The sequence below is a fragment of the Bradyrhizobium sp. SZCCHNS2022 genome (genome assembly GCF_032377575.1).
Classification (GTDB): Bacteria; Pseudomonadota; Alphaproteobacteria; order Rhizobiales; family Xanthobacteraceae; genus Bradyrhizobium; species Bradyrhizobium aeschynomenes.
Window position 1 is genome coordinate 57,672 of sequence record NZ_JAUHHZ010000001.1, and the last position, 55,536, is coordinate 113,207.

General features: G+C 66.3%; 54 protein-coding genes (2 of these 54 running past the window's edge). 37 read left to right on the plus strand and 17 right to left on the minus strand.

The annotated features are described in order from the left end of the window. The 3 genes in view from QXZ94_RS00255 to QXZ94_RS00265 are tightly spaced (at most 47 nt apart) and all read left to right on the plus strand, a layout consistent with a single transcriptional unit that may run on beyond the window. Positions 1-371: the 3' end of a PilN domain-containing protein gene (locus tag QXZ94_RS00255; protein WP_315718719.1), read on the plus strand. The gene continues 733 nt to the left of window position 1, outside the view; 371 of the gene's 1,104 nt are visible here — the last part of the coding sequence; its start codon lies beyond the left edge, outside the window; its stop codon occupies positions 369-371. Continuing rightward, positions 368-925, plus strand: a complete 558-nt coding sequence (gspM, locus tag QXZ94_RS00260) for a type II secretion system protein GspM (RefSeq protein WP_315718720.1) — start codon at positions 368-370, stop codon at positions 923-925. The genes QXZ94_RS00255 and gspM overlap by 4 nt, the downstream gene beginning before the upstream one ends. 47 nt (positions 926-972) lie before the next feature. After that, on the plus strand, positions 973-1,608 hold the full coding sequence (locus QXZ94_RS00265) for a hypothetical protein (RefSeq protein ID WP_315718721.1): 636 nt from the start codon (positions 973-975) through the stop codon (positions 1,606-1,608). Between the two features lie 98 nt (positions 1,609-1,706). Here the strand turns inward: QXZ94_RS00265 and QXZ94_RS00270 are convergent, their stop codons facing one another. Next, positions 1,707-2,009, minus strand: a complete 303-nt coding sequence (locus QXZ94_RS00270; RefSeq protein WP_315718722.1) for a hypothetical protein — start codon at positions 2,007-2,009, stop codon at positions 1,707-1,709. Positions 2,010-2,583: 574 nt separating this feature from the next. Here QXZ94_RS00270 and QXZ94_RS00275 point away from each other — a divergent pair. The 4 genes from QXZ94_RS00275 (at position 2,584) to QXZ94_RS00290 (ending at position 7,061) form a co-directional block, all read left to right on the plus strand. Continuing rightward, on the plus strand, positions 2,584-4,578 hold the full coding sequence (locus tag QXZ94_RS00275) for a multicopper oxidase domain-containing protein (RefSeq protein WP_315725997.1): 1,995 nt from the start codon (positions 2,584-2,586) through the stop codon (positions 4,576-4,578). Between the two features lie 633 nt (positions 4,579-5,211). After that, the gene (locus QXZ94_RS00280; RefSeq protein WP_315718723.1) at positions 5,212-5,670 is read left to right on the plus strand and encodes an FMN-binding protein; all 459 of its coding nucleotides are present in this window, start codon (positions 5,212-5,214) and stop codon (positions 5,668-5,670) included. Beyond that, positions 5,651-6,541 carry an FAD:protein FMN transferase gene (locus QXZ94_RS00285; protein WP_315718724.1) on the plus strand — a complete coding sequence of 297 codons (891 nt, stop codon included), beginning with the start codon at positions 5,651-5,653 and terminating at the stop codon, positions 6,539-6,541. Before QXZ94_RS00280 ends, QXZ94_RS00285 begins: the two co-directional genes overlap by 20 nt. Then, entirely contained in the window at positions 6,531-7,061 is a 531-nt protein-coding gene (locus tag QXZ94_RS00290) for a hypothetical protein (RefSeq protein ID WP_315718725.1), read from the plus strand. Before QXZ94_RS00285 ends, QXZ94_RS00290 begins: the two co-directional genes overlap by 11 nt. Positions 7,062-7,366: 305 nt before the next feature. Here the strand turns inward: QXZ94_RS00290 and QXZ94_RS00295 are convergent, their stop codons facing one another. Further along, entirely contained in the window at positions 7,367-8,269 is a 903-nt protein-coding gene (locus tag QXZ94_RS00295; RefSeq protein ID WP_315718726.1) for a LysR substrate-binding domain-containing protein, read from the minus strand. Positions 8,270-8,485: 216 nt separating this feature from the next. Here QXZ94_RS00295 and QXZ94_RS00300 point away from each other — a divergent pair, with 216 nt between their 5' ends. The 11 genes from QXZ94_RS00300 to QXZ94_RS00350 all read left to right on the plus strand — a co-directional run bounded on the left by QXZ94_RS00300 (position 8,486) and on the right by QXZ94_RS00350 (position 18,830). Then, positions 8,486-9,517, plus strand: coding sequence for an ABC transporter substrate-binding protein (locus tag QXZ94_RS00300; protein ID WP_315718727.1), 1,032 nt, complete (start codon positions 8,486-8,488; stop codon positions 9,515-9,517). Positions 9,518-9,790: 273 nt separating this feature from the next. Then, positions 9,791-10,834 (plus strand): ABC transporter ATP-binding protein, encoded by a 1,044-nt coding sequence (locus tag QXZ94_RS00305; RefSeq protein WP_315718728.1) that lies wholly within the window; start codon positions 9,791-9,793, stop codon positions 10,832-10,834. Next, the gene (locus tag QXZ94_RS00310) at positions 10,831-11,712 is read left to right on the plus strand and encodes an ABC transporter permease (protein WP_315718729.1); all 882 of its coding nucleotides are present in this window, start codon (positions 10,831-10,833) and stop codon (positions 11,710-11,712) included. The genes QXZ94_RS00305 and QXZ94_RS00310 overlap by 4 nt, the downstream gene beginning before the upstream one ends. Further along, positions 11,709-12,518: an ABC transporter permease gene (locus QXZ94_RS00315; RefSeq protein ID WP_172131781.1), complete on the plus strand. Its 810-nt coding sequence runs from the start codon at positions 11,709-11,711 to the stop codon at positions 12,516-12,518. The genes QXZ94_RS00310 and QXZ94_RS00315 overlap by 4 nt, the downstream gene beginning before the upstream one ends. A gap of 8 nt (positions 12,519-12,526) precedes the next feature. Further along, positions 12,527-13,666, plus strand: a complete 1,140-nt coding sequence (locus tag QXZ94_RS00320; protein ID WP_315718730.1) for an FAD-dependent oxidoreductase — start codon at positions 12,527-12,529, stop codon at positions 13,664-13,666. Between the two features lie 31 nt (positions 13,667-13,697). Then, entirely contained in the window at positions 13,698-13,994 is a 297-nt protein-coding gene (locus tag QXZ94_RS00325) for a (2Fe-2S)-binding protein (RefSeq protein WP_315718731.1), read from the plus strand. Beyond that, positions 13,991-15,394, plus strand: coding sequence for an NAD(P)/FAD-dependent oxidoreductase (locus QXZ94_RS00330; protein ID WP_315718732.1), 1,404 nt, complete (start codon positions 13,991-13,993; stop codon positions 15,392-15,394). Before QXZ94_RS00325 ends, QXZ94_RS00330 begins: the two co-directional genes overlap by 4 nt. Beyond that, entirely contained in the window at positions 15,391-16,524 is a 1,134-nt protein-coding gene (locus QXZ94_RS00335) for an FAD-dependent oxidoreductase (protein WP_315718733.1), read from the plus strand. Before QXZ94_RS00330 ends, QXZ94_RS00335 begins: the two co-directional genes overlap by 4 nt. A gap of 7 nt (positions 16,525-16,531) precedes the next feature. Next, complete coding sequence (locus QXZ94_RS00340) at positions 16,532-16,879, plus strand: RidA family protein (RefSeq protein WP_315725999.1); 348 nt, start codon at positions 16,532-16,534, stop codon at positions 16,877-16,879. 128 nt (positions 16,880-17,007) lie between these two features. Beyond that, a complete protein-coding gene (locus QXZ94_RS00345) occupies positions 17,008-18,399 on the plus strand; it encodes a M20/M25/M40 family metallo-hydrolase (protein ID WP_315718734.1) in 1,392 nt (463 codons plus the stop codon). Positions 18,400-18,695: 296 nt separating this feature from the next. After that, positions 18,696-18,830, plus strand: a complete 135-nt coding sequence (locus tag QXZ94_RS00350; protein ID WP_315718735.1) for a hypothetical protein — start codon at positions 18,696-18,698, stop codon at positions 18,828-18,830. A 415-nt stretch (positions 18,831-19,245) separates the two neighbouring features. Here the strand turns inward: QXZ94_RS00350 and leuD are convergent, their stop codons facing one another. From leuD to QXZ94_RS00365, 3 genes are read right to left on the minus strand one after another with little or no spacing between them, the layout of a single operon-like run. Continuing rightward, positions 19,246-19,866, minus strand: a complete 621-nt coding sequence (leuD, locus tag QXZ94_RS00355) for a 3-isopropylmalate dehydratase small subunit (protein WP_315718736.1) — start codon at positions 19,864-19,866, stop codon at positions 19,246-19,248. Beyond that, positions 19,863-21,284, minus strand: a complete 1,422-nt coding sequence (leuC, locus tag QXZ94_RS00360) for a 3-isopropylmalate dehydratase large subunit (protein ID WP_315718737.1) — start codon at positions 21,282-21,284, stop codon at positions 19,863-19,865. Before leuC ends, leuD begins: the two co-directional genes overlap by 4 nt. 36 nt (positions 21,285-21,320) lie before the next feature. Further along, positions 21,321-23,453, minus strand: a complete 2,133-nt coding sequence (locus QXZ94_RS00365; RefSeq protein WP_315718738.1) for an FAD-dependent oxidoreductase — start codon at positions 23,451-23,453, stop codon at positions 21,321-21,323. A gap of 16 nt (positions 23,454-23,469) precedes the next feature. Between QXZ94_RS00365 and QXZ94_RS00370 the strand changes: the two genes are divergently transcribed. The 11 genes from QXZ94_RS00370 to QXZ94_RS00420 all read left to right on the plus strand — a co-directional run bounded on the left by QXZ94_RS00370 (position 23,470) and on the right by QXZ94_RS00420 (position 35,778). Next, entirely contained in the window at positions 23,470-24,294 is an 825-nt protein-coding gene (locus QXZ94_RS00370; protein WP_315718739.1) for a GntR family transcriptional regulator, read from the plus strand. Continuing rightward, positions 24,291-25,514, plus strand: a complete 1,224-nt coding sequence (locus tag QXZ94_RS00375) for an ABC transporter substrate-binding protein (RefSeq protein ID WP_315718740.1) — start codon at positions 24,291-24,293, stop codon at positions 25,512-25,514. Before QXZ94_RS00370 ends, QXZ94_RS00375 begins: the two co-directional genes overlap by 4 nt. Positions 25,515-25,810: 296 nt before the next feature. Then, the gene (locus tag QXZ94_RS00380; RefSeq protein ID WP_315718741.1) at positions 25,811-26,683 is read left to right on the plus strand and encodes a branched-chain amino acid ABC transporter permease; all 873 of its coding nucleotides are present in this window, start codon (positions 25,811-25,813) and stop codon (positions 26,681-26,683) included. Continuing rightward, positions 26,680-27,648 (plus strand): branched-chain amino acid ABC transporter permease, encoded by a 969-nt coding sequence (locus QXZ94_RS00385; RefSeq protein WP_315718742.1) that lies wholly within the window; start codon positions 26,680-26,682, stop codon positions 27,646-27,648. Before QXZ94_RS00380 ends, QXZ94_RS00385 begins: the two co-directional genes overlap by 4 nt. Then, on the plus strand, positions 27,648-28,391 hold the full coding sequence (locus QXZ94_RS00390; RefSeq protein WP_315718743.1) for an ABC transporter ATP-binding protein: 744 nt from the start codon (positions 27,648-27,650) through the stop codon (positions 28,389-28,391). Before QXZ94_RS00385 ends, QXZ94_RS00390 begins: the two co-directional genes overlap by 1 nt. Continuing rightward, on the plus strand, positions 28,384-29,085 hold the full coding sequence (locus QXZ94_RS00395) for an ABC transporter ATP-binding protein (protein ID WP_315718744.1): 702 nt from the start codon (positions 28,384-28,386) through the stop codon (positions 29,083-29,085). The genes QXZ94_RS00390 and QXZ94_RS00395 overlap by 8 nt, the downstream gene beginning before the upstream one ends. Before the next feature lie 43 nt (positions 29,086-29,128). Further along, complete coding sequence (locus QXZ94_RS00400; protein ID WP_315718745.1) at positions 29,129-30,007, plus strand: isocitrate lyase/PEP mutase family protein; 879 nt, start codon at positions 29,129-29,131, stop codon at positions 30,005-30,007. Next, positions 30,004-31,737: a hydantoinase B/oxoprolinase family protein gene (locus tag QXZ94_RS00405; RefSeq protein ID WP_315718746.1), complete on the plus strand. Its 1,734-nt coding sequence runs from the start codon at positions 30,004-30,006 to the stop codon at positions 31,735-31,737. Before QXZ94_RS00400 ends, QXZ94_RS00405 begins: the two co-directional genes overlap by 4 nt. Then, positions 31,734-33,791: a hydantoinase/oxoprolinase family protein gene (locus tag QXZ94_RS00410; protein ID WP_315718747.1), complete on the plus strand. Its 2,058-nt coding sequence runs from the start codon at positions 31,734-31,736 to the stop codon at positions 33,789-33,791. Before QXZ94_RS00405 ends, QXZ94_RS00410 begins: the two co-directional genes overlap by 4 nt. Then, positions 33,788-34,402, plus strand: a complete 615-nt coding sequence (locus tag QXZ94_RS00415; RefSeq protein WP_315718748.1) for a cysteine hydrolase — start codon at positions 33,788-33,790, stop codon at positions 34,400-34,402. Before QXZ94_RS00410 ends, QXZ94_RS00415 begins: the two co-directional genes overlap by 4 nt. Beyond that, positions 34,399-35,778, plus strand: coding sequence for an FAD-dependent oxidoreductase (locus QXZ94_RS00420; RefSeq protein WP_315718749.1), 1,380 nt, complete (start codon positions 34,399-34,401; stop codon positions 35,776-35,778). Before QXZ94_RS00415 ends, QXZ94_RS00420 begins: the two co-directional genes overlap by 4 nt. A gap of 1 nt (position 35,779) precedes the next feature. Here the strand turns inward: QXZ94_RS00420 and QXZ94_RS00425 are convergent, their stop codons facing one another. From QXZ94_RS00425 to QXZ94_RS00445, 5 genes are read right to left on the minus strand one after another with little or no spacing between them, the layout of a single operon-like run. Next, positions 35,780-36,547 (minus strand): ABC transporter permease, encoded by a 768-nt coding sequence (locus QXZ94_RS00425; protein ID WP_315718750.1) that lies wholly within the window; start codon positions 36,545-36,547, stop codon positions 35,780-35,782. Then, entirely contained in the window at positions 36,544-37,311 is a 768-nt protein-coding gene (locus QXZ94_RS00430; RefSeq protein ID WP_315718751.1) for an ABC transporter permease, read from the minus strand. Before QXZ94_RS00430 ends, QXZ94_RS00425 begins: the two co-directional genes overlap by 4 nt. Next, positions 37,308-38,111 carry an ABC transporter ATP-binding protein gene (locus tag QXZ94_RS00435; protein WP_315718752.1) on the minus strand — a complete coding sequence of 268 codons (804 nt, stop codon included), beginning with the start codon at positions 38,109-38,111 and terminating at the stop codon, positions 37,308-37,310. The genes QXZ94_RS00430 and QXZ94_RS00435 overlap by 4 nt, the downstream gene beginning before the upstream one ends. Position 38,112: 1 nt before the next feature. After that, positions 38,113-38,811 carry a GntR family transcriptional regulator gene (locus tag QXZ94_RS00440; RefSeq protein ID WP_315718753.1) on the minus strand — a complete coding sequence of 233 codons (699 nt, stop codon included), beginning with the start codon at positions 38,809-38,811 and terminating at the stop codon, positions 38,113-38,115. Next, complete coding sequence (locus tag QXZ94_RS00445; protein WP_315718754.1) at positions 38,811-39,746, minus strand: ABC transporter substrate-binding protein; 936 nt, start codon at positions 39,744-39,746, stop codon at positions 38,811-38,813. The genes QXZ94_RS00440 and QXZ94_RS00445 overlap by 1 nt, the downstream gene beginning before the upstream one ends. A gap of 98 nt (positions 39,747-39,844) precedes the next feature. Between QXZ94_RS00445 and QXZ94_RS00450 the strand changes: the two genes are divergently transcribed. Both QXZ94_RS00450 and QXZ94_RS00455 read left to right on the plus strand, forming a co-directional pair. Beyond that, positions 39,845-40,834 carry a fumarylacetoacetate hydrolase family protein gene (locus QXZ94_RS00450; RefSeq protein WP_315718755.1) on the plus strand — a complete coding sequence of 330 codons (990 nt, stop codon included), beginning with the start codon at positions 39,845-39,847 and terminating at the stop codon, positions 40,832-40,834. A 50-nt stretch (positions 40,835-40,884) separates the two neighbouring features. Further along, a complete protein-coding gene (locus QXZ94_RS00455) occupies positions 40,885-41,661 on the plus strand; it encodes a cyclase family protein (RefSeq protein WP_315718756.1) in 777 nt (258 codons plus the stop codon). A 262-nt stretch (positions 41,662-41,923) separates the two neighbouring features. Here QXZ94_RS00455 and QXZ94_RS00460 read toward each other — a convergent pair whose 3' ends face one another. Together QXZ94_RS00460 and QXZ94_RS00465 are read right to left on the minus strand one after the other, a co-directional pair. Then, positions 41,924-42,532: a heme-binding protein gene (locus tag QXZ94_RS00460; protein WP_315718757.1), complete on the minus strand. Its 609-nt coding sequence runs from the start codon at positions 42,530-42,532 to the stop codon at positions 41,924-41,926. Between the two features lie 994 nt (positions 42,533-43,526). After that, a complete protein-coding gene (locus QXZ94_RS00465) occupies positions 43,527-44,972 on the minus strand; it encodes a short-chain fatty acyl-CoA regulator family protein (RefSeq protein ID WP_315718758.1) in 1,446 nt (481 codons plus the stop codon). Positions 44,973-45,166: 194 nt separating this feature from the next. Here QXZ94_RS00465 and QXZ94_RS00470 point away from each other — a divergent pair, with 194 nt between their 5' ends. Continuing rightward, positions 45,167-45,373 carry a hypothetical protein gene (locus tag QXZ94_RS00470; RefSeq protein WP_006612464.1) on the plus strand — a complete coding sequence of 69 codons (207 nt, stop codon included), beginning with the start codon at positions 45,167-45,169 and terminating at the stop codon, positions 45,371-45,373. 254 nt (positions 45,374-45,627) lie between these two features. Continuing rightward, the gene (locus QXZ94_RS00475) at positions 45,628-46,179 is read left to right on the plus strand and encodes a hypothetical protein (RefSeq protein WP_315718759.1); all 552 of its coding nucleotides are present in this window, start codon (positions 45,628-45,630) and stop codon (positions 46,177-46,179) included. A gap of 59 nt (positions 46,180-46,238) precedes the next feature. On the opposite strand, the gene QXZ94_RS00480 is transcribed toward QXZ94_RS00475, so the two are convergent. Further along, positions 46,239-47,123: a metallophosphoesterase family protein gene (locus QXZ94_RS00480; protein ID WP_172131805.1), complete on the minus strand. Its 885-nt coding sequence runs from the start codon at positions 47,121-47,123 to the stop codon at positions 46,239-46,241. 124 nt (positions 47,124-47,247) lie between these two features. On the opposite strand from QXZ94_RS00480, the gene QXZ94_RS00485 reads away from it, so the two are divergent. The 3 genes from QXZ94_RS00485 (at position 47,248) to QXZ94_RS00495 (ending at position 50,029) form a co-directional block, all read left to right on the plus strand. After that, on the plus strand, positions 47,248-47,772 hold the full coding sequence (locus tag QXZ94_RS00485) for an NUDIX domain-containing protein (RefSeq protein WP_315718760.1): 525 nt from the start codon (positions 47,248-47,250) through the stop codon (positions 47,770-47,772). Positions 47,773-47,820: 48 nt separating this feature from the next. Then, positions 47,821-48,753 carry a glycosyltransferase family 2 protein gene (locus QXZ94_RS00490; RefSeq protein WP_172110869.1) on the plus strand — a complete coding sequence of 311 codons (933 nt, stop codon included), beginning with the start codon at positions 47,821-47,823 and terminating at the stop codon, positions 48,751-48,753. Positions 48,754-48,856: 103 nt separating this feature from the next. Then, entirely contained in the window at positions 48,857-50,029 is a 1,173-nt protein-coding gene (locus QXZ94_RS00495) for a M20 aminoacylase family protein (RefSeq protein ID WP_315718761.1), read from the plus strand. A gap of 9 nt (positions 50,030-50,038) precedes the next feature. On the opposite strand, the gene QXZ94_RS00500 is transcribed toward QXZ94_RS00495, so the two are convergent. From QXZ94_RS00500 to QXZ94_RS00515, 4 genes are all read right to left on the minus strand, one after another. Then, the gene (locus QXZ94_RS00500) at positions 50,039-51,097 is read right to left on the minus strand and encodes an AraC family transcriptional regulator (protein ID WP_315718762.1); all 1,059 of its coding nucleotides are present in this window, start codon (positions 51,095-51,097) and stop codon (positions 50,039-50,041) included. A 145-nt stretch (positions 51,098-51,242) separates the two neighbouring features. Continuing rightward, positions 51,243-52,649 (minus strand): ethanolamine permease, encoded by a 1,407-nt coding sequence (gene eat / locus QXZ94_RS00505; protein WP_315718763.1) that lies wholly within the window; start codon positions 52,647-52,649, stop codon positions 51,243-51,245. After that, positions 52,642-53,424, minus strand: coding sequence for an ethanolamine ammonia-lyase subunit EutC (gene eutC / locus QXZ94_RS00510; RefSeq protein ID WP_315718764.1), 783 nt, complete (start codon positions 53,422-53,424; stop codon positions 52,642-52,644). The genes eat and eutC overlap by 8 nt, the downstream gene beginning before the upstream one ends. After that, on the minus strand, positions 53,421-54,821 hold the full coding sequence (locus tag QXZ94_RS00515; protein ID WP_315718765.1) for an ethanolamine ammonia-lyase subunit EutB: 1,401 nt from the start codon (positions 54,819-54,821) through the stop codon (positions 53,421-53,423). The genes eutC and QXZ94_RS00515 overlap by 4 nt, the downstream gene beginning before the upstream one ends. A 234-nt stretch (positions 54,822-55,055) precedes the next feature. Between QXZ94_RS00515 and QXZ94_RS00520 the strand changes: the two genes are divergently transcribed. Continuing rightward, positions 55,056-55,536 carry the 5' portion of a GNAT family N-acetyltransferase gene (locus QXZ94_RS00520; RefSeq protein ID WP_172179836.1) on the plus strand. 32 nt of this gene lie beyond the right edge of the window, so 481 of the gene's 513 nt are visible here — the first part of the coding sequence; it begins with the start codon at positions 55,056-55,058; the stop codon falls past the right edge of the window.

Consider the following 55,536-nt stretch of genomic DNA (forward strand, 5'->3'; position numbering starts at 1 on the left):
AGCGTCAGCTCACCCAGAGGATCTCGGAGCGGCGAGCGGCGCTGCGCCTCGATCTGCAAGGTGCCGACAATGCCGCGCTGCGCGGCCTGATGCGACGCAAGCAGGAGAGCCCCGCGGCGGTCTTGCTGATGGAGGCGCTGTCCCGGATCCTGCCCGACAACACCTATGTGACCGAGCTGCGGATCGAGAAGGACAGAATGCAGATCGTCGGAATGACCCAGGATGCGCCGGCGCTCGTCAAGTTGATCGAGCAGTCGGCGCATTTCACGCGCGCGACCTTCTTCGCGCCGACCACGCGTTCGGCTGACGATCCCGGCGAACGATTCCATATCGAAGCGGGCATCAAGCCGCATTTCGGACCTGGCACATGAGCGTCGCAAAACTCGTCACGGGCAATCCCGCATCGCCCTCGGTCGCCGCGGCCGCCTATGCGGGACTGCTGATCGTGCTGATCTCAGTCACGGCGCTGTCGATCAAGGGCATGATCGATCAGCGCAGCGAGGTGACCTCGCTCGCCGATACACTTCATTTACTGAACGCCCACAGCATGGCGGCCGCGCGTCAGGAGGGCAACGGCGATGCCGGCATGACGGGATCGGCCTTTCTCGAAGGACCGACGGTGACGGTGGCAGGAGCAGCGCTGCTGCAGCGCCTTGGCGACGTGGTGACGCGTCATGGCGGCAGCGTGTCGTCGTCGCAACTCGATGTACAGGGCCCCCGCGCCAAAGACGGTCATATCAGCGGGAGCGCGAGCTTCGAGGCCGGTCAGTCCGACCTTCAGCCGATCCTCTACGATCTGGAGGCCGGCATGCCCTGTCTGTTCGTCGACGAGCTGGTCGTCGAGGGGAATGCCCCCACAGCGGCGTCCGGCGGAAAGCTACGCGTGCTGATGACGGTCTCCGGACAGTGGCAGGGCCCGCAATGAGTAGTCTCGCCAGGCTTTGCATGATCGGCTGCTGCCGCGTTGTGACGGTGGCGTCGGCGTTCGGCATCGCGCATTCGGCCGGTCTCGATATCTCGGTAGCGGTCTCCGCCGAACCGCCGAGTGGACTGGCGCAGAGCTCATCCATCGCACCGCGACCGCCATCGCGCACCGGCAACCCATTGTGGGGCATTCCGCTCGAGCAGCTGTCGGCGACGCGCGAGCGCCCGCTGTTCTCGCCGTCGCGCCGCCCTCCGCCGACGGAGCCCCCGCCGCCAGCCGCCGTGGCTGCTCCGGTGGTGCAGGAGCCGCCCGCACCGGAACGGCCGCAGCTTGCACTTGTGGGCACCGTCGTGAACGGGGATCGCGGCCTCGCGGTGTTGGTCGATCTGAGCAGCAAGACGCCGCTGCGCATCAGAACCGGCGCGGACTATCAGGGCTGGACGCTGCGTCATGTCGAGGCGAGATCGGTCACATTGCAGCGGGGCGAGGACGTCACCGTTCTCACGCTGCTGCCGGTGCCCGCGCAGGCCCAGCCGGCGAATACGGCCAACGACAGCTTTGCACAGATGCCATCGACCCCCACCGCGCCTCCGCTGGCTCAAGCTGGGCCGCCTTTTCTGTCGCCCGAGTCGAGGCTGCTCCGGATGCATCAACGCCAGCGTTCGGGGCGCCGTCAATTTTAAGGACGGCTCCGAGCCGGAGCACGAGCGCGCCAATGGGCGCCAGGAGATCGCACCGACAGGCTCCGATCGAAGCCGATGCGGCTGTCAGTCGGTGGCACTCAGCGCTTGCACAAGCCGCTCGTCAGCACCCACCCCTTGTCGGTCAGAGCCGCGGAGACGATGTCGAAATACAGGCGCTTGTCCGGATCGTCCTCCGACACGAACGAGACCTGGCACAGGAAACGGCCGCCCTCGTTCCCCTTGTCGCAGGTCGCCTCGACGATCTTGAGGCCCTTGTCGTGGCGGACGCCGGATGACGGCGCCTCCTGCTCATAGGCCTTCTGGATGATCTCGGTGGTCGGTGCTCCACAGGCCATGCCGGTCACGTTGCAGGCCCATGCGAGAACAACAGCAAGCAGCATCGTTCAGTCTCCTCGGAGCGGGTCACTCACAAACATGTCCGACCTTGTTCGCGTCCGACACGATCTCATGAGCTTCATGGCGAGCTACGAGAGCTGGTTGTCGTTTTTGTGTCGCTGCTGTCCGCCACGCGCACAACGCAGGCGGCTGGACGTGTAGTTAGATCGATTCTTAAACGCGGGTCGGCAATTCTCACAAAGCGAAAGAAAACGTCACAAAGGAGCCACCCGACATAGCGACGAAGGCCGAGGGGACGATGCGGCAGATCGGCCGATGAGTTCGGACTGCTCATGCGATGTCCGCGTCCTGGGGACGGCGATCGTTCCTACCGGTGTATCTTGAGCCAGATGGGGATCAGGCATGTTAGTCGGGCGTGTGCGCAAGCCAACTTTGCGATTACTGACATCGGCGGCCGCGATGTTGGCCGGTTTGACCGTTGCGGGTCCTGCGGCGCAGGCCCATGATCTGGCCGAGCCGACGGTGTTCAGGAGCTGGCACGGCGTGCTCGACCTGCTGATGATCGCACGCGCCAAGCCGATCTCGACGATCACCTATGAGCCCCCTGGGGGCTCGCCGATGAACCCGACCGGCTGGGTCTACGAGATCTGTCGGCGGCCCGCCTCCGGCGACAAATGCCCGGCCGGCGCCGCGGTAGCGGACTACGGCGGCGTGCGACTGGCCGTGCAGAAGGGCGATACGCTGAAGATCAGGCTGGTGAACCAGCTGCCGCAGCTCGACCCGGCCAAGGTGAATCACAACACCGATCCCGGCCAGGCCAATCTGTTTCGCAACCCGACCAACCTGCATACCCATGGGCTGATCGTCGAGCCGCGCGCGCCGACGCTGACCGACCAGACCTTCGGGGACTACGTCTTCGTCCAGATTTTCAACTCGGCCAACGGCATGCCGGTGCCGCAGACCACCCACCAGCACGGCTCCAACAAGATGGACTCCGCGGATTTCCGCATCGAGATTCCGCGCAACCACCCGTCGGGCCAGTTCTGGTTTCACCCGCACATCCATGGCATCTCGCTCAATCAGGTCTCGCAGGGGCTGGCGGGCATCATCTCGGTCGGCGAGGTCTCGGACTACGCGCATGGCGATGCCAGGCATTCGCCGTTTCCGGACGCGAGCGTGCGCCATCTGATTCTGAAGGACCTTCAGGTCGCACCCGGCGGCCCGGTGCAGTTCGACAGCGGTCCGGTCGATGTCCAGCCGGGCGAGGTTATCAACCAGCAGGATCCGGGCTTCTGCGCGCAGTTTCCGGCAGACAGCTCCGAAGTACGTGAGGGGTCGTGCCCGGGCGTCGATCTGTCGGCCGACGGCGGCTCGAATTTCTCCGGCGGCAAATGGTTCTTCACGGTCAACGGCCGGACGTTTCCGAAGATCAAGGTCACCGACCCCGATGGCGAGGTCTGGCGGCTCACCAATGCGTCCGGCAGCCTGTCCTACAATCTTCAGCTGACCGACGACGAGACGCAGAAGCCGATGGTCATGCAGCTGATCTCGGTCGACGGCGTGAGCGTGAACCTGCCGCAGGATACGACGATGGACACCATGGTTCGTCTCGGCGGCGCCCGTTTCAGGGTCGTCCCCTGTCCGCCCTCGCCGACGTCGGGCTTCCATTCGAAACCGGTCTGCGTCACCCAGATGGTCATGATGCCGAGCTCGCGGACCGAGGTGTTCGTCACCTATCGCGATCCCGCGACGGGGGCGATCGCCAGCCTCGGGCGGTCCGCCTCCGCGACCTTCAAGATGGCCGGACTGACGATGGGCAGCGGCGATGAATGGCCGGCGGTCGATCTCGCCAAGGTGCACTTCCACCAGCGCGGATGGCGCAACCACATCGCCTACGCCATGGACATCAGGGGAGACGCCCTGGCGACCATGCAGCCCTCGGGCATCCTCGATGGCAAGGTGCCTTACGCGAACGCCGCGCCGCTGCGTGCCGGCTGCCGTCCGCTACCGGCGGGACATCGCCGCCGGATCTTCTTCGGCATCGCCGACCTGACCGACGACGGCACCTTCGGTCTCGGCTATGAGGAGGTCGATCAGAACGGCAACCCGGTGCCGGGCACCCAGCTCCCGGTGAGCCAGTTCGATCCGTCGCAGAACATCGTCTGCCTGCCGCTCGCGCCGGGACAGCGCCCCGTCCACGAGACCTGGGAGCTGGTGCAGCTCTCGACGGAAAATCACAATTTCCACATCCACCAGACGCGCTTCCGGACCGTCAACAGCAAGGCCGGGGAGAACACGCCGCTGGCGATGTCGCTGAACAAGAGCATCGGTGGCGGCATGCTGCAGGACAACGTCCCGCTCGGCGTCGCGACCCCGAACGTCCCGGAGGTGATGGACGCCCAGAGCGGGGTTTGCAGCATCGAGCAGTGGCGAAACGGGCAGTGCACGTCGACGCCCGTCGTGGTCGATATCCCGTTCTCGCAGGTCGGGGAGTTCGTCTATCACTGCCATATTCTCGAACATGAGGACGGGGGCATGATGGCGAAGATCAAGGTGGTGCCCTCGCCCTATGGCGGCAATCCGTCGGAGGCCATGAACCAGATGCCCTGGTAGTCGCGGCGGCGGTCTTCTCCCATGTCGTTCGCGAGGTCGGCGCCGCATCTGCGGCGCCGACCTTCGTTTGTGCGCAGCGCTGCTGTGGCGCAGCCGCCTTGCCGCCGCGAAGCACGATCGCCTGCCCACCGTGGCGCGCCTTCGGCGTGTCGTTCGAAGGACGGACCGCGCTTCTTGGATCGATCTAAACTGCGGTAGGCATCTCTGCATACCGTTGAAATGACGAGCTTGCTTGCCGCAGGCCGCAACAGCGGGGGCGTTCGATGACGCAGTCTGCGGCAACATTGTTATTCCCCAGCCGCTCCGGCAAATCGCCAACATCGACGCGGCAATCCGCCGCAATCGAAACACTACTATCTCGCCTGTGACATTCGGAGCCATTTGCAGAACGCTTGGTTGCGAACGTCGGAAGGACGGCAGCGGATCCTGGTCGCTCGCACCGGGCGACCGACGAGAATGTCATCGATTGCTCGGGCTCATCATCGAGCTGGAGTGAATGGTCTGGAGTACGGCTGCCGCCGATTTGATGGCTTCGCAGGGAGGCGCTGACGGCGCGCGGTATCCTGAGTAGCCAGACAACATGATCGGCAAGGGAGGACGTGACATGGCAACAGGCTCGAGGTGGACGACGAGATGAGCGATTGGTTGAAATGGACGGCGCCCGCTGCGGCCATCATGTCGATCGCCGCACCGGCTCACGCCATCCAGTACATGAGCGTCGAAGAAGCGCAGAAGGCCGCCTTTCCGGGCGCGAGCTTCGCCGAGGTGCAGGCGGGACGGGTCTGGAAGGCGAGCAATGGCGGATACTTCTATTACGACCACGTCGTCGGCAAGCACCTGCTGATCGACTACACCGTCGCCGTCGGCCCCGACGGGCGGGTGCGCCGCGTCGACATTCTGAACTATCGTGAATCCTATGGCGGCGAGGTCCATGATCCGAACTGGCTCGGTCAGTTCGTCGGCAAGAGCAGTAAGAACGAGCTTCGCATCAACTCCGATATCCGCAACATCTCGGGCGCCACCCTGTCTTCGACCCATTTGACCGAAGGCGTGAAGAAGGTGCTGTCGTATCATGCCAGCCACTTCCGCTAGCCTTCGACGAGCACGGGCCCTGCTCGGGACATTCGTCGAGATCGACGTCACGGATGCACACCGCTGCGATGCGGAGAATGCCGTTGAAGCTGCGTTTTCAGCGGTGACCGACGTGCATCGGCTGATGAGTTTCCACGATCCCGGCAGCGACGTGTCGCGGCTGAACCGCGCGGCATCGAGCGGCGTCGTGAAGGTGCATTCCTGGACCTACGCTGTGCTGAAGATGGCACTCGATGTGACCCATCACTCCGACGGCGCATTCGACGTCGCCGTCGCCGGCGTGGGACGGCCGTCTGTGGGCTCGACGGCGCAAGCGGACGTCCCGCAGTCGACTGCGATCGAGTTGCTCGCCGGCGACCGCGTCCGTTTCCGCGATTCCGCCGTCAAGATCGATCTCGGCGGCATCGCCAAGGGGTTCGCCGTGGACCGCGCGATCGCGGCGTTGCAGAGGCGCGGCGTGCGCTCCGCAATGGTCAATGCAGGTGGGGACCTTGCCGCCTTCGGGCCGGATGCCCGCATCGTCCACATTCGGGACCCGCGTTTCCCGGACAGGCTTTTGTGCCAGGTCGAAGTAAGCAATGGGGCGCTCGCGTCGTCGGCGCGCCGCTTCGACCCGTTTCGATCGACGGAAACAATGGATACAGCGGTCGTCACACCTTCGACCCGGCTGCCCACAGGGGCGGCCCACGGCGCCACCGTGAGCGCGCCGACCTGCATGATTGCCGACGCCCTCACCAAGGTCGTGATGGTGGCTGGCCAGCAGGCTGCGGCGCCATTGGCGCGCTTCCAGGCGAGCGCGATGTTGATTGCGGCGAACGGCGACATTCATACGACACCGGACTGGCAAGGAGTTCACCAGCATGCGGCTTAAAGGCTTGTTTCGGTTCGCCCTCTACGGAATTTTCGGACTCTTGTTCGCCAGCGGGGCGCTGTGGATCTATGCCGATCAGATGAAGACCCGCACGGAGCTGGACAGCGAGATGTGGCAGCAGGCCGCCGCATACCTGCTGAGCATGCATGGCGGAACTGCAATGGTGACGCTGATGCTGCTTGGGGCGCTCGGTCCCCTGCACGTCCAGCGCGCGTGGCGTGCCGGGAAGAATCGAGCAACCGGTATCGTCAGCCTCGCGATGTATGGTCTGCTCATCGCGACGGCGTTCGGGCTCTACTACGTCGGATCCGAAGCGCTTAGGCCCTGGATCAGCACGGTCCACATTGCGTTCGGGCTCGGCGTTCCGGCTGTCATCACCGCCCACATCATCGTCGGCCGCTCGAGCGTTGTCGCCACGGCTCAGTCCGTGCGGCCACAACGTGCGGCCTCTCCGACCCTGGTTCCTGCCGACGCGCCTGCCAATGCCGATCTGGTCAACGTCATGAGCAAGGTAGGTTGACCGCATCCGGCGTTGGGCTAGTCAAAGACAGGCAGGGGCTTTGACATCCGCCTAGACTCGACTGCAAAAATGTCCTCCATCGGCTCGCAGGCGTTGCGCGGTCGGCTTCAATCGGAAGTGGCTGACGACCCGTCGGCTTGGCTCGTGACCGAGCCAATCTGCCAAAGGCCCTCCTTCTGCAAGCGACCTACCGATAGCGGAAAAGACCACCGTGCTAGTTGCCTGCTGCTGGCTTCGCAGATGACCTTCAAGTGACTTATGTCTAGTGACGTAGCCCGCGTTCACTCCTGGGATTGAATGATTCATCAGGATTTGTTGAGCTCGTCGAGCGCGCGGCGCACGGTTTCGACCAGATCGAGCGCCACCGGCGAGGGGCTGCGCTGCGGCGGGAACACCGCGGCGAATTCGAAATCGATGCGCGGCGTGAACGGCCGCATCACCACGCCGCGGCCGTCGAACTCGCGCGCCGTGAACGGATCGCAGATCGAGACGCCCAGTCCCGACGACACCATCCCGCACATGATCTCCGACAGCGTCGTCTCGACCCGCAGCACGCGCCTGACGTCCTCGCGATGAAAGATCTGGTCGATCAGGTGCCGGCTGGTGGAGCCGGCCGAGAGCGAGATGAAGGTCTCGTCGGCGAAGTCGCGCGGCGTCAGACAGGCCTTGTCTGCGAGCCGGTGGCCTGCCGGGAGCACGGCGACGCGCGGCAACGCCGGCAGCTTGATGCTCGGCAGCCCGGCATGGGCGATCGGCACCTCGGCAAAGCCGACGTCGCATTGCGCGTTCAACACCCAGTCGATCACGATCGGCGAGATCACGCCGAAGAACGCCAGATTGAGGTTCGGCCGCTCCTGCAGGAAGCGGCCGGCCAGCCGCGGCAGATAGCCGTTCGATAGCGCGGGCAGGGCGGCGATGCGCAGCGTGCCGGTGCGCCGGCCGCGAATTTCTTCGGCGGCCGCGGTGATGCGATCGAGCCCGACGAAGGAGCGCTCGACCTCCATGTAGAGCGCGGTCGCCGCCGCCGTCGGCACCAAGCCGGTGCCGCGGCGCTCGAACAGCTCCATCTTCAGCAGCGCCTGGAAGTCGCGCAGCAGCCGGCTGACGGCCGGCTGCGTCACCGCCATCAGCTTCGCCGCCTCGGTGACGCTGCCGGTCAGCATGATCGCCCGGAAGGCTTCGACCTGCCGCGAGTTGATCCGCGCCATCACGTCGTCCCATAACATTTCAGCATGAAGATGGTGCCATTATTCATTGGACGATCAAAGCCCTGACTGCGATCTTTTTTGGCAGGGTGAGGGACGGCTCGTTTTTTAGGCTGTTTGGGCGTCCGCTTTTCGGACAGCCCAATGGCTCGACCGGTCGATCTCCCTGACGGTTTCAAAATACCGTCTCGCATCCAGGCAAACGGGAGATCGGGTCCAATGAAGCATCTTCACTTTGTGACGGCGGTCAGCATAGCCGTGCTGGTCACCACCGCGCATGTCCAGGCTCAGCAGAAGACGCTCTACGTCGCCGGCTACGGTGGCTCGTTCGAGAAAACCGTCCGCGAGGAGGTGATCCCGCAATTCGAGCAGGCCAACGGGGTCAAGGTCGAATACGTCGCCGGCAACTCCACCGACACGCTCGCCAAGCTGCAGGCGCAGAAGGGCAACCAGCAGATCGACGTCGCCATCGTCGACGACGGCCCGATGTATCAGGCCATCCAACTCGGCTTCTGCGACAAGGTGAGCGGCCTGCCCGGCGATCTGCTCGATGTCGCGCGCTTCAAGGACGACAAGGCGGTTGCCATCGGCCTCGTCGCGACGGGCCTGATGTACAACAAGAAGGTGTTCGCCGAGAAGGGGTGGGCGGCGCCGACATCGTGGAACGATCTCAAGGATCCGAAATACAAGCAGTTGCTCGTCATCCCGCCGATCAATAACACCTACGGCCTCAACGTGCTCCTGATGATGGCGAAGATGAACGGCGGCAGCGAGAGCAATGTCGATGCCGGTTTCAAGATATTCAAGTCCGACATCAATCCGAACGTGCTCGCCTATGAGCCGTCGCCGGGCAAGATGACCGAGCTGTTTCAATCGGGCCAAGCCGTCATCGCGGTCTGGGGCAGTGGCCGCGTGCAGAGCTTCGCCAACACCGGCTTCCCGGTCGATTTCGTCTACCCGAAGGAAGGCGCCGTCAGCCTTTTGACGACGGCATGCCCGATCGCCAAGGCCTCGGTCTCGCCGCTGGCCTCGAGCTTCATCAAGCTGCTGCTCGACCCGAAGATTCAGCTGACGATGCTGAAGGAATATGGCTATGGGCCGGTGGTCAAATCCGTCGTCGTCCCCGAGGGCGTCGGCGCCATGGCTCCCATCGGCGAGCGGGCCGCCAAGGTCTACGCGCCGGATTGGACCGTGGTGAACGAGAAGCGCGAGGAATGGACCAAGCGCTGGAATCGCGAGGTCGAGCGCTGATGAGTCGCCACGCTTATTGATTCAGACGGCAGTGAGCTTCCTCTCCCCGTTCTTCACGGGGAGAGGGCAGGGGTGAGGGGCAGCCGCACGGGTGGTGCAAGTCGTTAGACCTGTAGCTCTTCACCCGGATTGCAGCTGTCGATGCAATCCGACCTCTCCCCGCAAGCGGGGCGAGGTGCACCTAGCGCGTTGGTAGACCGAGATGATGTCTACCGGTGCTAACCATCGTCTTGTCCAGCTCATCCAAGTCCTGAGTTAGTTCGGAACCTCTTCATGTCCTTCCTCGAGCTCGATCGCGTCGGAAAGTCCTTCGGCCCCAATACGGCCGTCGAGGAGTTCAGTCTCGCCGTCAGCAAGGGCGAGTTCGTCTCGTTCCTCGGCCCGTCCGGCTGCGGCAAGACCACGACCTTGCAGATGATCGCTGGCTTCCTCGATCCCTCGCACGGCGCGATCCGGCTGGAAGGCAAGGATCTCGTCGCGGTGCCGCCGGCCAGGCGCGGGCTCGGCATCGTCTTCCAGAGCTACGCGCTGTTTCCGCACATGACGGCGGCCGAGAACGTCGCCTTTGGTCTCGAAATGCGCAAAGTCTCACGTCGCGAGCGCGAGGAGCGGGTGCGTTCGGCCCTCGCGCTCGTCGGTCTCGCCGGCTATGAGGACCGCCATCCTCGCCGCATGTCCGGCGGCCAGCAGCAGCGCGTGGCGCTGGCGCGCGCGCTTGTGATCCGTCCCAGCGTGCTGCTGCTCGACGAGCCGCTGTCGAATCTCGACGCGCGGCTGCGCGAGGACATGCAGATCGAGCTGCGCCAGATCCAGCGCAATCTCGGCACCACCACCATCCTCGTCACCCACGACCAGATCGAGGCGATGTCGCTGTCCGACCGCATCGTCGTGATGAGCAAGGGCAGGATCGAGCAGATCGGCACGCCGCAGCAGGTCTATGAGCAGCCGGCGTCGGCTTTCGTCGCACAGTTTCTCGGCAAGACGAACGAGTTTTCCGCGACGGTGGATCGCGTCTCGGGGCAGCCCAGGCTGGTCGCGGGCACGTGGAGCGCGCCGGCGCCGGCCGGCGTGGCCGGTCCCGTCACGGTCAGCGTGCGGCCCGAGCGCATCAGCTTCGGCAATGCAGGCCTCGCCGGCCGCATCACCAGCCGCATCTTCCAGGGCAATCACTGGCTGTTCCAATGCGACACCGAATGCGGGTCCGCGATCGTGATCCGGCAGAATGACGGTCAGAGCCAGCCGGAGCAGGGCGCCGCCGTTCATCTGGTCTGGCAGGCCTCCGACATGAGCCTGCGGGCCGCGCGGGCCGCAGCATGAGCGTCACCGCTGCCACCGACTCGTCCGACGCCCGCGCCGGCCTGTCGCTCGCGCTACCAGCCTTGATGCTGTTCATCGGCGTCGTCGTCATTCCCCTTGTCATGACGGTGATGCTGTCGTTCCACGATTGGGGCCAGTACAAGGGAATCGAGCCGGTCTTCATCCTGAAGAACTGGATCGAGATCTTCGACGACCCTTACTACGCCGAGATGTTCTGGCGCACCTTCCGGGTCGCAGTGCTGGCGACCTTGATCACGGCGGTGTTCGGCGTGCCCGAGGCCTATATCCTCAATCGCATGCAGGGGCCGTGGAAGGGTCTCTTCCTGCTCGTGATCATCGGCCCGCTGCTGATCTCGGTGGTGGCGCGCACGCTCGGCTGGGCGCTGCTGTTCGGCGGCAACAACGGTCTTGCCAACAAGCTGCTGATGACGCTCGGCCTGATCGAGTCGCCGGTCCGTTTCATGTTCACCGAGACCGGCATGATCATCGCGCTGGCGCATGCGATGATGCCGTTCATGGTTCTCGCAGTGTGGACCGCGCTGCAGCGGCTCGATCCGCAGGTCGAGAACGCGGCGCTGTCGCTCGGCGCCGGCTCGCTCACGGTCGTCCGTCGCATCGTGCTGCCGCAGATCATGCCGGGCGTGCTGTCGGGCGCGATCATCGTGTTCTCGCTGTCGGCCAGCGCGTTCGCGACACCCGCGATCATCGGCGGCCGCCGGCTGAAGGTCGCCGCGACGCTCGCCTATGACGAGTTCCTCAACACGTTGAACTGGCCGCTCGGCGCGGCCGTGGCCGTGCTGCTGCTGATCGCGCTGGTGCTGATCGTCGTCGGCTCCAACGCGCTGATCGAGCGCCGCTACCAGGAGATGTTCCGATGAGCCGGAATGGCCCTGTCGCATTGATCTTCCACACCCTGTTCGTCGTGTTCATGGTGGCGCCGATCCTGGTCGTGTGCTGGGTCGCGTTCACGCCGGAAGGCTTTCTATCGATCCCGCTGACGCATTTTTCGCTGCGCTGGTTCAGGGCGCTCGCCAACTATCCTGAATTCGTCCATGCCTTCGGCGTCAGCCTGTGGCTCGGCGCGCTGTCGTCATGCATCGCGCTCTTGTTCGCCGTGCCGGCGGCTCTGGCGCTCAGCCGCACGCGTTTTCGCGGCCGCGACGCGCTGTCGGCGCTGTTCCTGTCGCCGCTGATGATCCCGCACGTCGTGCTCGGCATCGCCTTCCTGCGCTTCTTCACCTCCGTCGGCATCGGCGGCACCTTCGTCGCGCTGGTGATCGCCCATGTCGTCGTCGTGTTTCCGTTCGCGCTGCGCCTCACGCTGGCTTCCGCCACCGGCATGGACCGCTCGGTCGAGATGGCCGCGATCTCGCTCGGCGCCGACGGCTGGACCATGTTCCGCCGCGTCACGCTGCCCGCAATTCTGCCCGGCATCGTCAGTGGCTGGATGCTCGCCTTCATCCAGTCGTTCGATGATCTGACCATGACCGTATTCCTGGCGACGCCGGGCACCGAGACCCTGCCGGTCCGCATGTTCCTCTACATCCAGGACAACATCGATCCGCTGGTGACATCGGTGTCCGCCAGCGTCATCGCCATCACCATGGCCGTGCTGATCCTGCTCGATCGCGTCTATGGACTCGACCGGGTGCTGACCGCCAAGGGCGGCGACGCAGGGCGATAGGAGACATCATGATGAGAGACTACGACGTCGCCGTCGTCGGCGGCGGGCTGCTTGGCTCCGCGATTGCCTGGGGCCTCGGCCGGCTCGGCCAGCGTGTCGCGGTGCTCGACGAAGGCGACATCGCCAAGCGCGCCTCGCGTGCGAACTTCGCGCTGGTCTGGGTGCAGAGCAAGGGTCTGGGCATGCCGGCCTATACCGGCTGGACGGTGCGTGGCGCCAAGGCATGGCCGAAGCTCGCCGAGGAGCTGAAGGCCCAAACGGGTCTCGACGTCGTCCTGCAGCAGAATGGCGGCTTCCATCTCACTTTGGGCGAGCGCGAATACGAGCAGCGGACGCAGCTCGTTGCGCGCATGCACAACCAGGTCGGCGCCGCCGACTATCAGATGGAGATGCTGCCGGCAGCTGAGGTCAGGAAGATGCTGCCGCTGATCGGACCGGAGGTCTCCGGCGGCAGCTTCTGTCCCTATGACGGTCACGTGAATTCGCTGCGCACCTTCCGAGCGCTGCATGTCGGAATGAAGCAGTTCGGCGTCGACTATCTGCCGGAGCGCGCGGTCGGCGCGATCATGCGTGATGGCCATGAGTTCAAGTTGACGACGGCGCAAGGCGAGATCCGTGCGGCGAAGGTCGTGCTCGCCGCGGGCAATGCCAACCAGACGCTGGCGCCGATGGTCGGCCTGTCGGCGCCGATGGGCCCGACGCGCGGTCAGATCGTCGTGACCGAGCGCACCATGCCGTTCCTGCCGCATCCGCTGACCACGATCCGCCAGACCGACGAGGGCACGGTGATGATCGGCGACAGCAAGGAGGATGAGCTCGACGATCGCGTGCAGAACCACCCGATCAACGCGGTCATGGCCGATCGTGCCCAGCGCACCTTCCCGCATCTGGCGCGGCTCAACGTGGTCAGGAGCTGGACCGGCATTCGCGTGATGCCGAGGGATGGTTTTCCGATCTATGAGCAGTCGGAGACGCATCCGGGCGCCTTCGTCGCCTGCTGCCATTCCGGCGTGACCTTGGCCGCCAACCACGCCTTCGAGATCGCGCGCATGATCCAGCAGGGCGCGCTGGAGCCGGAGCTGGTCGGGGCCTTCACGGCCAGGCGCTTCGACAGCGAGGCCGGAGCCGGCGGAAGTGGCTACTACTGAGATTGCGGCGAAGGCCGCCACGGAGACGATGATGTTCAAACGTGTAGACGGTGATGGCAGGGGATCGGTGACGATCCATGTCGAGGGCCAAGCGATCGCTGCGCGCGAAGGCGACACGGTATCGGCGGCGCTGCTCGCCTCCGGCCTCGATGTCAGGCGCGCGACCGCGGTCAGCGGCGCCAGGCGGCTGCCTTACTGCATGATGGGCGTGTGCTTCGATTGCCTCGTCACCGTCGACGGCGTGGGCAACCGCCAGGGCTGTCTCGTGCCCGTTGCCGAGGGCATGCAGATCGAAATCCAGAAGGGCAAGCGGGAGATCGGCAAATGAGCGCCGCGCCGAAGCAGGATCAATATGATGTGGTGGTGGTTGGCGCCGGCCCCGCAGGCCTCGCTGCGACGGCGCTGACGGCCGAGGCCGGCCTGTCCACGCTGCTGCTGGACGAGAATGCCGGCCCGGGCGGCCAGGTCTGGCGTGCGATCAATTCCACGCCGGTGAAGACCGAAGCGCTGCTTGGCGTGGACTATTGGTCGGGCGCGGAGATCGCGAGGGCCGCGCGCGACAGTGGCGCCGAGATCATCCATCGTGCCACCGTGTGGAGCCTCGATCGCAATCTGGAGATCGGCGTGTCCGTCGGCGGCGGATCCGCCTTTGTCAAAGCGAAGCGCGTCATCATCGCGACCGGCGCGCAGGAGCGTCCGTTTCCGGTTCCCGGCTGGACCTTGCCCGGCGTGATGACGGCGGGCGCGGCGCAGACGATGCTGAAATCCTCCGGCCTGGTGCCTGACTGCCCGACGGTGCTTGCGGGGCAGGGACCGCTGCTGTGGTTGCTCGCGGCGCAGATCCTGCGCCTCGGCGGCCGCATCGATCGCGTGCTCGACACCACACCGCGCGCCAACTACATCGCCGCGCTGCCTCACGCTTTCGCGTTCCTGACCTCGCCCTATTTCGGCAAGGGGCTGGCGATGATGCGCGAGGTGCGTGCGAAGGTGCGCGTCACGAGCGGCGTGACTGAGTTGTCTGCGGCGGGCGATGGCAAGGTCGAAAGTGTGACCTATGTTGCCGGCGGCAAGCGTGAGACGCTGCCGGCCGAGCTGCTGCTGCTGCATCAGGGCGTCGTGCCCAATGTCAATCTCGCGATGGCCGCCGGCGTCGAGCATCGCTGGAACGAGCTGCAGCTGTGCTGGACGCCGGTGCTGGATGCGTTCGGCAATGGTTCTGTTGCCGGCATCGCGATGGCCGGCGACGGCGCCGGCATCGGCGGGGCACAGGCAGCCGTGGTGCGCGGCCGACGGGCGGCGGGCGATGCGATCAAGGCGCTGCGGCCGCAGGCGAAGATCGTCGATCTTTCCGCTGAGTTGGCGCGCGCCGAGCGCGGCCGCGCCTTTCTCGATGTTCTGTTCCAGCCGGCAAGACAGTTCCGCATCCCGCAAGGCGACACCATCGTGTGCCGTTGCGAGGAGATCACCGCCAAGGACGTGCTCGACTCCGTGGCGATCGGCGCCACCGGCCCCAATCAGCTCAAGGCCTATCGCCGCACCGGCATGGGTCCGTGCCAGGGGAGGCTGTGTGGCCTCACCGTCACCGAGCTGATGGCGGAGGCCCGAGGCAAGAGTCCGCAGGAGATCGGCTATTATCGTCTGCGCGCGCCGGTGAAGCCGATCATGCTGTCGGAGCTTGCGAGCCTGCCGAAGAGCGAGGAGTCGATCAAGGCCGTGGTGCGCGGATGATCAAGCAAGCGGATGCCATCATTGTCGGTGGCGGCATCCATGGCTGCTCCACCGCGCTGCACCTCTGTCTCGCCGGCTTGAAGCCGGTGCTGATCGAGAAGGACTATGCCGGCCGTCATGCCTCAGGCGTCAATGCCGGGGGCGTGCGCCAGCTCATGCGCGATGTCGCCGAGATCCCGCTCTCGATCCGCTCGATGGCAATCTGGGAGACCATCGTCGATCTCGTCGACGATGATTGCGGCTTCGAGAGCCATGGTCAGGTGTTGGTCGCCGAGAACGACGCGGAGCTCGACGCCTGCCGTGCCCGCGTCGCGGACCTCAACGCGCGCGGCTTCAGCCATGAAGAACTGATCGACGGTGCGGAGCTGCGCCGGCTGGTTCCCGCGGTGGCGGAGAGCTGTCCGGGCGGCGTGGTGTCACGCCGCGACGGCGCCGCGCAACCCGCGCGCACCACCACGGCATTCCGGCGCAAGGCCGAGCAGCTCGGTGCGATCATCCGCGAAGGCATCGCCGCGACCAACATCCGCAGGGCGCACGGCCTGTGGCATGTCGACGTCGGCTCCGAGACGTTTGCTGCCCCGGTGCTGGTCAATGCCGCCGGCGCCTGGGCGGGCAGGATCGCAGCCCAGCTGGGTGAGCCGGTGCCGGTCGAGACCATCGCGCCGATGCTGATGATCACCTCGCCGGTCGCGCATTTCATCGATCCCGTCGTGATCCTGCGTGGCCGCAAGCTGTCGTTCAAGCAGTTTCCGAATGGTACGGTGCTGATCGGCGGCGGGCATCTTGCCGCGCCTGACCAGGACCGCAACGAGACGGTGCTCGACTGGCGCAAGCTCGCCGAGAGCGCGCGCACGGTCTCCGAGCTGTTCGAGGTGATGCGCAGCGCGACCATCACGCGCGCCTGGGCCGGCATCGAGGCCCGCATGCGCGACGACATTCCGGTGTTTGGCCCGAGCGCGCTGCATGAGGGACTGTTTCACCAGTTCGGCTTCTCGGCGCACGGCTTCCAGCTCGGGCCTGGCGCCGGCGCCGTGATGGCCGAGCTGATCGTCCATGGCGGCACCCAGACGCGCATCGGCGGGCTCAGCATCGAGCGCTTCCGCAAACCCACCCCGTCAGCAACAGCATGAGGACATGATGACCATCACCCGCAAGATCCGCTCCGCCATTCACCACCGCATCGTCGAGGCCAACGGCTTCGTGTTCATCGGCGGCACCATCGCCGACGATACCTCGGTATCGATGGGCGAGCAGACCCGGAACATTCTCGGCAAGATTGACGGCTTCCTCAAGGAGGCCGGCACCGATCGATCGCGCGTCGTGTCAGGCCAGATCTTCGTCACGGACCTGTCCAAGAAGAAGGAGATGGATGCGGCCTGGACCGAGTTCTTCGGCGACGACCTGCCGGTGCGTGCCACCGTCGGCATCTCCGATCTCGGCGGTGGCGCGTTGATCGAGATCGTGATCACCGCTGTCAAAGGCTGAGCAGCGCATCAGACCAACGGCCTGTCGATGACGCGCGAGGCTTTGCTCCGCGCGTCATTTGCTTTCTGGATCATTTCGATCGAACATGGTCCGCTTCTTCACCGCACTCGCCAGGGAAAGCCGACCTCATGAACGACGCGCGCAGCCTGCCATCTCCGTCTGCCGGCCTGGATGCGGTGCTCGCCCATATCGACGCTCACAAGCAGGATTTCCTTGCCCGCGTCATGGACTATGTTCGCCATCCCTCGATCAGCGCCCATAATATCGGTATCGCAGAAGTCGCAGCACTGCTGGTGAAAATGCTGCGTGAGATCGGGCTGGAGGCCGAGACGGTGCCGACGGCAGGCCATCCGATGGTGCTCGGACGATGGCAGAAGAAGCCGGGCGCGCCCACCGTGCTGCTCTACGGCCACTACGACGTGCAGCCGCCCGATCCGCTCGATCTTTGGCTGAGCCCTCCATTCGAGCCGACCATCCGTGACGGCCGCATCTACGCGCGCGGTATCGGCGACAACAAGGGGCAGCATTTCGCGCAGCTGATGGCGATCGAGTCCCATCTCGAGGTCCATGGCGAGCTACCCTGCAACGTCATCGTCCTGCTCGAGGGCGAGGAGGAGATCGGCAGCCCGCGGATTGCCGATTTCGTCGCCGCGCATCGCGAGCGGTTGAAAGCGGATTTCGTCGTCACCGCCGATGGTCCGATGCATCCCTCCGGCCGCCCGACCATGACTTACGGCGTGCGCGGCATGTGCTCCTTCGAGCTGCGCGCCCGGCATGCGAATCGTGACGTGCATTCCGGCAACCTCGGCGGCGTCGTGCCGAACCCGATCTGGACCCTGGTGCATCTGCTCGGCACCATGAAGAATGCCGCGGGCGAGATCACCATCGACGGCCTGCACGATGCGATCGTGCCGCCGAGCGCGCTGGATGTTGCGGCAGTGAAGCGCCTGCCGCTCGATCTCGATGCCGCCAAGGCGAGCCTGGGTCTCAGCCGCCTCGATGCGCCGGCCGAGCGCGGCTACTACGAAAGGCTGATGTTCCATCCGACGCTCACCATCAACGGCTTTCATGGCGGCTATGGCGGACCTGGCAGCAAGACTGTCCTTCCCTGCGAGGCGTTCGTGAAGTGTGACATCCGCCTGGTCGAGGCGATGACGCCGGACGACGTGCTGGCCAAGGTCGAGGCGCATGTGAAGAGGCATGCGCCGGAGGTCGAGTTCATCCCGCGCGGGGGCATGCTGCCGTCGCGCGTGCCGCTGGATTCGCCGTTCGCCGCGATCATCCGTGACGCGGTTACGTTGGCGCAGGGTGTCACCCCGCTCGAATTCCCCTGCACCGGCGGCAGCCTGCCGGACTATGTCTTCACCAAAATCCTGGGCGTGCCCGCCTTCGTCGTTCCCTATGCCAATGCCGACGAGGCCAATCATGCACCGAATGAGAACATGACGATCGACTGCTTCTATAGAGGCATCCGCACGGGGGCGGCGCTGCTCGATCGTGTCGGCGCAAGTCGCAATTAGTGGCGGAACCAGCTCATCACGATTTTTTGCGTCACTGCGGCGGTCATCGCGCGGCCACGAAACGATGGCATTGAGACCGCGCTCGCTCGCCGTGCGGCACGAATCGACCGCACGCGGCGAGATCGCGCATGGATTAACGCAGTTGATATCGCCTATTGTCGATGAGGATTAGTAACCGTCGCATCAGGGCTCGGAGCTGCCACATGCACGACCCCGTTGACCGTCCGAGTGATCAGACGAGTTCCCTTGGAGTCCGCGCGCCGGGCGAGTTCGCAGATGGCGAGTCTCGAGCCGCCATGGGCACGACGACGACGCCCCTGATCCAGCTCGAGCCGGAACCGACCGCCAGCGTCGCCCCCGATGGTTCTGACCATGACCTGCGGGATGATCGTGAAAAGGCCCAGCTCGTCACCCCGACGATGTGGCGGTGATCAGCCGACATTTCCGCGGAGTTCAGCTGCAGTCAGGACTTGCGCGTCGGAGCCGTGACCGGACCGGCCGTGCCGTGTGGCCTCTTCTGCTCCTGTTGCTCCAACTGCTTGTCGATCGTCTCGCGTCCGCTGGCTCCTTGTCGATTCCAATGTCGAGAAGGTCACGCTGCAGTTCGTTCAGCACGAGGAGCGCCAGGCGGCAGCCTGAGCGCGGAGTGGTATCTCGGGCGGGGCAACGACCCCGTCAACCGGACGGCAACCTCCGGTATCATCCGGATACCCACGACTCACCTGATCTAGTAAATCAATTGCAGCCCTTCTTGGGGCGTTTCCTCCCTGGACTTGGGCCGCCTGCACCGATCGTGTAGGCGGCTTCTTTCTTTTGGGAGCCTCATCGTCTGCCTGGAACCTCACATCACGCGGGCCGGTCCGCCAGTCGAACCCATGGGCGGGCGCCTCCGTCGCGCTCCTCGAAGCCGACGATGTCGTCCTTGAGCGACAGCGTGAGGTCGAGGTCGTCCCAGCCATTGAGCAGCTTGAGCTGCCAGATGGGATCTATGGTGAATGAATAGTTGCGGTTGCCGAGCCTGATCAGGCAGTCGTTGAGATCGACGGTGATTGCTGTGCTCACCGTTTGGAGCTGGGCGAGAATCTCCTCCGCGTCGGCCTCGCTCACCTTGGCCGGCAGCAATCCGTTGTTGACGGCATTGGAGGCGAAGATGTCGCCGAAGCTCGGCGCGATCACGCAGCGGAAGCCGAAATCGACCAGCGCGTAGACCGCAGCCTCGCGCGAGGAGCCGGCGCCGAAATTGCGCCGGGTCACCAGCACCTCGGCGCCCTGCGATGCCACGGCATGGAGCGGGAAGTCGGGGCGCGGCTTGCCGGACTCGTCGTAGCGCATGTCGTAGAGCAGAAATTGTCCATAGCCGTCGGCACGTGAGCGCTTCATGAAGCGCGCCGGAATCAGCTGATCGGTGTCGATGCTGGCGAGCGGCAGCGCGCAGGCTGATGTCGTGAGGATATCGAACGGCTTCATGCGTTGCTCCTCATCAAGACTCGGACGTCGGTCAGATGACCCGTCACCGCGGCCGCCGCGACCATCGCCGGCGACATCAGATGGGTGCGCGCACCGGGACCTTGGCGACCCTTGAAATTGCGATTGGTGGTCGAGGCGCAGCGCTCGCCCGGCGGCACGAGGTCGCCGTTCATGCCGACGCACATCGAGCAGCCCGAACCGACCCAGTCGAGGCCGGCGGCGATGAAGATGCGGTCGAGACCTTCCTGCTCGGCCTGCTGCTTGACGAGGTGCGAGCCGGGCGACACCAGCCCGGGCACGCGCGCCGTGCGGCCGGAGAGAATGCCGGCGGCGGCGCGCAGATCCTCGATGCGGCTGTTGGTGCATGAGCCGATGAAGACGCGGTCGATCGGGATCGTGTCGAGCGCCTGGCCCGGCGTGAGCCTCATGTAGTCGAGCGCCTCCCGGACGTGGCTCGCGCGCGAGGGGTCGTCGAGATTTGCAGGGTCGGGCACGCATGCGCCGATCGGCAGCGCATCCTCGGGACTGATGCCCCACGTCACCGTCGGTGCGATATCCATTCCACGCAGCATGATCTCGCGATCAAACGTCGCGTTGGCATCCGTCGGGAGGTCGCGCCACGCGGCGATGGCTCGATCGAGCATGTCGGCCTCAGGGGCGAACGGCCGTCCCCTGACATAGGCGAACGTCGTCTCGTCCGGGGCAATCATGCCGCAGCGGGCGCCGCTCTCGATCGAGAGGTTGCACAGCGTCAGCCGTCCTTCCATCGACAGCGCGCGGATTGCGCTGCCCGCATATTCGATCGCGTGCCCCTGCGCGCCGTCGGCGCCGATCGTGGCGATGATCGACAGTGCAATGTCCTTGGCGGTGATGCCGGGCGCCGTGACGCCGTCGACCGTGATGCGCATCCGCTTCGGCCGCTTCTGCCACAGGCACTGGGTCAGCAGCACATGCGCGACCTCGGACGCGCCGATGCCGAAAGCGAGCGCGCCGAACGCGCCATGCGTCGACGTGTGGCTGTCGCCGCAGACCATGGTGAGGCCGGGGAGGGTGAGGCCCTGCTCGGGCCCGACGACATGCACGATGCCCTGGCGCGGATCATCGAAGCCGAACAGACGGATGTCGTTGGCGCGGCAATTGTCCTCCAACTGCTTGATCATCCCGGCAATATCAGGCGCAATCTCGCCCCATGCGCGCGTCCGCGTCGGCACATAGTGATCGGCCACACCGATCGTGAGGTCGGGGCGGCCTACCCGTGCTCCCTTGTCCTTCAGCTTGTTGAAGGCGTGGAACGAGCCTTCGTGCACGAGGTGGCGGTCGATATACAGCAGAACGGCGCCATCCTCGCGTTCGGTGACGACGTGAAGATCCCAGACCTTGTCGAACAGCGTCCGCGGCTGCCGCGCTGCCTTCGTCATGCCCGAACGTCCTCAGTTGATCTCACCACGCGATCCTCATGTCGTGATTCCCGGCGCCGGGGGGAAGGGGGCGCGTGCCGCCATGTGGCCCTGATAGACGGCCTCCAGCGCCGTGCGCGGCGCGTTGTTGTCGCCGACCTGCATCACGGGCGTGCCGGCGCGCCGCAAGGCGAGATAGAGCGACTGATCCGCGCGGTTGTGATCGACGGCAACCAGCGCCGAAAAGCCGGTGAGGCGCTCGATGTGTCCGGTCGAGAGATCTTCGATCTCCAGCGTCGCGCCGTCATACGAGCGCACGGCGCGCAAGGTGGCAATCCTCACCTTGCGCTCGCGCAGACGGCGGCTGTTGGCGAGCGTCGAGTAGACCGTCGTGCGCCACGCGTAGCTCGCCGCTGGCACGAACAGGGTCACGGCCTTGCCGAGGTCGGCGAAATGCTCAAGCGCCGACAACGTGCCCCACTCGCCGGTGCGGTCGAACACCGCGACCGACGCGCCGAGCTGGTCCGGCGAGCGCAACGCGTCGGGCAGGGTGAACACTGGGCCATTCCCCGCCACGGGCAAGGCGCTGGTCGTCGAGCCCGTCGCCAGCACGATCCGGTCGGCGCCGAAGGCCTCGATCGCGTCGGCGTCCGCATCCCTGTTGAAAACGATGGTGGCGCCAAGGCGCATCAAGGCCGCGATCTGGTGCTCCACGAACGTCTTGAAGTTCGCGCGCTTCGGCATCAGCCACGCCGTGCGCAGCTGACCACCGAGCTGATCGCTGCGCTCCCACAGCGTCACCTCGTGGCCAAGCGCCGCTGCCACGCGCGCCGCCTCCAGCCCCGCCGGACCGCCGCCGACCACGAGGATGCGACGGGCCGCCTCCCGCGGCAGTGCCTCCGGTTCCTCGAACTGTCCTTCCAGTCCGGCGATGGGATTGATCAGGCAGCGGATCGGCAGGTTCCGCTCGAGCATGCCGGCGCAACCCTGGTTGCAGCCGATGCAGCGGCGGATTTCATTGAGGCGGCCTTCGACCGACTTGCGCACGATCGCAGGCTCGGCGAGATGAGCGCGGGCCATGCCCACAGCGTCCGCATCGCCTCCGGCGATCATCGCGTCGGCTTCGTCCAGTCCGGTAAAACGGCACACCGCGAACACGGGCGTTTCGAAGCCATCCGCGCGCAGCGAATGGCGAATGCGTGCGGGCAGGGTGCGGAATGGAGCCGGATCGAACGCCATGTCGGCCATCTGCGTCGCCAGCGAGTAGCTCGCGACATAGGCCGAATGCGAGACGTTGACGAAATCGACCCGCACCTGCCTGGCGAGCATCGGCACGATGCGTTCGGCCTCCTCGATGCCGAGCCCGCCGTCGGCATATTCCTCACCGCTGAAGCGGATGCCCAGGCAGAAACCGTCGCCAAGCTCCGCCCGCAATGCCGCGAGCACGCGCGCCGGAAAGCGCAGCCGGTTCTCCAGCGAACCTCCGTAATCATCGTCGCGCTTGTTCGACAGCGGCGACATGAACTGCTGCAGCAGGTGACCATGCGCCATCTGCAGCTCGATGCCGTCGAAGCCGGCCGCCACCAGATTACGCGCGGTGACGAGATGGCCCTCGATCACCTGCTCCATGTCGAACTCGTCCATCGGCCGCGGCGGCAGGGCTGAGATCGACCACGGGATGGGCGAGGCGCCCCACGAGACCGTGCGCTCGAAATCGCCCTCGACCTGGCGTCCGAGATGGATGATCTGGCCGAGCATCACGGCGCCTTCCGCCTTCACCGCATCGGTGATGCGGCGGAACGGATCGATGCAGGCGGGATCGAAGCCGCACACGGCCTGCGGCCGGCCCAGCGAATTGGCGTGCACACGGATGGATTCAAAGATGATGGCGCCGACCCCGCCGCGCGCACGGGCGCGATGATAGGCGAGGTGCTGCGCGCTCGGCAGATGGTGCTCGCCGAAATTGGTGGTGTGCGCGGGGACGAAGATGCGGTTCCGGAAGCGCAGATGGCCGACGTCGAGCGGGCTCAAGGCCTGTGCATATGGCTGATGCTGCGACAAATCGCGTGATCCTCCGAAGAAGCCGCCCATGGCTTGATCCTCGCTCCGATGACGGTCGTGGAGCCGGTTGACCGAAGCTGTCATATTTTCTATACACCTACTGTATTGGAAGCAAGATAGCTCTGTCACCACGGGACTTCCCGCCTTGCGCACCGCGTCCGAGCCACTGAAGGCACGACGGATTTACCTGCTGCTGAAGGACAAGATCGCATCCGGCGAGCTTGCGGATGGCGAGCGGCTGCCCGGCGAATTCGCGCTGGCCGAAGAGCATAACGTCTCCCGTGTGACCATCCGTCAGGCGCTCGATCTGCTCGCTGGCGAGAACCTCATCCAGAAGAAGAGCGGACTCGGCACCTTCGTGCATCGCCCGGCGTCCAAGGTTCGCACGGTTCTTGCCGACGTCTCCAACGTGTTCGCGCATCTGATCGAGATGGGGCGCACGACCGACGTGCGCTTGCTCTCGTTCGATTATGTCGCGCCGCCGGATCAGATTCGCGAGGCCCTGCGGCTCGCGCCCGATGAGCGCTCGCAGCGCTCGGTGCGTGTCCGCCTGGTCGACGGCGTGCCGTTCTCCTATCTCATCGCCAACGTGCCTGAGCGCATCGGCCGCAACTATTCGCGCGAGGATCTCGCGCGCATGCCGCTGCTGGAGCTGATCGAGCGCTCAGGCCTGACCAGCGCCTCGGCGCGGCAGGAGATCAGCGCCGTGCTGTCGAGTCCCGATGTGGCCGAGGCGCTCGATATCGATGTCGGCATGCCGCTCGTGGCCCTGCGCCGCACGGTCTACGGCAAGGACGGTCAGCCGATGGAGCACCTGCAGGCGCTCTATCGTCCCGACCGCTACACATTGCAGATGAACCTCGAACGGACGGGCGACGAAGGGCACCGGCACTGGAGCCCGACCGCCGAGGTGTACCGCAGGGAGCGCCCGCGCCGGCGGCCGCCAGTCAGGAAAGTGGGGAAGTCATGACGTTGAGCTCGAAGTCGCTGTCACGCCGCACCGTGCTCAAGAGCGGTGTCGCGCTCACCTCGATGCTGGCCGCGCCCGGTCTGCTGCGCGCTGAGCCGGCGCCGGTCAAGGTCGGTCTGCTGCAGCCGATCTCCGGCGCGTTCGCGCTCGACGGCGATCTCGCCAAGATCGGCGCCGAGTTCGCGGTCAAGGAGATCAACGACGCCGGCGGCATCAAGGCGCTCGGCGGCGCCAAGCTCGAGCTTGTGGTCGGAGACAGCCGCTCGAATGCCGAGGCCGGCGCGCAGGCGACCGAGGAGCTGCAATCAGCCGGCGTCGCTGCCGTGCTCGGCGGTTTTGCCTCCGGCATCGCGCTGACGGCGACGCAGACTGCGTCGCGCTATGACCTGCCGTTCGTCGTCGACTGCGCCGTGGCCGATACCATCACCGAGCGTGGCCTGAAGAACACCTTCCGTTTCAATCCCAACTTCAGCATGGCAACTTCGGTGGCGCTGAAGAACCTGGTCAAGCTCAACGACGACGCCGGCAAGCCGATCAAGACGGTGGCGATCGTGCACGAGGACGGCCTGTTCGGCTCGGGCCTCGCCAAGATCATGCAGGAGAAGCTGCCGCCGCTCGGCTTCCAGATCGTCGAGACCATCGCGCATCCGACCCCGGCGCGCGACATGACCAACGTCGTGCTGCGGCTGCGCGCGCTCAATCCCGACCTGATCGTGCCCTCGCACTACTTCAACGAGTTCGTGCTGATGGCCCGCACCCTGCAGCAGCAGCGCGTGCGCCCGAAGGGCATCTACGCCGTGTTCGGCGGCGCGGCCTCCAGCTATCGCTTCGTCAACGAATTCCCCGAGGCCGCGCAGGGCGTGATGGACTGCAACCATTGGGGCGATCCGAAGAGCCCGATCACCGCCAAGCTGCGCGAGACCGTGACCGCCGCCGGCAAGTTCTACGCCTACAACACGCCGATCAACTACTCGCTGGTGAAGGTGTTCGCCCAGGCCGTCGAGAAGGCCCGCAGCGCCGATCGCGCCAAGATCATCGAGGCCCTGGCAGCGAACGAGTTCGACAGCGGCATCATGCCCTACGGCAAGACCAAGTTCGACGCCAAGGGCCAGAACACCAGCGCGCTGCCGCTGAACACCCAGGTCCAGGGCAAGGACATCAAGGTGATCTACCCGGCCGAGTACGCCGACGCCAAGCCGGTGTTCCCGATCAACGGGTGATCGGGCAGGACAGGCGAGGGCGGTCTGCACTTGCGCGATTGCAGTCGTCCTTCGCCGCTGAGGCCAAGCTTTCTCACCACGAGCGGTGCGCCCCCTCTCCCCGTTCTTACGGGGAGAGGGTCGGGGTGAGGGGCAGCCCCACCCACCGACGGTGCGGAGAGCCCCCTCACCCGGATTGCATCTCCGATGCAATCCGGCCTCTCCCCGCAGGCGGGGAGAGGCGAGCAGCGAGCAAGCGGCGAATGGGTCGCGTACCAAGCAGATCGCTCTTGGCGTCTGCTGAGATAGAGGATGTGATGTACTCGCCCCAGATCGTCGTGGAGGCGCTGTTGAACGGACTGATGCTGGGCGCGATCTATGCCTTGATCGCACTCGGTCTCACGCTGATCTATGGCGTGCTGCACATCGTGAATTTCGCCCACGGCGCGCTGCTGACGGTGGCGATGTTCATGGTGTGGCTCGCCTGCGCCCGCTACGGGATGGATCCCTATCTCGCGATCTTGTTCGTTGCGCCTTTCATGTTCGCGCTCGGCTACGCCCTGCAGCGCTTCATCATCGGCCCGGCGAGCCACGGCAAGGACAACGGCATCCTCCTGGTCACGCTGGGCCTGTCCATCATCATCGAGAACGCGCTGCTCGCCGCGTTCCAGTCCGACACCCGCACGATCACCACGGACTATTCGTTCCGCGTGGTCGAGCTCGGCCCGCTCTTGCTGTCGTTCCCCCGTGTCATCGGCTTCGGCGTCACCATCGCCACCACGTTGCTGCTCTGGCTGGTGCTGCACCAGACCGACATCGGCAAGGCCATCCGCGCGGTGGCGAAGGAGAAGCTCGGCGCCGCTCTGGTCGGCATCAGCGTGCCGCATGTCTACGCCATGACCTTTGCGATCGGCTGCGCCTGTCTCGCCGTCGCCGCGGGCCTGCTGATGCCGTCGTTCTATGTCAGCCCGAAGACCGGCGCGGCCTTCGTGCTGGTCGCCTTCACGATCGTCGTGCTCGGCGGCATGGGCTCGATCCCCGGCGCGCTGATCGGAGGTCTCCTGATCGGCGTCGTCGAAGCCGCGTCCAGTCTCTTTCTCGGCGACAGCCTCGGCCAGATCGGCATCTTCCTGATCTTCATCGTCACGCTGCTGGTGCGTCCGACCGGCCTGTTCGGAGCGCGCGCATGACCAGGCCGCGTCTCACCACTCTCGCCGTGATCGTCGTGGCGCTCGCCGTGGTCCCGTTCCTTGGCCTGTCCGGTGCGCTCTTGAACCTGATGATCTTCATGATGATCATTGCGCTGGCGGCGCAGGGCTGGAACATCCTCGGCGGCTATGCCGGCCTGTCGTCGTTCGGTCACGCCGCCTTCTTCGGTGCCGGCGCCTATGCGATGGCCGTGCTGCAGACCCGCTTCGGTGTGAACGCCTGGATCGCGCTCGTCATCGGCATCGCGCTCGGCGCGCTGGTCGGCGCCGCCATCGGCTTCCTCAGCTTCCGCTCCGGCCTGAAGGGCTCGTATTTCGCGCTGATCACCTTGGCCTTCGCCGAGGTCGCCCGCATCCTCGCCAACAGCACCAATTTCACCGGCGGCGCCGCCGGCATCCTGCTGAAGCTGCAGACGGGCCTGCCGTATCTGCAATTCGCCGACCGCCGCTATTTCCTGCTGATCGCGCTCGGCTTCGTCGCGATCGGGCTGCTCGTCAGCTGGTGGCTGGAGCATTCCCGCTTCGGCGCCTATCTCGTGGCGCTGCGCGAGAACGAGCAGGCGGCGCAGGCGCTCGGCGTCGACGTGTTCGCGGTCAAGATGAAGGCGATCGCGATCTCCGGCGCGCTCACGGCCGCCGCGGGCTGCCTCTATGCGCAAAACTACCTGTTCATCGACGCCAATGTCGCGTTCGGCTCGTGGATCTCGATCGAGGCGCTGTTCGCCGCCATCGTCGGCGGCTCCGGCACCGTGCTCGGGCCGCTGGTCGGCGCCATCGTGCTGCTGGGATTGGGCGAACTCACCAAGAGCGTATCCGGCGGCATTCCCGGCATGGATCTCCTGGTGTTCGGTGTCATTCTGGTGCTGTCGGTGGCGTTCTCGCCGAACGGCCTGGTCATGCTGATGAAGAGCCTCGGCCTGCGCGCGACGAAGGCGAAGGAGGCGTGATGCTTGAGGTCAACTCCCTCACCAAGCGCTTCTCCGGCCTCGTCGCGGTCGACCAGGCCTCGCTGTCGGTTGCCAAGGGCTCGATCACTGGCCTGATCGGCCCGAACGGCGCCGGCAAGACGACGCTGTTCGCGATGGTCGCCGGCTTCCTGCAGCCGGATGGCGGCTCAGTCAGTTATGACGGCCGCGCCATCACGGCGCTTGCCCCGCATGTCCGGGCGCGCGCGGGCATCGCGCGGACCTTCCAGATCGTGCAGCCGTTCGAAGGCCTGAACGTGCAGGAGAACATCGCCGTCGGCGCCTATCTGCACACGCCGGACGCCAAGGAGGCGATGGCGCAGGCGGCCGATGTTGCCAGGCGCGTCGGCCTCGGCGCCGATCTCGCCAAGGCGTCCTCCGATCTCACCGTCGCCGGCCGCAAGCGACTCGAAGTGGCGCGCGCGCTCGCGACCAGGCCGAAGCTGCTGCTGCTCGACGAGGTGCTGGCCGGACTCAACCCCTCGGAAATCCGCGACGTGCTGCCGCTGGTGCGCGACATCCGCGACCAGGGCGTCACCATCCTGATGATCGAGCACATCATGCAGGCCGTGATGAATCTCTGCGACAAGGTCTATGTGCTGTCGCAGGGTCGCATGATCGCCGAGGGCGAGCCGAGGGCCGTCTGCGAGGACCCGCAGGTGATCGAAGCCTATCTCGGCCATGGTGCGGCCGAACGTCTGCGCGCGGAGCAGGCCCATGCTTGAGGTCCGCGATCTCCGCGCCGGCTACGGCGGAACCGAAGTGCTGCGCGGCGTCAGCTTTGACGTCAACGCCGGCGAAGTCGTCGCCGTGCTCGGCTCCAACGGCGTCGGCAAGACGACCTTGAACAAGGTGCTCTCCGGCGTCGTAACTGCCACTGCCGGCACCATCCGCTTCAACGGCGCGGCGCTGGAGCACGCATCCGCGCCCGACATCGTCACCGCGGGCCTGATCCACGTGCCCGAGGGCCGCAAGATCTTCCCGAACCTGTCGGTGCGCGAGAACCTCGAGCTCGGCGCCTATTGCCGGCCGCGCCGCGGGCGCGCCGAGCGCATCGAGCAGATCTACGCGACCTTCCCGAAGCTGAAGCAGCGCGCGCGGCAATATGCCGGCACGCTGTCCGGCGGCGAGCAGCAGATGCTGGCGATCGGCCGCGGCCTGATGGGCGAGCCGAAGCTCTTGATCCTCGACGAGCCGTCGCTCGGCCTGTCGCCGCTGATGGTCGAGGAGATGTTCGCGCTGATCGCGCGGCTTGCGGCCTCCGGCCTCGCCATCATGCTGGTCGAGCAGAATGTCGTGCAGTCGCTCGAGCTCGCGGGCCGCGCCTACATCATGGAGAACGGCATCATCACGCTCTCCGGCCAGGCGTCCGAGCTGAAATCCAATGCCGAGCTGAAGCGCGCCTATCTCGGTCTGTGACCACGGCTTCAGCGAATAGTCTGAGACAAACAAGGAAACGACAATGAGCCTGAGATCCACTCTGGCATCAGCCGAGCCGACGATCGCGCCCGGCGTGTACGACGCGCTGACCGCGAGCATCGCCGCCGAGGCCGGTTTCAAGGCGCTGTATCTGACCGGTGCCGGCATCGCCTATACCAAGCTCGGCCGTCCCGACATCGGCCTGGTGTCGATGATGGAGGTCGCCGACACCATCGCCATGATCCGCGACCGCGTCGAGATCCCTCTCGTCGTCGATGGCGACACCGGCTTCGGCAATGCGCTCAACGTGCAGCGGACGATCCGGCTGTTCGAACGCATGGGCGCCTCCGCGATCCAGCTCGAAGACCAGACCACGCCGAAGCGCTGCGGCCACCTGACCGACAAGACCGTGATCAGCGCCAGCGAGATGGTCGGCAAGATCAAGGCCGCGCTCGATGCGCGCCAGTCATCCGAGACCTTGATCGTCGCGCGCACCGACGCGCTGGCGATCGAGGGCATGGAGGCCGCGATCGAACGCGCCGAGCGTTACGCCGAGGCCGGCGCCGACGTGCTGTTCGTCGAGGCGCCGAAGAGCAGCGAACAACTGTCGGCCATCGCCGGCCGGCTGGCGTCGAAGCGGCCGCTGCTCGCCAATATGGTCGAGGGCGGCTCGACGCCGATCCATGCGGCGTCAGAGCTCGGCGCGCTCGGCTTCAAGCTCGTGATCTTCCCCGGCGGCATCGTCCGCGCGCTCGCCTTCTCGGCGCGCGCCTACTATCAGTCGCTGGCGCAGGCCGGCTCGACCAAGCCGTTCGCCGACCGCATGCTCGATTTCGCCGGCCTCAACGCGATGCTCGGCACCGCCGATATCCTGGCCAATGGCGCCCGCTACGCGGCTGATGACGAGGGGACGCGGGCATGACCACCTTGGATCCGATCACACTTGCGGTGCTGAAGGGGCGGCTGGAGCAGATCGCCGACGAGATGGACGCGACGCTCTATCGCTCCGCGTTCAATCCGACCATCGCCGAGGCGCGCGACGCCTGCCACGGCATCTATCACGCCACGACCGGCGACACGCTGGTGCAGGGGCAGGGCGGTCTGCCGATCTTCGTCGGCGCGATGGCCTTCGCCGTGCGCGCCGTCATCGCCAAGGTCGAGAAGGAGGGCGGGCTCGAGGAGGGCGACACCTTCATCTTCAACGACCCCTATGACGGCGGCACCCATCTCAACGACTTCCGCCTGGTGCGTCCGGTGTTCCGCGACAACAGTGTGTTCTGCTGGATCGCGTCGGTCGGCCACTGGCTCGACATCGGCGGCAACGTCGCCGGCGGCTACAATCCGAAGGCGGTCGAAAGCTTCCAGGAAGGCATGCGCATTCCCCCCGTGAAGCTGATCGCCGCGGGACGCATGAACCACGACATCCTCGGCATCATCGAAGCGAATTCGCGCGTGCCGATGTCGAACTGGGGCGATCTCAACGGTCAGCTCAACGCGCTCGATCTCGGCGAACGCCGCCTGCGCACGCTGCTCGACGATTATGGCGACAAGACCGTCTCCGATGCGTTCGAGGCGTTCTCCGACCGTGCCGAAACCTTGATGCGCGCCGCGATCGCCTCGCTGCCCGACGGCACCTATTCGTTCGAGGACGTGCTCGACAATGACGGCATCGTCGATGTGCCGCTGACGGTCGCGCTGGACGTCACCATTGCCGGCGACACGATGACGCTCGACTTCACGCGCTCCTCGGCGGCCTGCAAGGGCCCGATCAACATCTCGCGCTCGACCACGATCGCGGCCTGCTACGTCGCGCTGAAGCATGTGTTCACCGAGGTGCCGGCCAATGCCGGCTGCCTGCGGCCGATCTCCTTCGCAATCACTGACGGCTCGCTGCTCGCAGCCGGGCCGCCCAAGCCGGTCGCGGGCTATACCGAGACCATCCTGCGCCTGATTGGCGTCGTGCTCGGCGCGCTCGCCAAGGCCGATCCGTCGCGCGCGACCGCCGCGCCATTCGGCACCATCAACGCGCTGTCGATCGCGGGCCATCGCAAGGACAACAGCCGTTTCGTCATGTTCTCGTTCTTCGGCGGCGGCCTCGGCGGCAATCCCGCCACCGACGGCCTCAACCACGCCAACAACCCGATCTCGACCGCGACCATTCCGCCCGTGGAGATCTTAGAGGCAGCCTATCCCGTCATGTTCACGCAATGGGCGTTGCGCCCGGATTCCGCCGGCGCCGGCACGCATCGCGGCGGCGTCGGTGCCGTCTATGAGGTTGAGCTGCTGGCCGATGCCGACGTGGCGCTGCTCGGCGAGCGCGGCAAGGCGGCGCCGTTCGGCGTCGCCGGCGGCGGCAGTGCTGCGCTCAATCATTTCGCCTGGCAGACGGAGCAGGGCGAGGCCAGCCCGCCGATGGTCTCGAAGATCACCGATCTGCATCTGAAGGCGGGCAAGCGCGTGCGCCTGGAGACACCAGGTGGCGGCGGCTGGGGACCGCCGGAGGCGCGGCCCGTCACCGACGTCGCGCACGACGTCGCGCTTGGCTTCGTCTCACGAGCGCAGGCGCGCGAGGTCTACAAGGTCGCGATGACGGCTGACGGTGCGGTCGACGAAGCCGCGACGCGCACGCTCCGCGCAGGAGGTGCGGCATGAGCAAGCTCGGCACCATCGTCGGCGTCGACGTCGGCGGCACCTTCACCGATCTGTTCTACTTCGATGAGGCGAAGCGCAGCTTCCGCACCAACAAGGTGCCGTCGAACCGCGGTGACGAAGCGGTCGGCTTCCTCGAAGGCCTTCAGGGCTTCGGCGCTGTCTCGCATCTCACCTCGATCGTGCATGGCACGACCGTCGGCACCAATGCGCTCTTGGAGCGCAAGGGCGCGCGCATCGGCCTGATCACGACGCGGGGCTTCCGCGATGTGCTCGAGATGCGCCGCCGCGACCGCCGCAACACCTGGGGCCTGTGGGGCGACTTCGTTCCCGTCGTCGAGCGCGACATGCGCGCCGAGGTCGACGAGCGCGTGCTGTCGGACGGCACCATCCGGACCGCCGTGGACGTCGCGCAGGTCGAGGCCACCGCGCGCGAGCTCTTGGCCAAGGGCGCGCAGGCGCTGGCGATCGTGTTCGTCAACGCCTTCGCCAATCCCGACAATGAGCGCCGCGCGCTCGAAGCCGTGCAGGCGATCTGGCCGAACGACAATGTCGCGTGCTCCAGCCAGATCCTGCCGGAGATCCGCGAGTTCGAGCGGACCTCGACGACGGCGCTGAATGCCTATCTGCAGCCGGTGGTCGGCTCCTATTTGCAGAAGCTGCAGAATGCGCTCGCCGGCGAGGCGTTTGACGGCCGCTTCCACATCGTGCAGTCCAATGGCGGCGTGATGTCCACCGACGCGGCGCGGCGCTTCCCGATCCGCACCGCGTTGTCCGGTCCTGCGGCCGGCGTGATCGCTGCGGCGGAGATCGCCAAGGCGGCGGGCTTCCCCAATGTCATCACCGGCGATCTCGGCGGCACCTCGTTCGACGTCTCGCTTGTGGTCGACGGCGCGACGTCGCTGGCGGCGCAGACCACGATCGATTTCGGCCTCGTCGTGCGCACGCCGATGATCGAGATCACCACGATCGGCGCCGGCGGCGGCTCGATCGCCCATGTCGATGCCGGCGGCCTGCTGCAGGTCGGCCCGGAGAGCGCGGGCTCGCGGCCTGGTCCCGTCTGCTACGGCGGAGGCAACGACCGCCCGACGCTCACCGATGCCAATGTCGTGCTCGGCCGCATCAATGCGGACCGGCCGATCGGCGGCAAGCTGAAGGCGCTCGACGTCGAGGCGGCCAAGCGCGCCATTGCCAAGCATGTCGGCGAGCCGCTGGGCCTCGGCGTGATGGAGGCGGCGGAAGCCATCGTGCGCATCGCCGACAGCAAGATGGCCGGGGCCATCAGGCTGATGTCGATCGAGCGCGGCCATGATCCGGCGCGCTTCGCGGCGGTGCCGTTCGGCGGCGGCGGCGCGCTGCACGTCTCGGCGCTGATCAAGGATGTCGGGCTCAAGGCGGCGCTGGTGCCGCGCTATCCCGGCGTCACCTCGGCGCTCGGCTGCGTCATCGCCGACATCCGCCACGACCAGGTGCAGACGCTCAACATGTTCCTCGACGGTCTCGACATCGCGGCGCTGACGCGCTGGATGCAGTCCGAGGCCGAGCACGCGCAGGGCGTCGTCAAGGACGCGCGGCTCGCGGTCGAGCGCATCGACACGCTGTTCGAACTCGACATGCACTATGTCGGCCAGACCCACACCATCCGCGCGACCTTGCCGGCGGAGATCCGCGACGGCGTCATCGCGTTGACGGTCGAGGACGTCCGCAAGGCGTTCGAGACCGCCTATCAGAAGAGCTTCAGCCGCCTGTTGCCGGGCGTGCCGATCAAGATCGTCAACCTGCGCACGGCGGCGATCGGCGTGCGCCCGCGCTTCGACCTCGCAACGCTCGCGCCTGACAGCAGCGCCGATCTCGGCAAGGCGAAGCTCGGCAGCCGCAACGCCTGGTTCGACGGCCAATGGTGGGACACGGCGATCTACGCCCGCCTCGATCTGCCCGTCGGCACCGAGGTCGCGGGCCCCGCGATCCTCGAGCAGCCGGATGCGACGACGGTGATCGCGCCCGGCTTCAAGGCGCGGGTGGACCAGTTCGGCAACGTCATCGTGGAGCGGACATGAACGATCACACCATTCCCGCCGCGCAGAGCGCGCTGCTGATCGTCGACCTGCAGAACGACTTCCTCGATCCCAAGGGCGCGTATGGCCGCGCCGGGCAGACGGCGGCGGACATCGCCGCGCTGCCGCCACGGCTGAAGCCGTTCGCGGGTCTGATGCGGTCGAAGGGCGGCTTCGTGATCTCGACGCAGTTCACCTTGGTGCCGGGCAAGGGCGGCGAGCCGATGATTTCGCCGCACCTGAAGCAGTTGCGGCCGTTCCTGGCCAAGGGCGATTTCCTGCCGGGCGCCTGGGGCCATCAGCTCGTCGACACCTTGCAGCCCGCCGACGTCATGATCGAGAAGATCGCGTATTCCGCGTTCTACATGACCCGGCTCGAATGGGTGCTGCGCAAATGCGGCATCGAAAAACTCTATGTCGCCGGCATCGTCACCAATGGCGGCGTAGCCTCGACGGTGCGCGATGCGCATATCCGCGACTTCGAGACGGTGGTTCTGGAAGACGGCTGCGCGGCGTTCACCGCGGAGACGCATGCGACCGCAATCGCGGCGCTGAAGCCGGTCTGCCGTGTTGCCTCGATCGCGAAGGCGATGACGGAACTGGCGGCGTCATGAGCTCGGTCGAGACGATCGACCGCACGCTCGAGTTCTCGGTCGATTGCCTGATCATCGGCGCCGGCGCGGCGGGACTCGTCGCGGCGCTGTCGGCGATCGAGAACGGCGAGAGCGTGCTGGTGCTGGAGCGCGATGCCGTGCCGCAGGGCTCGACGGCGCTGTCGGCCGGACTCATTCCAGCCGCTGGCACGCGCTGGCAGGCAGCGCTCGGTATCGACGACAGCCCCGCGCGCTTCGCCGCGGACATCATGCACAAGGCGCATGATGAACCGGATGCTGTGCTGGTGAAGCTGGTCACGACGACGATCGGTCCGACGCTCGAATGGCTTGCCGACCGGCATCAACTGCCGTTCTCGCTGGTCGATAACTTCACCTATCCCGGCCATTCGCGCTATCGCATGCACGGTCTGCCGAGCCGCGCCGGACGCGAACTGATCGACCGGCTGCGCACAGCCGCAGAGGCGGCGAGCATCGATATCCTCTGCGATGCGCATGCGACGACCTTGCTGGTCGATCGCGCGCAGCGCATCGTCGGGATGCGCTTCACGCGGCCCGATGGCAGCAGCGACGAGATCGGCTGCCGCCGCCTGATCCTCGCTTGCAGCGGCTATGGCGGCAATCCGGTGCTGGTCGCCCGGCACATCCCCGACCTGGCGAGCGCCACCTATTTCGGCCACGTCGGCAACCAGGGCGATGCGCTTGTTTGGGGCGAGCAGCTCGGCGCGGCGACGCGCCATCTCGGTGGTCATCAGGGCCACGGGTCTGTCGCGCATCCCGCCGGCATTCTCATCAGTTGGGCCACCATTACAGAGGGCGGCTTTCAGGTGAACGCCAACGGCGAGCGTTTCTCCAACGAGGCCTCGGGCTATTCCGAACAGGCGGCCAACGTGCTCGCGCAGCCGAACGGAATCGCCTGGACCATTTTCGACGTGCGCATCGCCGGCATCGCCGCGCAGTTCGAGGATTTTCGCAACGCCGTCGCGCATGGCGCGGTGCTCGAAGCGGACGACATCGCGAGCCTCGCCGCAGCGATGCGCGTTCCGGCCGAGGTTCTTGCGGCGACATGCGAAGAGGTGAACGAGGCCAAGGCGCAGCAGCGCACCGACCGCTTCGGCCGCAGGTTCGCCGGCGTGCCGCAACTCGCGTCGCCCTATCGCGCCGTGAAGGTCACCGGCGCGCTGTTCCACACCCAAGGCGGCCTCGTCATCGACGACCACGCGGGCGTGCTGCGCGAGGACGGCACCGCGATCGACAATCTGTTCGCGGCCGGCGGCGCCGCCTGCGGCGTGTCCGGCGCCGATGCCTCCGGCTATCTCTCGGGCAACGGCCTGCTCACGGCCGTCGCGCTCGGCCGCGTGGCAGGGCTGGCGCGCTGAGCTAGCGCCGCGCGGCCTGCCAGCGCAGCAGCCGGCTTTCGGCGGCGCCCATCGCGAGCGCGGTGACGTAGCCGATCACGCCGAGCAGCATGACGCCGGCGAACAGGTCGGCGGAGCGGAACGCGCGGGCCGAGAGCAGCACCCATTGGCCGAGGCCGTCGAGGCCGGCCAGCATCTCGCAGACGACGGCAAGGATCAGCGCCACCGTGAGGCTCAGCCGCATGCCGGCGAGGATGTCGGGCGCCGCCGACGGCAGCGCGATCTTGAAGACGACCGCGAGCCGCGACATGTGCAGCACCCGCGCCACCTCGTAGAGCCGCGGCTCGACCGCGCCGAATCCGTGGATGGTGCCGAGCAGCAGCGGCCACAGCGATCCGAACGCGATGACGAAAAGCGCCATGCCCTGCGACAGGCCGAGCGCCGCGATCGCGACCGGGATGATCGCCGACACCGGCAGCGGCCGCAGCAGCTCCAGCGTTGGCGCAACGTAGAGGCGGATCGCCTTGGACGAGCCGATCATCGCGCCGAGCGCGATGCCGGCGATCGAGGCGAGCAGCCAGCCATAGGCCATGTGCGCCAGTGTGCCCACGAGCTTGGCCAGCAGATCTCCGCTCGTGAAGCCGCGCATCAGCGAGGCCCAGGCGCGATCCGGGCCGGGCAGGAACACGGGCGACACCCAACGCTGGTCGGCCGCGAATTGCCAAAGCGCGATGACACAAGCCGCGACGCCGAAGCTGGCGAGGCGCCAGCCGAGGACCGACCATCTCATCCGCCGTCTCCGATCAGTGCCGCGCGGCCGAACAGCGTCCTTTGCGCCGTCATCAGCGCGGTGTTGAGCACGAAGCCGGTGACGCCGATCCACACCAGATAGGCCAGCATCAGGTCCGGCCGCAGCGCCTGCTGGGCGGTCATGATGCCGGCGCCGAGGCCGAGCGGATTGATCGCGATCTCCACCGTGACGGCAACGATCAGCGCGATGCCGGCGGCGAGCCGGAAGGCGAGGAAGATGCGGGGCAGGGCGGCGGGAATGACGATCTTCCTGATGCGGTCGAGCTGCGTCAGCCGCAGCACGCGGGCCACCTCGATCAGCCGCGGCTCGATGCCGCCGACCGCGGCGCGGGTCATGATCAGCACCGGCCAGACGCAGGCGAAGGCGACGATCGCGATCTCCATGCGATAGCCGAAGCCGAGCGCGATCAGCGCGATCGGCAGCAGCGCGACCGATGGGATCGGCCTGACCGCCTCGATCGTGACCTCCATCAGCCGGTTGAAGATCTGGGAGAGGCCGAGCGCGATGCCGAGCACCAGCCCGATGGCGCCGCCGATGATGAGGCCGGCGAACGCCGACGCGAGCGTGTCACGTGTCGCGATCAGCAGCGAGCCGTCGGTCAGCGCGCCCGCAAGCGCGAGCGCGATCGCACTCGGCGGCGCCAGCGAGTCGCTCTGCACGGCCGCAAGCCGCATCCCCGCCTCGAATGCGAGCAAGGCCGCGAGCGGCAGCAGCACCGGCTTGATGCGCTCCGGCATGCTCATTCGCTCGCCTTGATGAAGTCGAACAGCGCACGGCGCAGCCGCAGGAATTCCGGATGCTCCCGCGTCGCCAGCTGGTCGCGCGGCCGCGGCAGGTCGACCGTCAATTCCAGGCCGACGCGGCCGGGATGCGGCAGCAGGCCGACGACGCGGTCGCCAAGATAGATCGCCTCTTCCAGATCATGCGTGACGAACACCACGGTGGCGCCGGTCGAGGCGACCAGCGCCAGCATCTCGTCCTGCAGGCCCTGCCGCGTCATCGCATCGAGCGCGCCGAACGGTTCGTCCATCAGCAGCACTTTCGGATCCTGGGCGAGGCAGCGCGCGATCTGCAGCCGCTGCTGCATGCCGCCCGACATCTCCGTCGGATACTTCGCCGCATGGCCGGCGAGCCCGACCTTGGCCAGCAGCTCGGTGATGCGCGCCTCGCGCTGCTGCGCGCGCATGCCGATCGTCTCCAGCGCCAGCGAGATGTTGCCGGCTGCGGTGCGCCACGGCAGCAGCGCCTTGCCGTAGTCCTGGAACACGACCGCGATCTCGCGGCGGGGCGCGCGCATCGGCTCGCCCTCGAAGCGCACGCTGCCGCCCGTCGGCTGATACAGCCCGGCCGCGAGCCGCAGCGCCGTGGTCTTGCCGCAGCCGGAGGCGCCGACCACGCACAGGATCTCGCCGGCCGCGACCTCCAGGCTGATCGTGTCGATGATCGCCTTGCCGCCGAGGGTCAGCGCGACATTGTCGAACGCGATCTGCGCGCGCGCAGGCGAGGGAGACGATTGCACCAAAGCGAGGGCAGGCTCTGCCATCTCATGCTCCCTTCGATTGCGGATAGACGATCTCGACGGTGGAGCGCAGGTGCGCCTCGAGCCTCGCCTGGGCGGCCGCGGCGTCGCGCGCGAGTATCAGCTCCGCCAGCGCCTCGTGCTCCCTGATGAAGCCGCTGCCGTCGTCGAAGCTGCGCATCATGACGCGGCGATAGCGATAGGCCTGGTCGTAGAGATCGGAATGCGCGGCGAGCAGGCGGGGTGATCCGCAGGCCTCCAGCAGGGCTGTATGGAACGCCTTGTGCAGCCGGTCGAACTCCGGCGCGCCCTCGCGAAACTCGCTCTGCATGCGCTGGATGTAACGGCGCATCTGATGCAGCGCGGCGATGATGCCGGCCTCCCAAGCATCGCCGCCGCTCTGCATCGCGAGCCGCAGCGCCTCCTTCTCCACTACGGTGCGCATCCGCGTGATGTCGACGAGATCGTCGCGACTGACCTCGGCGACACGAAAGCCGCGCTGGCCGGTGCTGTTGATCAGGCCGCGCGACACCAGCCGCGACAGCCCCTCGCGCAGCGGCGTCGGCCCGATCTCGTAGCGCTTGGCGAGCTCGACGATGCCGAGCCGCGAGCCGGGGGCGAGCGTGCCCGCGACGATGTCGCGCTCGATCAGCGCGGCGGCGCGCTCGCTCAGCGTGTCGCCGCTCGTCGTCTCCGTCTGCAGGATCGGGGTCGGTGCCGTCATCAGTTGAGGATCAGCTTCTTGAGGTCGAGCTTGCCCTGTAGCATCTTCTGCGCCGCCATGATGTCGATCCACCAGGCGAGCTGCTCCGGCTTCAGCACCGGCTCCGCGTAGTTCGGCGTCGTCAGCTTGACCAGGTCGAGTGGCTGCTTGGTGAACTTGGCGATCGCTGCCGAGGCCTTCTCGCGATCGTTGTTGACGATCTGGGCTGCCTCGGCGATGGCCGCGCGGAATTTCTTCACCGTCTCGGGATTCTTGTCCGCCCATTCGCGCGACGCCGCATAGAAGATGATCGGCTCGGTACGGGCGAGCTCGGCGGCATAGCGCGCGCCGACGGTGCCGAGATTGGCGTTGGTCATGCGCATCACGAACGGCTCGGCGGTCAGCACCGCGTCGACGCCGCCGGATTTGATGGTGTCGGCCATGGTCGGGAACGTCACCTCGACGAAGTTCACGCTTTTCGGGTCGACGCCCTTCTCGACCAGCCATTTCACGAACAGCACGTGCAGGAAGGCGCCGATGCCGGGCGCACCGATCTTCTTGCCCTTGAAGTCCTGCGGACTGGTGATGGTGACGCCGTTGCGCACGAAGGCGGCGATGGCGTCGTTCGATGTCTTGTTCATGATCGAGGCGCCGGAGACCGCGACGAGATCGAGCCCGCCATCGGCCGCCTGCAGGAACACCGTCGAGGTCGGCCCGCCGATCTGGATCGAGTTGGACAGGATGGCGGCGGGAATGTTCGAGTTGATTCCGATCAGCACCATCTCGGCGTCGAGGCCGTGCTTCTTGAACAGGCCCTCATCGACCGCGATCATCGCGGAGGCGCAGTCGGATGTCGCGGTGCAGCCGATCTGGATCTTCTCCGCCTGAGCCGCCGTGGATATCAGCGCGAACGTCAGCACCGCGCCGACAACAGCATCCATGAGCCGATGACGCATCGTTGACCCCTCCCTGGGCGCCCCGTCCCGGACGCCTCTTGTTTATCGATATTTTGTATGTTTGTATATTTTCAGACAGAACACAAGGGGAGGACGGCGTGAAGCTTGCGACATTTCGAGCCGAGGGCGGAGAGCGGATCGGCATCGTGCATGCCGGCGATTCCAAGCTTTTCGACCTCGCCGGGGCGGCCGACCGTGCCGGCCGGGCCAATCCGGCCTTTGCCTCGATGCTATCGCTGATCGATGCCGGCGAGGCGGGGCTCGACTCCGCGCGGGCGCTGTTCGAGAGGTTCGGAAGTGATGCGGACCTGTCGCGCGACGTCGCCGGCGCGGAGCTGCTCGCCCCGGTGCCGGAGCCGCGGCAGATGCGCGACGGCATGTCGTTTCCGCTGCACATCCTGCAGGCGCCGCGGGGGCAGCGGAAGCTTGCAGCACGCCAGCGCGGCGATACCGACGAGCTCGCGCGCATCGATGCCGAGCCGCTCGGCGACTTGCCCGAGGTCTACCGCAAGGTCCCGATCTTCTACATCACCAACCGCTTCAGCGTGCGCGGCCCCAACACGACCGTGAAATGGCCGCGCTACAGCAAGGTGATGGACTACGAGCTGGAGTTCGGCATCATCACCAAGGGGCGGGGCAAGGACATTCCGGCGGCAACGGCGCGCGACCACATCTTCGGCTTCACCATCTTCAACGACTTCTCCGCGCGCGACACCCAGCGCATCGAGATGGACGGCCGCCTCGGCCCGTCCAAGGGCAAGAGCTTCGACGGCGGCAACGTCATGGGTCCGTGGATCGTGACGCCGGACGAGATCGGCGATCCCTATCGGCTGAAGATGGAGGCGCGCGTCAATGGCGAGGTCCGCTCGCGCGGCGTCAGCGAGGGCATGCTGTTCCCGTTCGAGGAGCTGATCGCCTATATCAGCAAGGACGAGACCTTGATGCCCGGCGAGTTCATCGGCTCCGGCACGGTCGGCAATGGCTGCGGCCTCGAACTCGGCTGGTATCTCGAGCATGGCGACGTGATCGAGCTCGAGGTCGAGAAGATCGGCATCCTGAAGAACAAGGTCGAGCGGCAGGACGTCTGATTCTGCGGCCGACGATAACAACCAAGAAAGATGCAAGAGAGAGGACCCCCATGGCCCGCAAGCTGATCGACATCTCCGTGCCGCTGCAGAACGACGTGCCGGCCGACCCGCCGGGAGCGCACCCGACGATCCAATATATCGACCACCAGCAGGGGCTGCCGCGCATGCTGCAGTTCTTCGACGGGCTGAAGGCCGAGGACCTGCCGGACGGGCAGGGCTGGGCGGTCGAGCAGGTCAATCTCTCGACCCATAACGGCACGCATCTCGACGCGCCCTGGCACTTCCACCCGACGATGAACCGCGGCGAGCGCGCCTGGACCATCGACGAGGTGCCGCTGGAGTGGTGCATGCAGCCAGGTGTGAAGCTCGACTTCCGGCATTTCCCGGACGGCTATGTCGCGACCGCCGCGGACGTCGAGGCCGAATTGAAGCGCATCGGCCACACGCTGTCGCCGCTCGAAATCGTCGTGGTCAATACCGCGGCCGGCGCCCGCTACGGCCAGGCGGACTACGTCAACACAGGCTGCGGCATGGGCTACGAGGCCACCATGTATCTGCTCGAGCGCGGCGTGCGTCTGACCGGCACCGATGCCTGGAGCTGGGACGCGCCGTTCGTGTTCACGGCAAAGAAATACGCCGAGACTCATGATGCCAGCCTGATCTGGGAAGGCCACAAGGCGGGCCGCCACATCGGCTATTGCCATATCGAGAAGCTGCACAATCTGGAGCAGCTGCCGTCCACAGGCTTCGCCGTGTCGTGCTTCCCGGTGAAGATCGAGCGGGCGTCCGCGGGATGGACGCGCGCGGTGGCGATCATCGACGGGTGAGCCATCCCGGCTCAGCCCGGACGCTGCAACCTCTCCCCGCCCTTCGCGGGGAGAGGTCGGATGGCGCAGCCATCCGGGTGAGGGGCATGGCACGTGCGAGGCCCCGCTTCCAGGTCCATCGGACGGGTATGCTCGCTCCAAGACGGATGCAAGATTTCTGGACCGAAAAAGCAACACCACCCGCGCCGCTGCCCCTCACCCCAGCCCTCTCCCCGTGAAGGACGGGGAGAGGGAGCGGACTGATGCTGGGAAGAGAGTATTCCTAACAACTACACGCCAGCATGATCTCATTCCGCCGCAGCATCGGCAGGGTCCAGGGCGGGTTGTAGAAGGCGAGCAGCGGTGCCCCTGAGACGATGATCCCCTGGCTCTGCGCGTAGTCGCGCAACTCGCGGGTCTTGTCGGCCAGAATGCCGTCGGAATACGAGCCCGAGAACGTCAGCGCGATCATGCGCTGAGCCGGCAGCGGCGTCAGCTTGATCCTCGCATCGGCCGGCGGCGGCAGGGTGTCCAGCGACCAGTTCGACGGCATCACGAAGCTGACGCTCCAGCGGTCGCTGCCGACGCCCTCCGCAGGCGCTGTGGCGGCCTGTTGCTGCACCGGCGCAGTCATCGCGATCTTGGCCTTGCCCTGGTTGGCGCCGAAGATGTAGCCGCCGATGATGCGAAAGCCTTCTTCGATCGCCGGCTTGCGCGCACCTTGCACCTCGGCCTGCGCGATGATCATCGGCGCATAGGCGCGGATCTCGAATGCACCGTCGCGCCTCACCACGTCATATCTCGGATGTTCGACCCGGCTCATGATCGGCCCTGCGGCGATGGCGGCACCGGCCAGGGCGAGCACGACGAGGCCAATCGACCAGACCAGCATGCGGCGTCTCCTCGATGTTGGCCTCTCGGTCATGGCGGTGGCCCGTCAGGTTGGCACTCACCAGGAAACGAGGACGAGAGGCCAACGGATCAGGTCGTAAGGTTCGTCCGTGCCATCCTTCGAGGCGTCCGCCGCTTGCGAGCGGCAGGCGACCCGACGGGCGACTCAGTGGAAGCGCGAGGATCAAGTGCACCGCTGAGCCGCCAACGGCCCGGCCCCGCGACACCGCTTCGAGGACTGCACCGAAAGCGAAAATTCCGTAGCGCCCTCAGCGCGATCATCTCTGTCCAGATGCCGCTGCAAAAATTTCCTTGTTTCGCTTTTACGGAAATCGTGCTCTCCTTCCTGCATCCCGCCTCATGCAGAGGGACGTACGCGTCGTCACGATACGGAGAGGCGGGGAGCGGTGGCCGCGGGTCTGTCAGGCGCTGTTGCGCAAGACGACTGGCAATTCGCGGACGTTCAAGCCGTGTGGTCCTGGTGCCCCGAAGCTGGCGCCAAGCTCGTTGCCGACCTGACGTGTCGCGCGGGCGACGGGGGCAATCAAGCCGGTCCCCGGGGAGAGCGCGGAGCAGACGTTAAGACCATCGCGCAGGGAAGGCCGGGATGTTCCAGCCGAACCTGTGGTTCCTGCCCCGTGCATTTCTTTCGCACGGGGGCCATGGGGGCGGCGGGCTCCCGGTCTTCCCTGCGCCCTCTGTTCGAAGAGGGCGAGCTGATAGCAAAGCTCGGGTGCAGATGCGCCGCGAGAAAGTGGCTGCATGAGTCTCCGCACCAAGTCTCTGCGCGTCATGAGTCTCCGCACCGCGCGTCTCTTCGTCGGCGCATTGTTCTCGCCGCGTCATTGCAAGCGGGGATAGTAGCGGTGCTACAAACTCGGAGTCATTCCGGAGCGCGCGCAGCGCGAACCCGGAATCCATCGGGCCGCGGGCTGTACTGCAAAATGGATTCGCGCTGCGCGCGCCCCGGAATGACGGAGGAGAGAGTGGGTGTTTCACAACTCCCTTGCATTGCTGAACGCGAACGAGCTGACGCGGCGCGTGGTCTCGTCCAGGATCAGCGTGCGCGTGATCGGCGGCTCGGCGCGCTGGGCGCAGTTTTCGCGCTCGCAGAGCCGGCAGTTGACGCCGATGGGCGTGCCTTCGGCCGTCTCCAGGTCCATGCCGGCGGCATAGACGAGGCGCGAGGCGTGACGGATCTCGCAGCCCAGGCCGATCGCAAAGCGCGGCTGCGGCATCGGGTGCGGCGCGACCGGGCGCCGGACCATCTGGGCGATCGAGAAATAGCGCGAGCCGTCCGGCAGTTCGATGATCTGCTTCAGCAGGCGGTCGGGCGTGTCGAAGGTCGAATGGACGTTCCACAGCGGACAGGTGCCGCCGAACTTCGAGAACGGGAAGGTGCCCGAGGAGAAGCGTTTGGAGACGTTGCCGGCGCTGTCGACGCGCAGCATGAAGAACGGAACGCCGCGCGCGTTCGGGCGCGACAAGGTGGTGAGGCGGTGGCACACCTGCTCGAAGCCGGTGTTGAAGCGCTGCGCCAGCACGTTGATGTCGTAGCTCAGCGCTTCCGCCGCGGCGAGGAACGGCGCATAGGGCATCATCACGGCGGCGGCGAAGTAGCTCGCCAGTGTCATGCGGTAGAGCCGGCGCGAGGTGTCGTCGAGTGCGCCGGCGCGGCCGATGATGACCTCGAACTGTGGCAGGCATTCCGCCATGCCGAGCTGAAACGCGAGCTGGAAGGTGCGGCCGGGCCCGTCGACGAGCTCGGAGATCAGCAGCTGGCGACGATGGCGGTCGTAACGGCGCAACGTCTCGCGCATGACGTCGACCGGCATCACGCGGGTCTGCACCGAATGTTTCTCGCGCAAGCGCGCAGCGAGCGCGGCATACAGTTCTTCGGCCGGGACGTCGAGCGCGTCGCGCAGGCTTTCGGCCTGCTGCTCGAACTCGGCGAAATAGTTGCGGTTGGCCTCGATCAGGTCGCGTACCCGCTCGATCGGGTTGGCCTCGAAATGCCCGCCCGCGTTGCGGTCCGCCATCTGCGCCGCGACGAGCGTCTCGCCGCGGCGGGCTTCGGCATAGGCCGCGTACAGCCGCTGCAACGCGTGGGTGACGCCGGGGCACAGCTCGGCGAGGTCGCGCAGCTCCTGCTTGGGCAGCTCGATCTGCCGGAACAGGGGATCGGAGAAGATCTCGTTGAGCTCGGCGAAAAAGCGGTCCTCGTCGGCGGTGGCGAGATCGCGCAGATCGAGGTCATAGACCTCGGCCAGCCGCAGCAGGATCTGGGCGCTCACCGGTCGCTGGTTGCGCTCGATCAGGTTGACGTAGCTCGGCGAGATGCCGAGCCCCTCCGCCAACTGAGTCTGCGACAGGCCCAACTGCTGGCGGATGCGGCGGAAGCGCGGCCCGACGAACAGCTTCTTTCCGGACTCACCGGGCATGGCGATCTCCCGCAGGCCGACCGGCCTGGATTTGTGACAAAATTTACAAAATGACATTTATGACAAGTGATGATGTTACATGACATCACCATTCGAAAACAAGGCCTCTATACGAAACTGCCGGTTTCGCGTTTATCTCTGGTCACGCAAATCGCAATGCACTGTCAAAGTTGTGACGGTTGAAGGAGGGTCTCATGACCAGCAATTTCTGGGTGATCGGCGGCGAGTTCGGCTCGATGAATTTCCACAAGCTGGTGGAAGGATCGGCCCAGGTGAAGGGGCCGTTCAAGTCGCGCAAGGAGGCCGAGGATTGCTGGCGCGAGGTGTCCGAGGAGAACCGCCACAAGGCCGGCGTGCGCTTCTCGATCGTCGAGGAGCCGCAGCGCGCGCCGGCGGCCTGACCGCCGATCGGGAATGCATTGCCGGGTATTTGAATAAAGCTCGAGGAAGAGCCCAAGGACGGGGCGGTCTCAGCCGGGTCATACCGGAGGGGGCCGCCCACGTCCGTTTTGCAACCATCATCTGAGCGCGGCTGATTATCTCAGCGTGCGTATAACCCTTTGAAGACAAATGGGGTTTGCGGAATACTGGGTTACTGATAGGTTAATCGGAGAAATCCTGGCGAAACCAGGGCCGAACCGTGAAAGCGTCAGCGATGTCCGAGGCCCCCGACAGCAGCACCGAACCGCGTCCCGTGCGTCTGCGCGAGGCGCTGCGCCAGGCCCGGATCGAGGCCGCAGACCGAACGGGCGTCGTGGTCGATCTGCGCGATGCCGAGGTGGCGCGGCTCGAGATTCTCAACGAGGCGCTCGATCCGCTGTTCGCCGAAGTGCCGAACCAGATCGATCTGTTCGATCGCGGCATCAGCCAGGGCGAGACGCCGCGGCTGTGGATCGACGTCGTCGCTCATGTCGTGATGGGGCGCGACAAGCGGCAGTATCGCTTCGTCCAGGACACCCGCAACGGCCGCATCGTGCTCGCCGAATCGCACGACATCGGTGCGATCGTGAAGGCGGTGACCGACTACGTCGCCCGCCGCATGGTCGAGCGCGAACGCGCCTTCAGCGTTGCCCGCATCCAGGCTCAGGCGATCAGCGAGGTGCCAAGGCGCGGGCGAGTCTGGCCGTTCGTGCTCGGCTTCGTGCTCGGGGTGCTGTCGCTGTTCGGCTACGCGCTCTACGAGAGCCTGAAGCCGATCAGCTTCTGACGCATGATCCGCAAAAGTCGAGACCGGTTTTCCGATCGGATCATGCGCAAACAAAAAGATCAGATCAGGCGAATCTGGCGGATCTCGCGGACGCGCTGCGCATCGTTGACGCCGCGCACGGTCATGTCGCAGCGCCAATGATTGCCCTCGGGCGCAATGGCGAAGATGTTGTAGGCCGCAGCCGGGGTGTGGCCATGCGCGAGCGAGGACGCAGAGGGCACACCGACAACCGGAATCTTGCGCTCCGGGCCGTCGATCCAGATGGTCGAATGCACGTGATCGTGGCCGTGCAGGACCAGTTCGACGCCGTGACGCGCGAGCAGCGCGATGAGGTCGCGGGCGTCGGTGAGCCGCTTCATCCGATTGGCCGACCGCAGCGGATGATGCACCAGCAGCACGCGGAACAGCTGCTCACGCGCCAGCGATTCCAGCAGTGGTTCCAATGCTGCGAGCTGGGCGCTGCCGATCCGGCCCGTCGCCATGAACGGGGCCGACGGCACGGCCGAGGAGAGGCTGATCAGTGCCAGCGGCCCGCGCCGGCGCAGCGACGGGAAGCTCGCCGGGCTGACGCCGTCGCCGCCGAAATAATCGGCGAAGCTCTCGGCGAAGCGCAGCCGGGTCGAGCGGACGTAGGCGTCGTGATTGCCGGGAATCGCGGTGACCTTGTCCGGCGGCCCCACCGTCCGGAGCCAGGCCTGGGCGAGCGGAAATTCCGATTCCAGCGCGAAATTGACGAGGTCGCCGGTGACCGCGATCTGGTCCGGCATCTGCGTGTGCAGATCGGAGATCAGCAGATCGAGAATATCGCGGCGGTGATATTTGTAGCGGTTGCGAGTCCAGTTGAGATAGCCGAGCGCCCGCTTGCTCGCGAGCTCGGACAATCGCGGCCGCGATTGCGGGGCGAGATGCGGGTCGGACAGATGGGCGAGCGTAAACGCGGCCATCACTGGTCCCGGAGCCGATGGCGGATGCGTGCGCGCTCAGCTGTCATGTCGTGCTATCCCTCATGCTGGCGCTCTCATGGCAAGCCCGGCCTTCGAGCGCAAGACCAACCGGGGATGACCAGAATTGACGACAGCACAGCTCAGCAGGTTGCGGATCCGGTTCGAGCCGGTGCTCCGGCGCGGATTCCACCTCTATTGGCGCTTCGCCCGCGGCATGACGCTCGGCGTCCGCGGCGTGGTGCTGGATGCCGAGAACCGGGTGTTCCTGGTCCGGCACGGCTATGTGTCGGGCTGGCACCTGCCGGGCGGCGGGGTCGAGGTCGGCGAGACCTTCATCGAGGCCCTGAGCCGGGAGCTGTTCGAGGAGGGACGGATCGCGCTCGAAGGCGAGCCCGAGCTGCACGGCATCTTCCTCAACAGCCACGTCTCGCCGCGCGACCACGTCGCCGTCTTCGTTATCAAGGGGTTTACGCAGGACCGGCCGCCGGAGCCGAACCACGAGATCGTCGAGACCGGCTTTTTCGCGCGCGATGCGCTGCCGGAGGGGACCACACTCGGAACGCTGTCCCGCCTGCGCGAGGTGCTGGATGGCGTTAAGGTCATTCCCACATGGCGGCCCGAACAGGCCGTGGCGGCCCGCTCATTATGAGATTCTGCACCGAATGCGGGCAATCTCCCGGCCATGGGAGACGGGTCAATGAGTTCACCATCGATGCGGATCGCCGTGCTGGTGCCCTGCTACAATGAGGAGGCGGCGGTCGCGACCGTGGTCCGCGACTTCAAGCAGGCGCTGCCGACGGCTGTCGTCTATGTCTACGACAACAATTCGAAGGATCGGACGGTCGAGGTCGCCCGCGCCGCCGGTGCCGAGGTCCGCGGCGAGCGGCGGCAGGGCAAGGGTCACGTCGTCCGGCGCATGTTTGCCGATATCGATGCCGACATCTACGTGCTGGTCGACGGCGACGCGACCTACGATGCGCCGAGCGCGCCCGGCATGATCGAGCGGCTCGTCAGCGAACGTCTCGACATGGTGGTGGGGCTGCGGGTCGACCAGGAGCAGGCCGCCTACCGGATGGGTCATCGCACCGGCAATTGGATGCTGACGAGCTTCCTCGCCGAAGTGTTCGGTCAGGCCTTCAAGGACATCCTGTCGGGCTACCGCGTGTTCTCGCGCCGCTTCGTGAAGTCCTTCCCCGTGCTGTCCGACGGCTTCGAGATCGAGACCGAGCTCACCGTGCATGCGCTGGAGCTGGCACTGCCGGTGGCGGAGATCGCGACGCCGTATTACGCGCGGCCGGAAGGGTCCGTGTCCAAGCTCAACACTTGGCGCGACGGCTTCCGCATTCTCAATACCATCCTCAAGCTGTACCGCTCGGAGAAGCCGCTGCGCTTCTTCACCGCGATCGGCATCTTCCTCGCGCTCATCTCGATCGGCTTCGCCATCCCGATCCTCGTCACCTACATCGAGACCGGGCTGGTGCCGCGGCTGCCGACCGCAGTGCTGTCGATGGGCCTGATGATCATGGCGCTGCTGTCGGCCTCATCCGGGCTGGTGCTCGACACCGTCACGCGAGGGCGGCGCGAGATGAAGCTGCTGGCCTATCTGTCGCAATCACCCGTCGGAGGCTGACCTGCGCATCGAGATGCCGCCATTGTCCGGTCGAAGCTTGTGTCGACCGGCCGTTCCGGCCATGGTTCGGGCTTCAATGTCCTGAACGAGAACGCCGTCTCCCATGCCCATCCTGAACAGCATCGCCGCGCTCACCGACGACATGGCGGCCTGGCGCCATGATTTCCACGAGCATCCGGAGCTGATGTACGAGGTGCACCGCACCGCGGGCATCGTCGCCGATCGGCTGCGCGAATTCGGCTGCGACGAGGTGGTGACGGGGATCGGGCGCACCGGCGTGGTCGGCGTCATCCGCGGCCGCAAGACGAATTCCGGCCGCATCATCGGCCTGCGCGCCGACATGGACGCGCTGCCGATCGAGGAAGCCTCGGGCGTGCCCTATGCGTCGAAGACGCCGGGCCTGATGCATGCCTGCGGCCATGACGGCCACACCGCCATGCTGCTCGGCGCTGCCAAGCATCTCGCGGAGACGCGCAATTTCGACGGCACCGCGATCGTGATCTTCCAGCCGGCCGAGGAGGGCGGCGCCGGCGGCAAGGCAATGGTCGATGACGGGCTGATGACCCGCTGGGGCATCCAGGAGGTCTACGGTCTGCACAACGCGCCCGGCGTGCCCGAAGGCGTGTTCGCGCTGCGGCCGGGCCCGATGCTGGCCTCGTCGGATCAGCTCGAGATCACCGTGCACGGCAAGGGCGGCCATGCCGGCGCCGGCGTTCACAAGGCGGTCGACAGCGTGCTGATCGCCGCGCATATCATTACCGCGCTGCAGTCGATCGTCTCGCGCAACGTCGATCCGGTCAAATCCGCCGTGATCTCGATCTGCGTGGTCGAGGCCGGCAAGGCCATGAACGTCATCCCCGAGACGGTTGAACTCAAGGGCACGGTGCGCACGCTCGATCCCGACGTCCAGGACCTGGTCGAGCGTCGCATCGCCGAGGTCGCCGACGGCATTGCCCGCACCTATGGCGGCGCGGCCACGACGAAATACACGCGGCTCTATCCGATCACGATGAACCATGCGCGGGAGACCGGCATCGCCGCCGATGTCGCCCGCGATGTCGTGGGAGTCGAGCGCGTCGTCGACAACGCGCCGCCGCTGATGGGCGCGGAGGATTTCGCCTTCATGCTGCAGGCCCGTCCCGGCGCCTTCGTCTTCCTCGGCATGGGCGACGGCATGGATTGCCATCACCCGGCCTATCGCTTCAACGACAACGTTCTCGGCCACGGCGCGTCCTATTGGGTGCGGCTGGTCGAGAAGACGATGCCGGCTGGCTGACGACACGCATCAGCTGCGTGGCGCCGGCCGGGACTGCTGGCGCCACTGCCGCGGGCTGCAACCGGCCCAGCGCGCGAAAGCGCGGGAGAACGCCGAGGCCTCGGAATAGCCGAGCAGGAAGGCGACATCGCCGAGCGGCAGATGCGCCTGGCGCAGATAGTGGCGGGCGAGATCGAGCCGTGTCGCCTCGACCAGATCGGAGAAGGTGGCGCCGAACTCGGCCAGACGGCGCTGCAGGGTCCAGGGCGTCGTCGACAGCGCCTCGGCGACCTCCTCGAGATGCAGCGCACCGGCAGCCAGCCGCCGCCTGATCTCGCCGCGCACCAGGTCGAGGAACGCCGGCGTGCCGCAGGAGCCGGCGACGCCGGCGAGATCGGTCGTCAGCCGTTGCAGGCGTGACAGATCGGCCTGCGGCATCGCACGATCCAGGTCGCGGTCGCGAAACACCAGCGCGTTGGTGCTTTGCGACCATCCGGCCTCCGCATCGAACGCAGTCTCATGATCGCGCCAGGCAGGAGGCCGGGCGTGCTCGAACAGCACCATGTCAGGGGCCCAGCCCGACGGCAGGCAGGCGCGGAACACGTTCGCGAACATGCCCATGGTCAGCTCGGCGTCCTGCCGACGATCGACGATCGAGCCGTCGAGGATGCGATATTCGAGCCGGAGAAAGCCGTCACGGCGCGTGAGGCGGGTCTCGGTGGCCTGCTGATGCCAGGGAAACCACAGCGCGAGGTGCTCGATCGCCGAGCCGAGAGTGGGAGCTGCCAGTGCAATCTCGCCGATCAGACCGAGCATCTGCGGCCGGTAAGCCTGGCCGAACCACAAGCCGAAATTGTCATTGCCGGTCTCCTGCGCGGCGTCCTCCATCATCGCCACGTAGTCGGCGAGATCGAGCGCGCGGCGGGTCTGGCCGAGGCAGTCGGCATCAATGCCGACGCGCTCGAACACGGCTTCCGGGCGGCCTCCCGTCTCGGCGATGAACTCGGCGACCCCGGTCGCGGCAGCGGCCAGAATGTTGCGGCTGCGATCCCGCGAAGGCTCGCGTTCGGCTGCAAGAGGCTGTGCCATGAATCCTCGCCTTTGAGGACGTACGCCGTCGGTTGACACCTCGTAGTTATGCAAGTCACATGCCTGCCGAAGCAGTCACTCGAGCCCTCCGCGTGGGGAGCCGCGGAGGGCTTGTCACGATCTGATACCGCGCGCGCCGGGCCGATCAGTCGGCCAGGGCGCGGGCCTCGGTCAAGGCGATGTCGAGCAGATTGTCATTTGCCGCATTGCTGCGCTTGCCCGCCGTCAGACGATAGAGCAGCAGGCCGGCGGCGAACAGCACCAGGAAGGCCGCGAACACCTGCAGGTTGAACCAAATCATCGTGAGCAGCGACAGCGTCGCGCACACCAGCGCCACGGCCGGAACCACCGGGTAGAGCGGCGCCTTGAACGGCCGGACCAGATGGGGCTCGGTCGCACGCAGGCGGAAAAGCGCGGCCATGCTCATGATGTACATCACGAGCGCTCCGAACACGCTCATGGTGACGATGTTCGCGGTGAGCGTCTGCCCGGCGAACTGGATCAGCTCGTCGGAGAAAATCGCGGCGATGCCGATCACGCCGCCGGCGATGATCGCCCAATGCGGCGTGCGGCAGGTCGAATGCAGCGTCGCGAGCTTGGCCGGTAGAAAGCCGGCGCGCGACAGCGCGAAGATCTGCCGCGAATAGCCCATGATGATGCCGTGGAACGAGGCGATCAGGCCGAACAGGCCGATCCACACCAGCATGTGCAGCCAACCGGAATTCTCGCCGACCACGATCTTCATCGCCTGCGGCAAGGGATCGTTGATGTTGGCGAGCTTGCTCCAGTCGCCGACGCCGCCCGCCATGATCATGGTGCCGAAGGCGAGCACGACGAGGGTGAGGATGCCGGCGATATAGGCAAGTGGGACCGTCTTGGTCGGATTCTTCGTCTCCTCCGCGGCCATGGCCGCGCCTTCGATCGCCAGGAAGAACCAGATCGCGAAGGGTATCGCGGCGATGATGCCTCCGAGGCTGGTCAACGTGAACGTGCTCTCGCCGGCCCAGCCATTGGCGGCGAAGTTGGCGAAGGAGAAGCCGGGCGACACGACGCCCATGAACACCAGCAACTCGGCGATCGCCAGGATCGTCACGAACAGCTCGAAGGTCGCAGCGATCGAGACGCCGGCGATGTTGAGCGCCATGAACACCACATAGGCGCCGAGCGCGGCGGTCTTCGGCGACAGTGCCGGAAACTGGACGTTGAGATAGGCGCCGATCGCGAGCGCAATGGCGGGCGGGGCGAACACGAACTCGATCAGCGTCGCGAAGCCTGCGACGAAGCCGCCGAGCGGACCGAAGGCGCGGTAGGAATAGGCGAACGGACCGCCGGCATGCGGGATCGCCGTGGTCAGCTCGGTGAAGGAGAAGATGAAGGTCGTGTACATCACCGCGATGAAGATCGTGGTGACGAGAAAGCCGAGAGTGCCGGCCTTGTCCCAGCCATAGCTCCAGCCGAAATACTCGCCGGAGATCACGAGCCCGACCGCGATGCCCCAGAGATGGAGTCCGGTCAGGCTCTTCGAAAGCGTCGGTTTGGTCTCGTCACTCATGTCCACGCGCTCCTGTCGGTTTGTGATGGGTGATAGATGATGGTTGTGCCGTCGTCGGGAGCGCGGCGTCCGGGGCCGCCTCCTTGAGGCCGATGCCGGTGACGCCGATCCGCAGTGCTTCGTGCACCAGCCACGCGAGCTTGTCGGCGGCGCGCTCTGTCGAAAGTCCGTGGCCGTGAATGTTGGAAATGCAGTTGCGCGCGCTGTCACGCAGGCCCGGTGCCGGTTTGAATGAGAGATAGACGCCGAGCGAGTCGGCCGCCGACAGCCCCGGTCGCTCGCCAATGAGGACTGCGACCAGCCGGGCTCCCATGGCGGCACCGACATCGTCGCCCAGCGCCACGCGCGCCTCGGAGGCGAGCACGACCGGACCGACCGTCAAGCCCGACAGCTGCGCCTCGGTGGCGATCACGACCTCAGCCGCATGGCTTTCGACCGCATCCGCCGACAGCCCGTCGGCAATGATGAAGACGAGATCGAACGGGCCCGACCGCAACTTCGCTGCTTCGCCGGCGGCAAGACGGCGGCCGAGGTCGGGCCGGCGGAGATAGCTGGCGCGGTCCGACGCGGCGCTCGCGACCTTGATCACTTCGCGCGGCGCCAGGGCGTCGGCGATGCCGTCGAAATCGACCTTGCCCCACACGGCATCGCGCGCGAGCGCATGCGCCATCTGGAATTCGAGCTTCGCGGCGGTCGGCAGCCCGTCGCCGGAACGCCCGAGCGCGACGCGGGCGCGCGTCATCCGGCGCAGCATCTCGAACGCATCGTGCCTCATGCGCGCGCTCCATGGCCGATCAGCCGGGCCACGGCCGGTGCGCTGCCCGGCAGCGGCGGCACGCGGCCAAAGTCGTCGAGCAGGCCCATGCGCGCCAGCCAGGCCTCGAACTCCGGCGCCGGGCGGCGGCCGAGCAGATGCCGCAGCCGCATCACGTCGTGATGCGACAGGCTCTGATAGTTGAGCATGATGTCGTCGGCGCCGGGCACCGCGATCAGGAAATTGACGTTGGCCGCCGCGAGCAGCAGCGCCAGATCATCCATGTCGTCCTGGTCGGCTTCGGCATGGTTGGTGTAGCAGACGTCGCAGCCCATGGGCACGCCGAGCAGCTTGGCGCAGAAATGATCCTCGAGCCCGGCGCGGATGATCTCCTTTGCGTCGTAGAGATATTCCGGGCCGATGAAGCCGACGACGGTGTTGACCAGCAGCGGCGAGAACGCGCGTGCGACCGCATAGGCGCGGGCCTCGACGGTCTGCTGGTCCAGGCCGTGATGCGCGTCCGCCGACAGCGCGGCGCCCTGGCCGGTCTCGAAATACATCAAGTTGCTGCCGATCGGGCCGCGCTTCAGCGACAGGGCCGCCTCCTGCGCCTCGGCCAGCAGCGCCAAGGTCACGCCGAAGCCGGCATTCGCGGCCTCGGTTCCGGCGATCGACTGGAAGACCAGATCGAGCGGGGCGCCGCGTTCGATGGCCTGGATCGAGGTCGTGACGTGGCTCAGCACGCAGGATTGCGTCGGCACCTCGAATTTGAGCCGGAGTTCGTCGAGCATCGTCAGCAGGCGGATGCAGGCGTCGACATTGTCGGTGGCAGGGTTGATGCCGATGACGGCGTCACCCATGCCGAACAAGAGGCCGTCCAGCGTGCCGGCCGCAATCGCCAGCGGATCGTCGGTCGGATCGTTGGGCTGCAGCCGCGACGACAGCCGCCCCTCAAGCCCGATGGTGGAGCGGAAGCGCGTCACCACCCGGCACTTCGCGGCAATGGCGATCAAGTCGCCATTGCCGCAGATTTTCGACACCGCGGCCACCATTTCCGGCGTCAGGCCCGGCGCGAGCGCAGCCAGCCGGCTGGCATCCGCCTCCCAGGACATCAGCCATTCGCGCAGCTCGCCGACCGTCAGCGCGGCGATGGGCGCGAATGCGGCGTCATCGTGGCTGTCGAGGATGAGGCGGGTGACCTCGTCGCTCTCATAGGGAATCAGCGGGTCGTCGAGAAATCGCCGCAGCGGCACGTCGGCCAGCGCCATCCGCGCCGCCACCCGCCGCGCGGCGCTGTCGGCTGCAATGCCGGCCAGCTCATCGCCGGACCGGCGTGGCGAGGCGCAGGCCAGCAGCGCTCCGAGATCGTCGAACACATGCGTTTCGCCGCGATGGCGCGACCGGAATCCACCCGTCATCTTCGACCTGCCGCTCGTGCTGCGTCAGAGCGCTCCTTGGCCACCCGCAACGCTCAGGACTGAGCGCAGGTTAATGGATGCCGGCCGGGGAAACTTGACATCTCAGCACAATCTTAGGTCATGTCGCGCAAATGCTCAGAAATTCGGCATGAGACGCGGAACGGGCGAATGCTGTCGATCCGGCGGCGCACGCCATGGACCACGCCGCCCCGGGATGCTATCTCGCCACCCCACATGAGTGACCTGTCCATTACGATTTCAGCCGAGAAGCCGGGCGATGCGCAGGCGATCGAACGGCTGCATGAGCGCACCTTCGGCCCCGGCCGCTTCGTGCTGAGCGCCTATCGGTTGCGCGAGCATGTCGACCATTTGCTCGAACTGTCGTTCACGGCCCATATCGGCACCTTGCTGGTCGGGTCGGTGCGGCAGTTGCCGATCTGCGTCGGCGACACCAAGGCGCTGATGCTCGGGCCGCTGACGGTCGAGCCGCCGTTCCGCAAGCATGGCATCGGCCGCATGCTGATGGAGCGTTCGATCGAGGATGCGAAGGCGCAAGGCCACCGCTTCATCCTGCTGGTCGGCGATGCCGACTATTACACGCGGGTCGGCTTCAAGCCGGTGCCGAAGGGACGGGCGACGATGCCGGGCCCGGTCGACTACAACCGGCTGCTGGTGAACGAGCTGGTCGAGGGCGCGTTCGACGGCGTCTCGGGTG

What these genes read in the sequence shown, in the direction of transcription:
- gspM (WP_315718720.1), top strand. Translation starts at nt 368, where the DNA reads ATGAGCGTCGCAAAACTCGTCACGGGCAATCCCGCATCGCCCTCGGTC.
- QXZ94_RS00270 (WP_315718722.1), bottom strand. Translation starts at nt 2,009, where the DNA reads ATGCTGCTTGCTGTTGTTCTCGCATGGGCCTGCAACGTGACCGGCATG.
- QXZ94_RS00275 (WP_315725997.1), top strand. Translation starts at nt 2,584, where the DNA reads ATGAACCCGACCGGCTGGGTCTACGAGATCTGTCGGCGGCCCGCCTCC.
- QXZ94_RS00280 (WP_315718723.1), top strand. Translation starts at nt 5,212, where the DNA reads ATGAGCGATTGGTTGAAATGGACGGCGCCCGCTGCGGCCATCATGTCG.
- QXZ94_RS00285 (WP_315718724.1), top strand. Translation starts at nt 5,651, where the DNA reads ATGCCAGCCACTTCCGCTAGCCTTCGACGAGCACGGGCCCTGCTCGGG.
- QXZ94_RS00290 (WP_315718725.1), top strand. Translation starts at nt 6,531, where the DNA reads ATGCGGCTTAAAGGCTTGTTTCGGTTCGCCCTCTACGGAATTTTCGGA.
- QXZ94_RS00295 (WP_315718726.1), bottom strand. Translation starts at nt 8,269, where the DNA reads ATGGCGCGGATCAACTCGCGGCAGGTCGAAGCCTTCCGGGCGATCATG.
- QXZ94_RS00300 (WP_315718727.1), top strand. Translation starts at nt 8,486, where the DNA reads ATGAAGCATCTTCACTTTGTGACGGCGGTCAGCATAGCCGTGCTGGTC.
- QXZ94_RS00305 (WP_315718728.1), top strand. Translation starts at nt 9,791, where the DNA reads ATGTCCTTCCTCGAGCTCGATCGCGTCGGAAAGTCCTTCGGCCCCAAT.
- QXZ94_RS00310 (WP_315718729.1), top strand. Translation starts at nt 10,831, where the DNA reads ATGAGCGTCACCGCTGCCACCGACTCGTCCGACGCCCGCGCCGGCCTG.
- QXZ94_RS00315 (WP_172131781.1), top strand. Translation starts at nt 11,709, where the DNA reads ATGAGCCGGAATGGCCCTGTCGCATTGATCTTCCACACCCTGTTCGTC.
- QXZ94_RS00320 (WP_315718730.1), top strand. Translation starts at nt 12,527, where the DNA reads ATGATGAGAGACTACGACGTCGCCGTCGTCGGCGGCGGGCTGCTTGGC.
- QXZ94_RS00325 (WP_315718731.1), top strand. Translation starts at nt 13,698, where the DNA reads ATGTTCAAACGTGTAGACGGTGATGGCAGGGGATCGGTGACGATCCAT.
- QXZ94_RS00330 (WP_315718732.1), top strand. Translation starts at nt 13,991, where the DNA reads ATGAGCGCCGCGCCGAAGCAGGATCAATATGATGTGGTGGTGGTTGGC.
- QXZ94_RS00335 (WP_315718733.1), top strand. Translation starts at nt 15,391, where the DNA reads ATGATCAAGCAAGCGGATGCCATCATTGTCGGTGGCGGCATCCATGGC.
- QXZ94_RS00340 (WP_315725999.1), top strand. Translation starts at nt 16,532, where the DNA reads ATGACCATCACCCGCAAGATCCGCTCCGCCATTCACCACCGCATCGTC.
- QXZ94_RS00345 (WP_315718734.1), top strand. Translation starts at nt 17,008, where the DNA reads ATGAACGACGCGCGCAGCCTGCCATCTCCGTCTGCCGGCCTGGATGCG.
- QXZ94_RS00350 (WP_315718735.1), top strand. Translation starts at nt 18,696, where the DNA reads ATGGGCACGACGACGACGCCCCTGATCCAGCTCGAGCCGGAACCGACC.
- leuD (WP_315718736.1), bottom strand. Translation starts at nt 19,866, where the DNA reads ATGAAGCCGTTCGATATCCTCACGACATCAGCCTGCGCGCTGCCGCTC.
- leuC (WP_315718737.1), bottom strand. Translation starts at nt 21,284, where the DNA reads ATGACGAAGGCAGCGCGGCAGCCGCGGACGCTGTTCGACAAGGTCTGG.
- QXZ94_RS00375 (WP_315718740.1), top strand. Translation starts at nt 24,291, where the DNA reads ATGACGTTGAGCTCGAAGTCGCTGTCACGCCGCACCGTGCTCAAGAGC.
- QXZ94_RS00380 (WP_315718741.1), top strand. Translation starts at nt 25,811, where the DNA reads ATGTACTCGCCCCAGATCGTCGTGGAGGCGCTGTTGAACGGACTGATG.
- QXZ94_RS00385 (WP_315718742.1), top strand. Translation starts at nt 26,680, where the DNA reads ATGACCAGGCCGCGTCTCACCACTCTCGCCGTGATCGTCGTGGCGCTC.
- QXZ94_RS00390 (WP_315718743.1), top strand. Translation starts at nt 27,648, where the DNA reads ATGCTTGAGGTCAACTCCCTCACCAAGCGCTTCTCCGGCCTCGTCGCG.
- QXZ94_RS00395 (WP_315718744.1), top strand. Translation starts at nt 28,384, where the DNA reads ATGCTTGAGGTCCGCGATCTCCGCGCCGGCTACGGCGGAACCGAAGTG.
- QXZ94_RS00400 (WP_315718745.1), top strand. Translation starts at nt 29,129, where the DNA reads ATGAGCCTGAGATCCACTCTGGCATCAGCCGAGCCGACGATCGCGCCC.
- QXZ94_RS00405 (WP_315718746.1), top strand. Translation starts at nt 30,004, where the DNA reads ATGACCACCTTGGATCCGATCACACTTGCGGTGCTGAAGGGGCGGCTG.
- QXZ94_RS00410 (WP_315718747.1), top strand. Translation starts at nt 31,734, where the DNA reads ATGAGCAAGCTCGGCACCATCGTCGGCGTCGACGTCGGCGGCACCTTC.
- QXZ94_RS00415 (WP_315718748.1), top strand. Translation starts at nt 33,788, where the DNA reads ATGAACGATCACACCATTCCCGCCGCGCAGAGCGCGCTGCTGATCGTC.
- QXZ94_RS00420 (WP_315718749.1), top strand. Translation starts at nt 34,399, where the DNA reads ATGAGCTCGGTCGAGACGATCGACCGCACGCTCGAGTTCTCGGTCGAT.
- QXZ94_RS00425 (WP_315718750.1), bottom strand. Translation starts at nt 36,547, where the DNA reads ATGAGATGGTCGGTCCTCGGCTGGCGCCTCGCCAGCTTCGGCGTCGCG.
- QXZ94_RS00430 (WP_315718751.1), bottom strand. Translation starts at nt 37,311, where the DNA reads ATGAGCATGCCGGAGCGCATCAAGCCGGTGCTGCTGCCGCTCGCGGCC.
- QXZ94_RS00435 (WP_315718752.1), bottom strand. Translation starts at nt 38,111, where the DNA reads ATGGCAGAGCCTGCCCTCGCTTTGGTGCAATCGTCTCCCTCGCCTGCG.
- QXZ94_RS00440 (WP_315718753.1), bottom strand. Translation starts at nt 38,811, where the DNA reads ATGACGGCACCGACCCCGATCCTGCAGACGGAGACGACGAGCGGCGAC.
- QXZ94_RS00445 (WP_315718754.1), bottom strand. Translation starts at nt 39,746, where the DNA reads ATGCGTCATCGGCTCATGGATGCTGTTGTCGGCGCGGTGCTGACGTTC.
- QXZ94_RS00455 (WP_315718756.1), top strand. Translation starts at nt 40,885, where the DNA reads ATGGCCCGCAAGCTGATCGACATCTCCGTGCCGCTGCAGAACGACGTG.
- QXZ94_RS00460 (WP_315718757.1), bottom strand. Translation starts at nt 42,532, where the DNA reads ATGCTGGTCTGGTCGATTGGCCTCGTCGTGCTCGCCCTGGCCGGTGCC.
- QXZ94_RS00465 (WP_315718758.1), bottom strand. Translation starts at nt 44,972, where the DNA reads ATGCCCGGTGAGTCCGGAAAGAAGCTGTTCGTCGGGCCGCGCTTCCGC.
- QXZ94_RS00470 (WP_006612464.1), top strand. Translation starts at nt 45,167, where the DNA reads ATGACCAGCAATTTCTGGGTGATCGGCGGCGAGTTCGGCTCGATGAAT.
- QXZ94_RS00475 (WP_315718759.1), top strand. Translation starts at nt 45,628, where the DNA reads ATGTCCGAGGCCCCCGACAGCAGCACCGAACCGCGTCCCGTGCGTCTG.
- QXZ94_RS00480 (WP_172131805.1), bottom strand. Translation starts at nt 47,123, where the DNA reads ATGGCCGCGTTTACGCTCGCCCATCTGTCCGACCCGCATCTCGCCCCG.
- QXZ94_RS00490 (WP_172110869.1), top strand. Translation starts at nt 47,821, where the DNA reads ATGAGTTCACCATCGATGCGGATCGCCGTGCTGGTGCCCTGCTACAAT.
- QXZ94_RS00495 (WP_315718761.1), top strand. Translation starts at nt 48,857, where the DNA reads ATGCCCATCCTGAACAGCATCGCCGCGCTCACCGACGACATGGCGGCC.
- QXZ94_RS00500 (WP_315718762.1), bottom strand. Translation starts at nt 51,097, where the DNA reads ATGGCACAGCCTCTTGCAGCCGAACGCGAGCCTTCGCGGGATCGCAGC.
- eat (WP_315718763.1), bottom strand. Translation starts at nt 52,649, where the DNA reads ATGAGTGACGAGACCAAACCGACGCTTTCGAAGAGCCTGACCGGACTC.
- eutC (WP_315718764.1), bottom strand. Translation starts at nt 53,424, where the DNA reads ATGAGGCACGATGCGTTCGAGATGCTGCGCCGGATGACGCGCGCCCGC.
- QXZ94_RS00515 (WP_315718765.1), bottom strand. Translation starts at nt 54,821, where the DNA reads ATGACGGGTGGATTCCGGTCGCGCCATCGCGGCGAAACGCATGTGTTC.